The 57,234-nt window shown below is 71.3% G+C and carries 52 protein-coding genes and 1 rRNA gene (1 of these 53 only partly in view); 30 read left to right on the top strand and 23 right to left on the bottom strand.

What is annotated here, in order from left to right; translation table 11 throughout:
* Positions 1-3,718: the 5' portion of an MMPL family transporter gene (locus tag KOI35_RS37555; protein WP_215793603.1), read on the bottom strand. 2,078 nt of this gene lie to the left of the window's left edge; the window shows 3,718 of its 5,796 coding nt (coding positions 1-3,718); it begins with the start codon at positions 3,716-3,718; the stop codon falls past the left edge of the window.
* Positions 3,719-3,780: 62 nt separating this feature from the next.
* The gene (locus KOI35_RS37550; RefSeq protein ID WP_246614426.1) at positions 3,781-4,659 is read right to left on the bottom strand and encodes a hypothetical protein; all 879 of its coding nucleotides are present in this window, start codon (positions 4,657-4,659) and stop codon (positions 3,781-3,783) included.
* A 234-nt stretch (positions 4,660-4,893) separates the two neighbouring features.
* Between KOI35_RS37550 and KOI35_RS37545 the strand changes: the two genes are divergently transcribed.
* Entirely contained in the window at positions 4,894-5,514 is a 621-nt protein-coding gene (locus tag KOI35_RS37545; RefSeq protein WP_215793600.1) for an FKBP-type peptidyl-prolyl cis-trans isomerase, read from the top strand.
* Here the strand turns inward: KOI35_RS37545 and yaaA are convergent, their stop codons facing one another.
* Genes yaaA through KOI35_RS37530 form a run of 3 tightly spaced genes read right to left on the bottom strand, consistent with a single transcriptional unit; the run spans position 5,515 to position 8,359 of the window.
* A complete protein-coding gene (yaaA, locus tag KOI35_RS37540) occupies positions 5,515-6,312 on the bottom strand; it encodes a peroxide stress protein YaaA (protein WP_215793598.1) in 798 nt (265 codons plus the stop codon).
* Between the two features lie 9 nt (positions 6,313-6,321).
* Complete coding sequence (locus tag KOI35_RS37535; RefSeq protein ID WP_215793595.1) at positions 6,322-6,666, bottom strand: STAS domain-containing protein; 345 nt, start codon at positions 6,664-6,666, stop codon at positions 6,322-6,324.
* A gap of 58 nt (positions 6,667-6,724) precedes the next feature.
* A complete protein-coding gene (locus tag KOI35_RS37530) occupies positions 6,725-8,359 on the bottom strand; it encodes a copper resistance CopC/CopD family protein (RefSeq protein ID WP_215793593.1) in 1,635 nt (544 codons plus the stop codon).
* Positions 8,360-8,500: 141 nt separating this feature from the next.
* On the opposite strand from KOI35_RS37530, the gene pgm reads away from it, so the two are divergent.
* Positions 8,501-10,144 (top strand): phosphoglucomutase (alpha-D-glucose-1,6-bisphosphate-dependent), encoded by a 1,644-nt coding sequence (pgm, locus tag KOI35_RS37525; protein WP_215793591.1) that lies wholly within the window; start codon positions 8,501-8,503, stop codon positions 10,142-10,144.
* Positions 10,145-10,217: 73 nt separating this feature from the next.
* Positions 10,218-12,539 (top strand): putative bifunctional diguanylate cyclase/phosphodiesterase, encoded by a 2,322-nt coding sequence (locus tag KOI35_RS37520; protein ID WP_246614425.1) that lies wholly within the window; start codon positions 10,218-10,220, stop codon positions 12,537-12,539.
* Between the two features lie 286 nt (positions 12,540-12,825).
* On the opposite strand, the gene gnd is transcribed toward KOI35_RS37520, so the two are convergent.
* Positions 12,826-14,265, bottom strand: a complete 1,440-nt coding sequence (gnd, locus tag KOI35_RS37515) for an NADP-dependent phosphogluconate dehydrogenase (RefSeq protein WP_215793588.1) — start codon at positions 14,263-14,265, stop codon at positions 12,826-12,828.
* Positions 14,266-14,440: 175 nt separating this feature from the next.
* Between gnd and KOI35_RS37510 the strand changes: the two genes are divergently transcribed.
* The 3 genes from KOI35_RS37510 (at position 14,441) to KOI35_RS37500 (ending at position 18,695) form a co-directional block, all read left to right on the top strand.
* Positions 14,441-14,755 carry a type II toxin-antitoxin system PemK/MazF family toxin gene (locus tag KOI35_RS37510; protein WP_215793586.1) on the top strand — a complete coding sequence of 105 codons (315 nt, stop codon included), beginning with the start codon at positions 14,441-14,443 and terminating at the stop codon, positions 14,753-14,755.
* A 189-nt stretch (positions 14,756-14,944) separates the two neighbouring features.
* The gene (locus KOI35_RS37505; RefSeq protein WP_215793584.1) at positions 14,945-16,816 is read left to right on the top strand and encodes a SpoIIE family protein phosphatase; all 1,872 of its coding nucleotides are present in this window, start codon (positions 14,945-14,947) and stop codon (positions 16,814-16,816) included.
* A 28-nt stretch (positions 16,817-16,844) separates the two neighbouring features.
* Entirely contained in the window at positions 16,845-18,695 is a 1,851-nt protein-coding gene (locus tag KOI35_RS37500) for a substrate-binding and GGDEF domain-containing protein (RefSeq protein WP_215793582.1), read from the top strand.
* Here KOI35_RS37500 and KOI35_RS37495 read toward each other — a convergent pair.
* On the bottom strand, positions 18,649-19,518 hold the full coding sequence (locus tag KOI35_RS37495; protein WP_215793579.1) for a ricin-type beta-trefoil lectin domain protein: 870 nt from the start codon (positions 19,516-19,518) through the stop codon (positions 18,649-18,651). The two genes, KOI35_RS37500 and KOI35_RS37495, sit on opposite strands and share 47 nt — an antisense overlap.
* Positions 19,519-19,614: 96 nt before the next feature.
* Here KOI35_RS37495 and KOI35_RS37490 point away from each other — a divergent pair, with 96 nt between their 5' ends.
* The 4 genes from KOI35_RS37490 to KOI35_RS37475 are packed head-to-tail and all read left to right on the top strand — an operon-like array spanning position 19,615 to position 22,832.
* The gene (locus KOI35_RS37490; RefSeq protein WP_215793577.1) at positions 19,615-20,784 is read left to right on the top strand and encodes an acyltransferase family protein; all 1,170 of its coding nucleotides are present in this window, start codon (positions 19,615-19,617) and stop codon (positions 20,782-20,784) included.
* Positions 20,765-21,985: an erythromycin esterase family protein gene (locus tag KOI35_RS37485; protein WP_215793574.1), complete on the top strand. Its 1,221-nt coding sequence runs from the start codon at positions 20,765-20,767 to the stop codon at positions 21,983-21,985. The genes KOI35_RS37490 and KOI35_RS37485 overlap by 20 nt, the downstream gene beginning before the upstream one ends.
* A gap of 56 nt (positions 21,986-22,041) precedes the next feature.
* Entirely contained in the window at positions 22,042-22,371 is a 330-nt protein-coding gene (locus KOI35_RS37480; protein ID WP_215793572.1) for an ArsR/SmtB family transcription factor, read from the top strand.
* Positions 22,368-22,832, top strand: coding sequence for an SRPBCC family protein (locus tag KOI35_RS37475; protein ID WP_215793570.1), 465 nt, complete (start codon positions 22,368-22,370; stop codon positions 22,830-22,832). Before KOI35_RS37480 ends, KOI35_RS37475 begins: the two co-directional genes overlap by 4 nt.
* Positions 22,833-22,922: 90 nt before the next feature.
* On the opposite strand, the gene KOI35_RS37470 is transcribed toward KOI35_RS37475, so the two are convergent.
* Positions 22,923-23,435 carry a nitroreductase/quinone reductase family protein gene (locus KOI35_RS37470; RefSeq protein WP_215793568.1) on the bottom strand — a complete coding sequence of 171 codons (513 nt, stop codon included), beginning with the start codon at positions 23,433-23,435 and terminating at the stop codon, positions 22,923-22,925.
* A 112-nt stretch (positions 23,436-23,547) separates the two neighbouring features.
* Here KOI35_RS37470 and KOI35_RS37465 point away from each other — a divergent pair, with 112 nt between their 5' ends.
* Together KOI35_RS37465 and KOI35_RS37460 are read left to right on the top strand one after the other, a co-directional pair.
* On the top strand, positions 23,548-24,102 hold the full coding sequence (locus KOI35_RS37465) for a hypothetical protein (RefSeq protein ID WP_215793566.1): 555 nt from the start codon (positions 23,548-23,550) through the stop codon (positions 24,100-24,102).
* A gap of 279 nt (positions 24,103-24,381) precedes the next feature.
* The gene (locus tag KOI35_RS37460) at positions 24,382-24,771 is read left to right on the top strand and encodes a hypothetical protein (protein ID WP_215793563.1); all 390 of its coding nucleotides are present in this window, start codon (positions 24,382-24,384) and stop codon (positions 24,769-24,771) included.
* Between the two features lie 459 nt (positions 24,772-25,230).
* Here KOI35_RS37460 and KOI35_RS37455 read toward each other — a convergent pair whose 3' ends face one another.
* The gene (locus KOI35_RS37455) at positions 25,231-26,004 is read right to left on the bottom strand and encodes a class I SAM-dependent methyltransferase (protein WP_215793560.1); all 774 of its coding nucleotides are present in this window, start codon (positions 26,002-26,004) and stop codon (positions 25,231-25,233) included.
* Positions 26,001-26,957, bottom strand: coding sequence for an alpha/beta hydrolase (locus KOI35_RS37450; protein WP_215793558.1), 957 nt, complete (start codon positions 26,955-26,957; stop codon positions 26,001-26,003). Before KOI35_RS37450 ends, KOI35_RS37455 begins: the two co-directional genes overlap by 4 nt.
* A gap of 250 nt (positions 26,958-27,207) precedes the next feature.
* Here KOI35_RS37450 and KOI35_RS37445 point away from each other — a divergent pair, with 250 nt between their 5' ends.
* The 3 genes from KOI35_RS37445 (at position 27,208) to pstS (ending at position 29,933) form a co-directional block, all read left to right on the top strand.
* Positions 27,208-27,510, top strand: coding sequence for an STAS domain-containing protein (locus tag KOI35_RS37445; RefSeq protein WP_308121326.1), 303 nt, complete (start codon positions 27,208-27,210; stop codon positions 27,508-27,510).
* A gap of 75 nt (positions 27,511-27,585) precedes the next feature.
* The gene (locus KOI35_RS37440; protein ID WP_308121325.1) at positions 27,586-28,890 is read left to right on the top strand and encodes a GlnX family signal transduction membrane protein; all 1,305 of its coding nucleotides are present in this window, start codon (positions 27,586-27,588) and stop codon (positions 28,888-28,890) included.
* The gene (gene pstS / locus KOI35_RS37435; RefSeq protein ID WP_215793556.1) at positions 28,887-29,933 is read left to right on the top strand and encodes a phosphate ABC transporter substrate-binding protein PstS; all 1,047 of its coding nucleotides are present in this window, start codon (positions 28,887-28,889) and stop codon (positions 29,931-29,933) included. Before KOI35_RS37440 ends, pstS begins: the two co-directional genes overlap by 4 nt.
* Before the next feature lie 306 nt (positions 29,934-30,239).
* On the opposite strand, the gene KOI35_RS48620 is transcribed toward pstS, so the two are convergent.
* Positions 30,240-31,436 (bottom strand): helix-hairpin-helix domain-containing protein, encoded by a 1,197-nt coding sequence (locus KOI35_RS48620; RefSeq protein WP_281420456.1) that lies wholly within the window; start codon positions 31,434-31,436, stop codon positions 30,240-30,242.
* A gap of 392 nt (positions 31,437-31,828) precedes the next feature.
* The gene (locus KOI35_RS37425) at positions 31,829-32,092 is read right to left on the bottom strand and encodes a GlsB/YeaQ/YmgE family stress response membrane protein (RefSeq protein ID WP_215793553.1); all 264 of its coding nucleotides are present in this window, start codon (positions 32,090-32,092) and stop codon (positions 31,829-31,831) included.
* A gap of 221 nt (positions 32,093-32,313) precedes the next feature.
* Here KOI35_RS37425 and KOI35_RS37420 point away from each other — a divergent pair, with 221 nt between their 5' ends.
* A complete protein-coding gene (locus KOI35_RS37420) occupies positions 32,314-32,742 on the top strand; it encodes a pyridoxamine 5'-phosphate oxidase family protein (protein ID WP_215793551.1) in 429 nt (142 codons plus the stop codon).
* Here the strand turns inward: KOI35_RS37420 and KOI35_RS37415 are convergent.
* The 4 genes from KOI35_RS37415 to KOI35_RS37400 are packed head-to-tail and all read right to left on the bottom strand — an operon-like array spanning position 32,723 to position 35,966.
* Complete coding sequence (locus tag KOI35_RS37415; protein ID WP_215793549.1) at positions 32,723-33,493, bottom strand: ABC transporter ATP-binding protein; 771 nt, start codon at positions 33,491-33,493, stop codon at positions 32,723-32,725. The two genes, KOI35_RS37420 and KOI35_RS37415, sit on opposite strands and share 20 nt — an antisense overlap.
* A gap of 3 nt (positions 33,494-33,496) precedes the next feature.
* Positions 33,497-34,261, bottom strand: a complete 765-nt coding sequence (locus KOI35_RS37410) for an ABC transporter permease (protein ID WP_215793547.1) — start codon at positions 34,259-34,261, stop codon at positions 33,497-33,499.
* Positions 34,258-35,013: an ABC transporter permease gene (locus tag KOI35_RS37405; protein WP_215793545.1), complete on the bottom strand. Its 756-nt coding sequence runs from the start codon at positions 35,011-35,013 to the stop codon at positions 34,258-34,260. Before KOI35_RS37405 ends, KOI35_RS37410 begins: the two co-directional genes overlap by 4 nt.
* Complete coding sequence (locus KOI35_RS37400) at positions 35,010-35,966, bottom strand: ABC transporter substrate-binding protein (RefSeq protein WP_215793543.1); 957 nt, start codon at positions 35,964-35,966, stop codon at positions 35,010-35,012. Before KOI35_RS37400 ends, KOI35_RS37405 begins: the two co-directional genes overlap by 4 nt.
* Positions 35,967-36,074: 108 nt before the next feature.
* Here KOI35_RS37400 and KOI35_RS37395 point away from each other — a divergent pair, with 108 nt between their 5' ends.
* From KOI35_RS37395 to KOI35_RS37380, 4 genes are all read left to right on the top strand, one after another.
* Positions 36,075-36,842, top strand: coding sequence for an IclR family transcriptional regulator domain-containing protein (locus tag KOI35_RS37395; protein WP_215793540.1), 768 nt, complete (start codon positions 36,075-36,077; stop codon positions 36,840-36,842).
* A 210-nt stretch (positions 36,843-37,052) separates the two neighbouring features.
* Entirely contained in the window at positions 37,053-38,405 is a 1,353-nt protein-coding gene (locus KOI35_RS37390) for a glycoside hydrolase family 10 protein (RefSeq protein WP_215793538.1), read from the top strand.
* Between the two features lie 62 nt (positions 38,406-38,467).
* Complete coding sequence (locus tag KOI35_RS37385) at positions 38,468-39,781, top strand: extracellular catalytic domain type 1 short-chain-length polyhydroxyalkanoate depolymerase (RefSeq protein WP_215793535.1); 1,314 nt, start codon at positions 38,468-38,470, stop codon at positions 39,779-39,781.
* Positions 39,782-39,921: 140 nt separating this feature from the next.
* The gene (locus tag KOI35_RS37380) at positions 39,922-41,610 is read left to right on the top strand and encodes a DEAD/DEAH box helicase (protein WP_215793533.1); all 1,689 of its coding nucleotides are present in this window, start codon (positions 39,922-39,924) and stop codon (positions 41,608-41,610) included.
* Positions 41,611-41,618: 8 nt separating this feature from the next.
* On the opposite strand, the gene KOI35_RS37375 is transcribed toward KOI35_RS37380, so the two are convergent.
* Positions 41,619-41,945 carry a hypothetical protein gene (locus tag KOI35_RS37375; protein ID WP_215793530.1) on the bottom strand — a complete coding sequence of 109 codons (327 nt, stop codon included), beginning with the start codon at positions 41,943-41,945 and terminating at the stop codon, positions 41,619-41,621.
* A 219-nt stretch (positions 41,946-42,164) separates the two neighbouring features.
* Here KOI35_RS37375 and KOI35_RS37370 point away from each other — a divergent pair, with 219 nt between their 5' ends.
* Positions 42,165-42,908 (top strand): SDR family NAD(P)-dependent oxidoreductase, encoded by a 744-nt coding sequence (locus KOI35_RS37370; protein ID WP_215793528.1) that lies wholly within the window; start codon positions 42,165-42,167, stop codon positions 42,906-42,908.
* Positions 42,909-42,915: 7 nt separating this feature from the next.
* Here KOI35_RS37370 and KOI35_RS37365 read toward each other — a convergent pair whose 3' ends face one another.
* From KOI35_RS37365 to KOI35_RS37345, 5 genes are all read right to left on the bottom strand, one after another.
* Complete coding sequence (locus KOI35_RS37365; RefSeq protein ID WP_215793526.1) at positions 42,916-43,998, bottom strand: hypothetical protein; 1,083 nt, start codon at positions 43,996-43,998, stop codon at positions 42,916-42,918.
* Positions 43,995-44,708 carry a TIGR03943 family putative permease subunit gene (locus tag KOI35_RS37360; protein ID WP_215793524.1) on the bottom strand — a complete coding sequence of 238 codons (714 nt, stop codon included), beginning with the start codon at positions 44,706-44,708 and terminating at the stop codon, positions 43,995-43,997. Before KOI35_RS37360 ends, KOI35_RS37365 begins: the two co-directional genes overlap by 4 nt.
* Positions 44,705-45,697 (bottom strand): permease, encoded by a 993-nt coding sequence (locus KOI35_RS37355; protein ID WP_215793522.1) that lies wholly within the window; start codon positions 45,695-45,697, stop codon positions 44,705-44,707. The genes KOI35_RS37360 and KOI35_RS37355 overlap by 4 nt, the downstream gene beginning before the upstream one ends.
* Positions 45,698-45,818: 121 nt before the next feature.
* A complete protein-coding gene (locus KOI35_RS37350) occupies positions 45,819-46,970 on the bottom strand; it encodes a 4-hydroxybenzoate 3-monooxygenase (RefSeq protein WP_215793520.1) in 1,152 nt (383 codons plus the stop codon).
* 15 nt (positions 46,971-46,985) lie between these two features.
* Positions 46,986-47,732, bottom strand: coding sequence for an IclR family transcriptional regulator (locus KOI35_RS37345; RefSeq protein ID WP_215793517.1), 747 nt, complete (start codon positions 47,730-47,732; stop codon positions 46,986-46,988).
* 68 nt (positions 47,733-47,800) lie between these two features.
* Between KOI35_RS37345 and pcaH the strand changes: the two genes are divergently transcribed.
* The 7 genes from pcaH to KOI35_RS37310 all read left to right on the top strand — a co-directional run bounded on the left by pcaH (position 47,801) and on the right by KOI35_RS37310 (position 53,979).
* Positions 47,801-48,526, top strand: coding sequence for a protocatechuate 3,4-dioxygenase subunit beta (gene pcaH / locus KOI35_RS37340; RefSeq protein ID WP_215793515.1), 726 nt, complete (start codon positions 47,801-47,803; stop codon positions 48,524-48,526).
* Positions 48,523-49,083: a protocatechuate 3,4-dioxygenase subunit alpha gene (pcaG, locus tag KOI35_RS37335; protein ID WP_215793512.1), complete on the top strand. Its 561-nt coding sequence runs from the start codon at positions 48,523-48,525 to the stop codon at positions 49,081-49,083. The genes pcaH and pcaG overlap by 4 nt, the downstream gene beginning before the upstream one ends.
* Positions 49,080-50,597 (top strand): lyase family protein, encoded by a 1,518-nt coding sequence (locus KOI35_RS37330; RefSeq protein WP_308121324.1) that lies wholly within the window; start codon positions 49,080-49,082, stop codon positions 50,595-50,597. Before pcaG ends, KOI35_RS37330 begins: the two co-directional genes overlap by 4 nt.
* 2 nt (positions 50,598-50,599) lie before the next feature.
* A complete protein-coding gene (pcaDC, locus tag KOI35_RS49370; RefSeq protein WP_215793510.1) occupies positions 50,600-51,745 on the top strand; it encodes a bifunctional 3-oxoadipate enol-lactonase/4-carboxymuconolactone decarboxylase PcaDC in 1,146 nt (381 codons plus the stop codon).
* A gap of 25 nt (positions 51,746-51,770) precedes the next feature.
* A complete protein-coding gene (locus KOI35_RS37320) occupies positions 51,771-52,427 on the top strand; it encodes a 3-oxoacid CoA-transferase subunit A (RefSeq protein WP_215793508.1) in 657 nt (218 codons plus the stop codon).
* Complete coding sequence (locus tag KOI35_RS37315; protein WP_308121323.1) at positions 52,424-53,065, top strand: 3-oxoacid CoA-transferase subunit B; 642 nt, start codon at positions 52,424-52,426, stop codon at positions 53,063-53,065. The genes KOI35_RS37320 and KOI35_RS37315 overlap by 4 nt, the downstream gene beginning before the upstream one ends.
* Before the next feature lie 146 nt (positions 53,066-53,211).
* The gene (locus KOI35_RS37310) at positions 53,212-53,979 is read left to right on the top strand and encodes a phosphatase PAP2 family protein (RefSeq protein WP_215793506.1); all 768 of its coding nucleotides are present in this window, start codon (positions 53,212-53,214) and stop codon (positions 53,977-53,979) included.
* Here KOI35_RS37310 and KOI35_RS37305 read toward each other — a convergent pair.
* Entirely contained in the window at positions 53,945-55,561 is a 1,617-nt protein-coding gene (locus tag KOI35_RS37305; protein ID WP_246614422.1) for an amidohydrolase, read from the bottom strand. The two genes, KOI35_RS37310 and KOI35_RS37305, sit on opposite strands and share 35 nt — an antisense overlap.
* Before the next feature lie 512 nt (positions 55,562-56,073).
* Between KOI35_RS37305 and KOI35_RS37300 the strand changes: the two genes are divergently transcribed.
* Positions 56,074-56,259, top strand: a complete 186-nt coding sequence (locus tag KOI35_RS37300; RefSeq protein WP_215793504.1) for a hypothetical protein — start codon at positions 56,074-56,076, stop codon at positions 56,257-56,259.
* A 904-nt stretch (positions 56,260-57,163) separates the two neighbouring features.
* Positions 57,164-57,234, top strand: a 16S ribosomal RNA gene (locus KOI35_RS37295); the annotation flags it as partial.

Genomic DNA, 57,234 nt, shown 5'->3' with positions numbered 1-57,234 from the left:
CAGCAGCTGCGTCTTCGGCGTCGGTCCGTGCCGAGTCCGGGTCGTTGTCGCTGATGCGTTCGGCGGCGGGTGCGTCGTCGGCAATGCTTTCGGCGGCGGTTGTGTCGTCAGCGATGCGTTCGGCGGCAGGTGCGTCGCTAGCAATGCGTTCGCCGGCGGGTGCGTCGTCAGCGATGCGTTCGGCGACAGGTGTTTCGTCAGCGATGCGCTCGGCAGCCGAGGCGCTGCCGGTGATGCGTTCAGCGGCCGCTGCGTTGTCAGTGATGCGCGCCGCGTATGAATCGCCGGCATCGCTGCGAGTGGTGGCCGTTTCGCCGGCTGCCACGTCGGCGACCGAATCGGCGTCGGCGTCGGCGACGGGCAGGTCGGTCGCGTGGGCGGTGTGATCAGAGGTTTCGGTCGCCGAGTCGGTGGCTGCGGCCGCTTCCGGATCTGTGACGTGGGCGGCGGTGGACGGATCGGGGGTGTGGGCTGCAGTTGCCGGTTCGTGGGCTGTGGTGGCCTCGGAAGAACTGGTCGGCCCAGTTACGGCCGTTGCAGCTTCGTCGGCGGCCATGCGGGCTGCGCGAGCATCGGCGGCCAGGATCCGCGCGGCGATCGAGTCGACCGCTGCCGTATCGACGACGATCCGCGGATCCGAGATTGCTTCCCCAGCGGCCGGTCGGCCCGCGTCGACGTCGGCCGTTTCCCCAGCAATTTCCGTGGCGACCTGAGGGGTGGCCGACTCGGCGGTGCTTTCCTCGTCGGCCGGCTCGACCGCAGCGTCCTCGGTTACCGGCCGCCCGGCGGCATCGCCGGCAGCGGCATCAGCGGCATCGGCATCGGCGGCACCGCTGGCACCTGCATCGGCGACGCTTGGCTCGGTGGCGACCACATCAGCAACAGCGTCCGCCTCGCTTGGCTCGGTGGCGGTGCTGTCGGCGGCCGCGTCAGTGCGGCTCGGCTCGCTGACGGTGTTGCTGGTGAGCGCGTCGGGGGTGCTCGGCTCAGAGGCGCTGCCGCCGACTGCGTCGGTGGCGCTTGACTCAGCCGCGTCAGATCCTGTTGCCGGCTCGGCCGTGCCCCCCTCGGAAACCGGATCGGTGACCGCATCATCGGCGACCGCGTCGACAACTTCGGCTTCGTCCGCGTCGTCCTTGATCGCAGTGTCTGCGGCCGACGTAGGAGAGGCCGCACTGCCGGCTACGCCGTCTTCGGCAGTTGCTTCCCCGGGAGCCGCCTCAGCACGCGCATCATCGGCAACAGAACCGGCCGCAGCGTGCTCAGCACCCTCCTCGGACGAGGCGTCGTCGCCGGCCTCAGCCCCCGAGTCGGACGACCCGGCAGAGTCGGCCGCCTCGGCCGGAGCCGGATCGTCCTCGATGATCTCGGCGTCGACCACGTCGTCGTCCACCACGCCCGCCGACGGCCCGTCGACGACCTTGGGGATCACCTCGGTCGCGGCCTCGCCCGTCGACGACGCGACCTTCGACATCATCGCCGGCGGCAGCAGCAGGATCCCCGCAGCCTCGCGGTCCCAGGTCGCCTTCTGCTTGGTCGCCGACGGCCCCGGCGGCAACGCCAGCCGAACCGTCTGCTCGCCCACCGCATGCCGCCCCGACGTCAGGGCTGCTTGCGCCTCGCCGGCGTGTTCGGAGAGCCCGGCCCGTTCCTGCAACCGGCGAAGCGGCCCCGGCGCCCACCAGGCCGCGTTCCCCAGCAGGCCCAGCACCGCCGGCACGAGGAGCATCCGGACCACCGTGGCGTCCAGGAACAGGGCCACGATCATGCCCACGCCGACGAAGCGCATCGTCGTCACCGAGGACAGCGCGAACGCCCCGGTCACCACGATCAGCAGCAGGGCCGCCGCGCTGATCACCCGGCCGGTGCGGGCCAGGCCGACCGTCACCGCTTCTTTCGTCGACGCGCCCTGGGCCCGGGCCTCGACCATGCGGGAGAGCAGGAACACCTCGTAGTCGGTGGACAGGCCGAACACCACGGCCGCCATCAGCACCACGATGCCCGCTTCGAGCGGGGCCGGCGTCACGTTCAGCCAGGAGGCGCCGTGGCCGTCCTGGAAGATCCAGACCAGGACGCCGAAGGTCGCGCTCAGGCTCAGCGCGCTCATCACCACGGCCTTGATCGGCAGCAGGATCGAGCCGAAGGCCAGGAACATCAGGATCAGCGTGGCCCCGACCAGCAGGCCGACCATCCACGGCAGTTTCGCGGCGGTCGCCGCCAGGCTGTCCACGTTGCGGGCGGTCGTGCCGCCGACCAGCAGTTCGGCCCCGTTCGGCACCGGCAGGGAGCGGATGTCGTCGACCACCTGGCGGGCCGAGGAGCTGAACGGATCGGTCGAGTCGAGGGTCGCCGTGAAGACGGTGACGTTGCCCGCGTGCTGGGCCGGGCTCAGCTGGGCGATGCCGTCGATCTGGCGCAGTGTCACCGCGAAGGCCGAGCTGTCGAAGTCGGCGCCGCGCAGCACGATCGGCATGGTGTCGCCGCTGAACTGCGGGTAGTCCGACTTGAGGGTTTCGATCGCCACCCGGGCCGGGTCGCCCGGCGGCAGTGTCCGCTCGTCGGCCTCGCCGAAGCGGACCCCGCCGATCGGCGCCGCCAGCACCAGCAGGCCGGCCAGGATCGGCAGCACTACTACGACCGGCCGGCGCAGCACGCCGCCCGCGAGCCGCGCCCAGAAGGTGCCCGGGCCGCGGACGGGGAGCCGGATCGGCAGCTTGTCGACGCGCGGGCCGAGCACCGCGAGCAGGGCCGGCAGCAGGGTCAGCGAGAGCAGCGCGGCCAGGCCGACCGCGGCCAGACCCCCGTACGCGAGGGATTTGAGGAAGCCCTGCGGGAACAGCAGCAGACCGGCGAGCGCGATCATCAGCAGGGTCGCCGAGAACACGACCGTGCGTCCGGCGGTGGCGACCGTACGGCGTACGGCTTCGGCGGGCGTACAGCCGGAAGCCTGTTCCTCGCGGAAGCGGCCGACCATGAACAGGCCGTAGTCGATGGCCATGCCCAGGCCGAGCAGGCTGGCCACGTTGACCGCGAACGAGTTGACCTCGTGCACCGCGGCGATCGCGTGCAGCACGCCCAGCGAGCCGAGCACCGCGGCCCCGCCCACCAGCACCGGCAGCGAGGCCGCGACCAGCGAGCCGAACAGGAACAGCAGCAGGATCAGGACCACCGGCAGCGAGATGATCTCGGCCCGGGCCAGGTCGTCGGTCGAGCGGGTGGAGGTGGCGTCGGCCAGCACCACGCCCCCGGAGAGCTGCACGGTCGCGCCGGAGACGGCGAAGTCGTCCTTGACCTCGCGGAACGCGTCCAGTTTGGCGCCGTCGTCGGCTCCGGCCAGGGTGACGCTGGCGATGCCGCTCGTCTTGTCCTTGGCCACGAACTGCGGTGACCGGGTCGACCAGTAGGACGTGCTGCTCTTGACCTCGGACCGGGGCAGCTTGGCCAGCGCGGCCCGGATGCGTTTGCCCAGCTCGACGTCGTCGACGTTCCCCTTGACGGGCGTGTAGACGACCACCAGATCGCCGCCCTGGGCCCCGAAGGCCTTGTCGACGGCCTCGGTCGCCTGGGACGACTCACTGTTCGGGTCGTTGTAGCCGCCCTCGGTGAGCTGGCCGAAAACCCCGAGCCCCCAGATGCCCGCGCCGATCACCGCGACGAGCGCGACGGACAGCACCGGCCACCGGAAGCGGGCGACCCACGATCCCCAGCCCGCGAACACGTCAACCCCTCTGGTCGTACCCAACTCGCCGCCGGGTTCCGGCGCGCGTTTATGAGATCACTTCACGAAAGCGTTGCCGCTTCCAGGGCCACCCCTGCGCAACCTTTCCCGTACGCAGTGTCGGTGACCCACGTGAGCCGCAGCTGGCCGGATTTCGGCGCCTGGTAGGCCACGGTGATGACCGCGGTGCGCAGCGTGCCACCCCGGTTGTCGAGAACGGTAGATCCGGTCGAGTCGCCCGTGGTCAGCCGCGCGGTCAGCTTTCCCCGGGCCGAAACGCTGCCGACATAGAGCTTGAGCAGTCGCGGGGTGGTGCCGGCGGGCGCCGTGAGCGTGAAACCGTTGCCCTTGCCGCAGGTGCGGATGCCGGTCTTGGTGCCGTCGGTGGTGGCCACCGGGTCACCGCCGGTCCAGCTGAACGTCTCGGGGCTCAGCCCGTGCTGGAACCGGGGCGCGGTCGGGGCGCCCTCGAGGATGCGGAAGTTGCCGCCCTTGTCCCGTTCGAGGGCGAACGTCCCGCCGAGACCCCAGTGCACCCAGTCGGTCTGGCCGTCCTTGGACAGATCAACCTTTTCCGGTACGTCTCCCAGCGCGACCCGGACCACGTCCCTCGAGGGTGTCGGCGAGTCGGACGGTGACGTCGACGGTGTGGGCGAGCCGGAGGGCGACGGGGTGGCGCTGACCAGCGGAATCAGGCCCGGTGAGGGCAGCCGCACGTCGCCCAGGGCGGGCGCGGGCGGGTCGAGCGGCCGCTCCGGCGCGTCCTGGTTGCTGCTCAGGCCGCGCGCCGCGACGAAACCGAACCCGATGACGACCAGTACCCCGGCCAGGATCACCGCCGCCGACGACAGATATTCGTTCCAGGCGTGCGGAGCGGTCGGTTCGGCAGCCCTCCGATGGCCGGCCTGGCCTCGGCGGCGACCATCCCCGGTCGACGGCAACCGACCCTCCTGCATATACGTCTGGCCGCGCGGTCAGCCGCGCGGAAAGTGGTGCGTGAGTGGTAAACGATCGCACTTCGATGCGTGACGGTGTAGAGCGAAATCAGTGACCAACCGGATGGGCGATCATCCCCATCGGCGGTTCGGTGGAGGTTTGCGGTGGGCTTCGTCACGGCTACGGGTACCGTGTCCGGAGTTTCCGGCCGACGCCGATAACAGGAGAGTCGACGACATATGAGCACCGAGACCGCCCGACCCATCACCGGCGACAAGGCGAAGCGCCGCACCCAGGCCGTCGCCGGGGCCGTGGCCGGGGTGGCCGTGATCGCCGTCCTGGTGACCGTGTTCGTCACCGTCCGCGGTGGCGACCCCGAGCCCGCCGCGCAGCCGGCCGCCGCGGCCCCGTCGGCCGAGGCCGTGCAGCCGACCCCCGAGGCCGTGGAGCCCGAGGCGAGCGCGCCGGCCGCGCCCGAGCCGGCCCAGCCCGCGCCGGTCAACACCCCCGACCAGCTGAAGAAGCAGCCGGTGGTCAAGGCCGGCACCGGCACGCTGACCGAGCTCAAGGTGACCCCGCTGGTGGCCGGCCGGGGCCCGGCGGTCAAGGCCGGTCAGACCGTGACCGCCAACTATGTGCTGGTCAGCTACAAGACCGGCCAGGAGATCGACTCGTCCTGGAAGCGCGGCGAGCCGTTCAGCACCCCGATCGGCACCGGCCAGGTCATCCAGGGCTGGGACAAGGGCATCCCCGGCCAGAAGGTCGGCAGCCGCATCCAGATCGATGTGCCGGCCGCCATGGCCTACGGCCCCGAGCAGGGCGACCTGCGCTTCGTGGTCGACATCCTGGCCGCGAAGTAATCAGAGCTCGGCCACCACGACGTCCAGCTGTCGGGGGCGGCCCGCACTCGCGGGCTGCTCCTCGACGGTGTACTTGAGGTCGCGCAGCGCGGTGACGATCTCGTCGACCGACGCGGGCGCCGCCCCGGCCTCGGCCAGCGACCGGACGATCCGTCCCTTGGTCGCCTTGTTGAAGTGACTGACCACGGCTCGCCTGGGCACCCCGTCGACGACCCGTTCGTGCAGCACCCGCACGGTAGCCGAGGTGGTAGCGGGCGGCGTCCACATCGCCCCGTACGCCCCGGACCGCAGGTCGAGCACGGGCCCGCCGGCGGCCACCGGGTCGAGGGCCTTGGGCAGGGCTTTCTTCCAGAACGCGGTGAGCCCGCCCAGCGTCGGCAGCGACACCCCGACCGACAACCGATAGGCCGGGATGCGGTCGTCGAGCCGCACCACACCCCACAGCCCCGAGAAGACGACCGCCCTGGCGTCGAGCCACTCCCGGGCCGGCGACGCGAGCGAGTGGGCGTCGAGGGCCTCGTAGAGCACGCCGCTGTAGATCGAGGCGGCCGGGGCCGTGGCCGAGGTCAGCAGCCCGGCGTTGCGACCGAGTTCCGCGGCCTGACCGGCCGTGATGCCCAGGACGGCGAGCGACTCGGCCACCGCGCGGGCACTCGTCCGCCTGCTCAGCGCGACCAGCCGGGACAGCACCCGCTTGCGGGGTGTGGCCAGGCCGGGCAGCCACAGCGAGGACAGGTCGACGGGGTCGCCGGTGGCGGCGGAGGTCTTGCCCTCGGACGGCGGCAGCAGGATGAGCACCCCGCGAGATTAGTCGGCCGACCGCCCGGTCAGCGCGTCCCCCACCGTCGGATAGACCGCGAGGCGCGGGGTGAGCCCGACCGTGTCGAGCAGCCGTTCCAGGAACTCGCCGGGTGCGGCCAGCCGCAGCCAGCCCCCGTTGGCGGCGGCCCGGTTGTGGCCGATCACCAGCGCGCTCAACCCGGTCGAGTCGCAGAACTCGATGCCGGACAGGTCGACCACGATCCGCGGCGCCGGGCGGTCCAGCACCTGATCGAGCGTGGTGGTCAGGCTGGTTCCGCTGTCGATGTCGAGGTTGCCCCGCACCGTGACGACGACCGAGTCGTCGGTGTTCCCCACGACGGACACGTGCACGACGACCTCCACTCGTCCGGACCGGCTGGACTCTCTCTGCCCAATCGGCCCGCGGAAGTCACCTGGTCGGCGTGCCCGAACCGGCCGGCACGTCGATCGTCGTCTTCACCGTGGCCTGGTCCAGCTCCCCGATCCGTACGGTGAAACGAATCTCGTAGCTCCCCGGCAGCGGGAAAGTGAGCGCGCCCACGGCGTGATGCCGCAGGATCGGCAGCATCGGCTCGCTGAACGGCTCGATGTCCTGCCCCAGATACTGCGCCGACACCTTCCACTCCTCGGCCGGCAGCGGCGCCCCGGCCGACGTGTAGACGAAGGCGTGCACCGTGTTGCTGTCGCCGACCTCGACCGGATAGATGTTGAACTGCAGGGTGTAGAGCGGCGAGGTCAGCGTCTGCGAGATGCCGCTCTCGCGCACCGCGGCGTCGTCCACGACCGCACTGCGCGCCGGGTTGACCTGCACGAGCACGGCGCTCAGGCCGAGGATCACGGTGGTCGCCAGCACCTCGATGCCGACCATCCGCTTGAGCCGGCCCGAGCCGGGGGAGACGCGGACCAGTTTCCGGGCGAAGAACGCCGCCCCGAGCGTCGCCGCCAGCACCCCGACCTTGGCCACCAGCAGACGCCCGTACGGGGTCTCCCACAGCGCCGGGATCGACCCGACCTGCACCACCGCCTGCACCACACCGCCCGCGACCAGCCACACCACGGACAGGGCGGCCCAGCGGGACCACACCGGCAGCACGACTCCGAGCACGCGCTGGTCGGTGCGCCGCAGCAGGAACACGGTCAGGGTGATCAGCCCGCCCAGCCACACCGACATGGCGGCGATGTGCACCACGTCCGACGCCACGATCACGCCGGACAGCGGCGAGGCGGCCGCGTGCCCGGTCAGCGGCCAGGTCGTCATGGCCGCCAGCGCGATCACGACCACGGCGATCCCGCGCACCCGGCCCACCGCGCCGCGCAGCACCGGCGGCAGCAGCCCGGCCAGCACCGCCAGCAACGCCAGCCGGGCCAGCAGGATCAGCCCGAACGAGCTGCTCAGCACGTCGCCCAGCTCGCTCGCGGACACATCCCACAGCGGCGCTCCGGTGCTGGCCGGCGCCTGCGTCCAGAGCGCACCGAGCGTGGCGAGACCGATCAACCCCATTCCCGCGTACGCCGTGAGGGTCGCCCCGCGTCGTTCCCGGCGCCGCGGCCACAGCACCGCCAGGAACAGGGCGGGCCCGGCGGTGAGCACCATCCCGGCGTACGCGAGGAAACGTGTCACCGGCGTCGCCAGGGTGACCGAGCGGTGGGTTCCCTCGGCGGCCGGCTCGGCCGGGGCCTGCGAGGGCGCGCCGACCGAGAAGGTGAGGGCGCCGCCGATCGGGTGGCTGTCGGCCGAGATGACCCGGTAGCTGACCAGGTAGGTGCCGAGCGGGCGATCCGCCTTGCGGACCGGGATGCGCAGCGTGGTGCCGGACGCCGTGGCCTCACCGGAGATCCGTTTGCCGTCCGGCGCGATCACCTGCACGCGCCCGGCGACCACCGCGATCGGCTCGCTGAAGGTCATCACGATCTCGGCCGGCGACGTGCCGACGACGCTGCCCGGCGACGGCGTGGAGCCCAGCAGTGCCGCGTGGGCCGAGGCCGGGCCCGCCGGGAGGGCGAGGACGCCGAGCGCGGCCACGAGGAACAGCAGGACGCGCACGAGCCTCTTCACACGTGGTAGTTCGGATGGCGGGACGGAAAGGTTCAACAGCTGGACAACCGCTTACGCATCGGAGGTGAGGGGCATGGGATATCTATACGCTCCAGGCAGTAGGTGCACGTCCCAGAGGAGGCCATCATCATGTCCGTCAACCCGCGCGCCGGGAAGCCCGCCGAGCCGGCCGATCTGATCGACGTGCCCAAGGTGGTCTCGCGCTACTACACCGAGCACCCGGATCCCGAGGTCGTCGGCGAGCGCGTCGCGTTCGGCACCTCCGGCCACCGCGGGTCGAGCCTGCGGAGCGCGTTCAACGAGGACCACATCGCCGCGACCAGCCAGGCGATCGTCGAGTACCGCCGCGACCAGGGCACCGACGGCCCGCTCTACCTGGGCCGCGACACCCACGCGCTGAGCGAGCCGGCCATGATCACCGCGCTCGAGGTGTTCGCCGCCAACGACGTGACCGTGCTGATCGACAGCCGCGACGGCTACACCCCGACGCCGGCCGTGTCGCACGCGATCCTCACCTACAACCGCGGGAGGTCGTCCGGTCTGGCCGACGGGGTGGTCGTGACCCCGTCGCACAACCCGCCCGACGACGGCGGCTTCAAGTACAACCCGCCCAACGGCGGACCGGCCGACACCGACGCCACCAAGTGGATCCAGGACCGGGCCAACGTGCTGATCGCGGCCGGGCTCAAGGACGTCCGGCGGGTGCCCGCGGCCCGGGCGCGCCAGTCGGCGCTGGTGTCCGGCTACGACTTCCTCGACGCGTACGTGGCCGACCTGCCCGCCGTGATCGACATCGACGCGATCCGGGCGGCCGGGCTGCGGGTCGGCGCCGACCCGCTGGGCGGGGCGAGTGTCGCCTACTGGGGCGCGATCGCCGAGCGCCACGGGCTCGACCTGACCGTGGTCAACCCGAACGTCGATCCCACCTTCGGCTTCATGACGCTCGACTGGGACGGCAAGATCCGGATGGACTGCTCGTCGCCCTACGCGATGGCGTCCCTGATCGAGCAGAAGGACCGGTTCCAGCTGGCCACCGGCAACGACGCCGACGCCGACCGGCACGGCATCGTCACCCCCGACGCCGGTCTGATGAACCCCAACCACTACCTCGCGGTCGCGATCAACTACCTGTTCGCGCACCGGCCCGACTGGCCGGCCGGCGCCGCCATCGGCAAGACGCTGGTCTCGTCCTCGATGATCGACCGGGTCGCGGCCGACCTCGGCAAGCGCCTCGACGAGGTGCCGGTGGGGTTCAAGTGGTTCGTGTCCGGCCTGCTCGACGGCTCGATCGGGTTCGGCGGCGAGGAGAGCGCGGGCGGCTCGTTCCTGCGCCGCGACGGCGGCCCGTGGAGCACCGACAAGGACGGCATCCTGCTCGACCTGCTCGCGTCCGAGATCCTCGCGGTCACCGGGCGCACGCCCAGCGAGCACTACCGTGACCTGACCGCCCGCTTCGGCGAGCCCGCGTACGCCCGGATCGACGCCCCGGCCACCCGCGAGGAGAAGGCGATCCTGGCCCGGCTGTCGCCCGAGCAGGTCACCGCCAAGGAGCTGGCCGGCGAGCCGATCACCGCCGTGCTCACCACCGCGCCGGGCAACGGCGCGGCCATCGGCGGGCTCAAGGTCGCCACCGAGTCGGGCTGGTTCGCCGCCCGCCCGTCCGGCACCGAGGACGTCTACAAGATCTACGCCGAGTCCTTCCACGGACCGGACCAACTGGCCCGCATCCAGGAGGAGGCCCGGGCCGTGGTGGGGGCCGCCCTCAAGGGGTGATCCCCTCAGATTTCGGGTCCGGCGGCCGACAGGAGGGCGGTAGGGACAACCGACTCCGGCCATAGGACACGCATTGACTCAACCCGCGGGGCCCGCCGCCCGGCGTGCGGGCAGCGGGCTCGCTGCCCTGCTGGTCGCGGCGGCCACCACGCTGGCGGTAGCCGTGTGGCTGGTCGTGCGCGATCCGCAGGCCGTGGTCCTGGGCTACGTCTGGGGCCCCGCCGCGATGGTCGCCGCGGCCTTCTCCCTGCAGCGGATCGGCTCGATGGTCGTGCTGCCCCGGGTGGTCCGCGCGTTCTGGCGGCAACTCGGCCACGCCGCGGTCATCCTGGCGCTGAGCTGCGGCGCCGCCCTCGCCCTGGCCAACAACAACGCCGGCATGTCCCTGTACGTCGCCGTGCCGATGCTGACCGGCATGTTCTGGACCATGACGGCCTTCCTGCGCCTGCCGTTCGGCGACCGTACGCCGCTCGGCTGGGCCCGGGTGCTGCTGGACCTGGCGACCGTGGCCGTCGCGGGCGGACTGCTGTTCTGGTACGTCGTGCTCAGCTCGGCGCCGTCCGGAACCGGCCTGGCCACCCGGGCCGCGGCCGGCACCGTCGGTGTCGCCGGGTTGCTCTGCCTGACCGTGATCGGTCAGGCCGCGGGTCGCGCCGACGGCCCGATCGACCCCCTCGCCCTGCGTCTGCTGACCGTCGCGCCGATGGTCGCGGTGGCGCTCGCCGTGCTGCTCATCGCCGGCAACGACTTCTCCCGGCTGCTCATCTCGGTCGGCGGCAGCCCGCTGGTCGCGCTGTCCTTCGCCTCGGCCGCCTACCAGCAGCGCCGGGCCTTCGGCCGGCCCGCCGCCGACCCCGCGACCCGCCCGCCCCGGCGCGTCCGCACCGAGCTGGTGCCGTTGACCGCCGTCACGGCGATGGCCGTGCTGATCGGCTACGTGGCGGTGGCCGAGATGACCACCCGGGCCCGCAACCTGATCTTCGGCGGCGTCGTGATCGCCGTCCTGGTGGCCACCCGCGTGCTGCTCGGCCTGCGGGACGGCCGGCGCATGATGGACGGCCTGCACGACCACCAGGCCGAGCTGGAACGGCTCGCGATGACCGACGCGCTGACCGGGCTGGCCAACCGCCCCCGGTTCGTCAGCGTCCTCACCGAGCGCCTCGCCGCGCACCGGCCGGCCACCGTCCTGCTGATCGACGTCGACGACTTCAAGATGGTCAACGACACGATGGGCCCGGCCCTCGGCGACCAGCTGCTCTACCAGGTCGCCCAGCGGCTGCAGGAGAACAGCGCGGCCCAGGAGCTGCCCGCCCGCCTCGGTGGTGACGAGTTCGCCGTCCTGCTCGACGTCGAGGAGGTCACCTCGGCCGAGGAGGCCGCCGGCCGCATCCTGCAGGCGCTGGCCGAACCGTTCCGGGTCGGCGAGCACCAGCTGCTGGCCCACGCCAGTCTGGGCGTGGCCATCGCCGGACCGGGCGACTCGGCCGACGAGGTGCTGCGTAACGCCGACATCGCCATGTACGCGGCCAAGGAGGGCGGCAAGGCGGCCTGGATCCGGTTCGAGCCGCGGATGCGCCAGGACGTGGTCAACCACGCCCGGCTCGGCAGCGAACTGCACAACGCGATCATCCGGCGCGAGCTGTTCCTGCTCTACCAGCCGGTCTTCGACATCGTCACCGGCCGGCTCCACGGTGTCGAGGCCCTGGTCCGCTGGAAGCACCCCACCCGTGGCTTCGTCTCCCCGGGCGACTTCATCCCGGTCGCCGAACGCTCCGGGCTGATCGTGCCGCTCGGGTCGTGGGTGCTGCGCGAGGCGTGCGAACAGCTCGCCCGCTGGCAGCGCGAGCACGGCGCGGGCGCGATCAAGGCGATCAACGTGAACGTGGCGGTCCGGCAGCTGCGCGAACCCGGCTTCGTCGACGAGGTGGCGGCGGTGCTCAGCGAGACCGGGTTGCTGCCGCAGAACCTGGTGCTCGAGGTGACCGAGTCGTCGGTGGCGGACGGGCGGCAGGTGCGCGAGACCCTGCACGCATTGCACGAGATGGGAGTCCGGCTGGCCCTGGACGACTTCGGCACCGGGTCGTCGTCGCTCAGCCTGCTGCGCGCGTTCCCGGTCGACGTGCTCAAACTCGACAAGTCGTTCGTCGACGGCATCGCCGACGGCGAGGACCGGGGACGGCTGGCGGTCGCGGCCGCGGTCGCCCAGCTCGCCGAGTATTTGCAGCTCAGCGCGGTGGCCGAGGGCATCGAGAGCGAGGCCCAGCTGGAGCGGTTGCGCTCGATGGGGTATCGGCTGGGTCAAGGGTTCTTCATGTCGAAGCCGCTGCCCGCGGATGAGGCGGGGGCGTTGATGGGGGCGCCGGCGACTGTGGCCTCGGGGTTCGGGTTGCACTGAGTCTCGGTGAACCCGTCGGGGGTTGCGCTGGGTGGGCCGGTGACTGTCGGGGGTTGCGCTGGGTGGGCCGGTGACTGTCGACGGGGCTGGACAAACGCAACTGTCTTTCTGGCTCCGCTTCGCTTCGCAGGCATTCGCCTTGTAACCGGTGACTTGGCAGGCGGTTTTCCGCCACCCGCAAACCCGGCGGGCGTCGAAAAACCGACTGCCAAGTCACCGGCGGCGAATGCCGGTAGCTCTGTGGCTACTTGTTCACTTAACTAGGTGTTTTCGGTGGTTTCGGTGGTTACGCGCCGACCTCGTTGCGGTCGTCGGTTGCCCAGAGGGTGTGGAAGCTTCCGGGCTTGTCGGTGCGGCGGTAGGTGTGGGCTCCGAAGAAGTCGCGCTGGCCCTGGATCAGGGCGGCGGGCAGGCGCGACGCGCGCAGGCCGTCGTAGTAGGCCAGCGCGGAGGCGAAGCCGGGCGCCGGGATGCCCTGCTGGGCCGCCGTGGCGACGACGCGGCGCCAGGCGTCCTGAGCGCCGCTGACGGCGTCCAGGAAGTACTGGTCGACGAGCAGCGTCTGCAGCGACGGCTGCTTGTCGTACGCCTGCTTGATGAAGTCGAGGAACTTGGCGCGGATGATGCACCCGTCCCGCCAGATCTTCGCCATCGCGCCCGGGTCGATCTCCCAGTTGTACTCCGCGCTGGCCGCCTGGATCTGCTGGAAGCCCTGCGCGTAGGCCACGATCTTGGAGGCGAACAGCGCCTGCTCGACGTCGGCCTGGAGGTCACCGGCGTGCGCGCCGGCCGCCGCGGACGGGCCGGGCAGACCGGCGTCGGCCGCCGCCTTGCGCACGTCGGCGCCGCCCGAGAGCGCGCGGGCGAACACCGACTCGGCGATGCCGCTGACCGGCACCCCGAGGTCGAGCGCGGCCTGCACGGTCCAGCGGCCGGTGCCCTTCTGCTCCGCCTCGTCGACCACGATGTCGACGAACGGCTTACCGGTCGCGGCGTCGGTCTGCTTGAGCACCTCGGCCGTGATCTCGATCAGGTAGGACCCGAGGCGACCCTCGTTCCACCCCTTGAACACGTCGGCGATCTCGGCCGGCGAGTGCCCGCCGACCTGACGCAGCAGGTCGTACGCCTCGGCGATGAGCTGCATGTCGGCGTACTCGATGCCGTTGTGCACCATCTTCACGAAGTGCCCGGCGCCGTCCGGTCCCACGTGCACGCAGCACGGCTCGCCGTCGACCTTGGCCGAGATGTCCTCGAGCAGCGGCCCGAGCGCCTCGTACGACTCCTTGGAACCACCCGGCATGATGCTCGGGCCGTGCAGCGCGCCCTCCTCGCCGCCGGACACACCCGTGCCGACGAAGTGCAGGCCCCGCTCGCGCAGCGCCGCCTCACGGCGCCGCGTGTCCAGATAATGCGCGTTCCCCGCGTCGATGAGCATGTCGCCCTCTTCGAGCAGCGGCGCGAACTCGTCGATCACGGCGTCGGTCGGTCCGCCCGCCTTCACCATGATCACGACACGCCGCGGCCGCTCGAGGCTGGCCACGAACTCCTCCGCGGTCTCGGCCGGGATGAACTTCCCCTCGCTCCCGAACTCCTCCACCAGCTCCTTGGTGCGACCGTAGGAGCGGTTGTGCACGGCCACGGTGTGCCCGTGCCGGGCGAAGTTGCGAGCCAGGTTCCGTCCCATCACCGCGAGGCCGGTGACCCCGATCTGAGCCTTCTCCGACATCATTGACACCCTTCCCTAGCAGCACGCTACGCCGCCTATTCTTACGGCTTCGTGGCGATCAAGGTTCACTACCGTTCCACGCTGTGAGCACACCCGGATTTTCCGCCGGTGCGCCGCGCGGTGGCCTAAGATCGCACGGCGGTAGGGTGACATTCATGCCGAGCCGGACACGCCCATGAGGCGGGGCGAGATCTGGACCATCGGCAACCGCACCGACCTGCGCTATCGCGTTCTCGTGCTCTCGGCCGACGCGTTCAACGAGCGCGGCAACGCTTCCCCCTTCTGCGCCCCGATCGTCCGGCAGCGCGGCGTGACCGAGCTTCCGCCGTACGCGGTGGCACTCACCGAACAGGATCCGATCACCGGTGTCGTGGTGGTCAACCGGATGCGCCGCCTGCCCGCCGCCGTCGGCGCGGAGCGCATCGGGATGGTCACCGGAGCCAGCATGGCCCGCCTGACCGACGCCATGCGTTCCCTGTTCGAGCTGTGAAACCTTTCCTCTGTCTTTAGAGGCACTGCCCGTTCACCCCACCGGTAACTCCAATGGGTCACCCCCGGTCGGGTGACCGGTGCGACGTCACGCCGCAGGTAGCGGACGGACCGGATGTTCGGCCGATGACGACCCCCGTCGCGCTGACGTATTCAGGTAACCGTAGGCGTGGACCGGGGAGGACGAGGCGTGACTCAGGCGTATGCGGCGGCAGTGACGAGCCCGCGCCCTGGCCTGCCCACCGACGGTGGTGAGGCGGCCCGCCTCACCGTGGAACGGGCGGTCGGGCTGCTCGCCGGCCGGGCCCGGTGCCGGCTGGCCGAGGCCCACCGCCACCTGCTGCGCATGGCCGCCGAGGAGGAGCGCGGGCTGGTCGAGGTCGCGTCCGGCGTGATCCGCCTGCTCGACGTGTCCGACGCCGACACCGGCGGGATCCCGGGCCTCGACACCGGCCGTGCGCCGATGCAGCTGTCGGCTCCGGTCCGCCGGTTCGCCCCGTGGATCGGCATGATCCAGCGGGTGCTCGACGTGTCGCCCGGCATGGCCTCCTATCTGAACGCCGAGCGGGCGCCCGACGGCCGCCTGGTCGACCTGGTCTGGGCCGCGGCCAGCCCCGACGCGGTCGCTCCGAACGGCCTGCGCGGCGCCCAGTTGATCGGCGTGAGCATGGCCGAGCACTTCCCCGAGGTGCTGGCCAGCGAGCGCTGGCACGCCTACCAGCACGTCCTGGACACCGGCGCCCCCGCCGTGATGGGCCCGTTCCCGCACCGCGACGGCCGCTACTCGGTCCGCGCGCACCGTCTCGGCGAGGGCCTGCTGCTCAACTGGACCCGGCACGACGACCACCCGGGCGGGTTCGCCGAGCGGCTGGCCGGCACCGAGCGGCTCGGCAACCTCGGCTGGGGCGAGTGGGACCTGGTCAGCGGCGAGATCTACTGGTCCGACCAGCTCTACCGCATCTACGAGCGCGATCCCCGGCTCGGCCCGCTCGACCCGGTCACCTCCGAGCGGCACGGGCTGGCCGAGGACGAGCCGCTGCGCTCGGCGGCCAAGGCCCAGCTCGACCGGGGCGAACGCATCGACGTGATCACCCGGGTCCGGGTCAACGGCAAGGTCAAGCACCTGCGTACGGTGGCCGACGTCAGCCGGGACACGGCGGGCCGGCCGCTGCGCATCTACGGCATCGTGCAGGACGTCACCGAGCAGGAGACCGGGGCCAAGCGGCTGGCCGAGGTCGAACGGCAGCTCGACGAGCAGCGCCGCAGCCTGGCCGCCGAGCACGAGCTGGCCGCCCGGCTGCAGCGCATCATCCTGCCCATCCCGGACGGCCCGATCGTGCTGCCCGGGCTCAAGGTCGCGCTGCGCTACCTGCCCGCGGGCCAGGAGAGCCTGGTCGGCGGCGACTGGTACCACGCGGCCGAGCTGCGCGACGGCTCGGTGCTGCTGGCCGTCGGTGACGTGGCCGGGCACGGCACCCAGGCCGCCACCGCGATGGCCCAGCTGCGGCACGCGCTGCGCGCCCTGGCCGTGACCACCAGCGACCCCGGCGAGCTGCTGGGCCACCTCAACAAGCTGACCTGCGACCTCGAACGCGAGTCGCCCGAGATGGCGGCCACCGCCGTGGTCGCGCGCTTCGACCCGGCCCGCCACGAGGTGGTCTGGGCCCAGGCCGGGCACCCGCCGCCGCTGCTCAGCCGGGGCGGGAGCACGGCCCCGCTCGAGCGCCCCGAGGGGCACATGCTCGGCGTGGTCGACGACGCGGTCTATCCGACCGCCCGGCTCGACTTCCGGGTCGGTGACGTGCTGCTGCTCTACACCGACGGCCTGGTCGAGCACCGCCGCCGCGGCCCCGACGACGGGCTCGCCTCGGTGATCGCCACCGTCGACGAGGCCGTGCGGGCGTCGCCCGAGCAGCCGCTGGCCCAGTTGCTGGCCCGGCTGCGGCGCACCAACCCCGACGACGACACCTGCATCCTGGCCGCCCGCCCGGTCACCGGCGAGACGCAGGACCTGCGCCGCTACCTCTCCGATGCGGCGAAAATGTCGCATCTGCGCCGCTGACCACCCGTTTCGGGAGATCATGGCGGCCGTGGAGGGTCGCACGTTCGGTGTCCTGTCGCCCTTCGTCGGGGGCGACTACTACGGCACCATCATCGCCGGGGCGAACCGGGCGGCCGTGTCCGCCGGTGACCGCCTGCTCGCGTTGCAGACGCTCGACCCGGGCTCGTACAACGCCGACCGCAGTGGGGTGCCCGACTATCGGCGGCCGGTCGCCTGGGAGCACCTGGCCGGGGTGATCGTGCTGGCCGGGGCGGTCGACGAGGCGTACGCGCAAACGGTCTTGAACGCCGGTATCCCGGTGGTGACCGTGGGGCATGAGCTGGCCGGGTGCTCGGCGGTCTTCGGCGACAACCGGTCCGGCGTCCGGGAGGCGGTCACCCACCTGCTCGAGCACGGGCACCGGCGGATCGCGTTCGCCGGCCACCTCGCCCACCAGGACATCCGCGAGCGGCTCGAGGGTTGTCAGAGCGTGCTGGCCGAGCCCGGCCCGGTCCTCGACACCGGCGACAACCACGACAGCGGCGGCGAGGTGGTGGCCGGCCTGCTCGACACGTACGACCCACCGGTCACGGCCGTGGTCTGCGGCACCGATCGCAACGCGATGGGCCTGATCCGCGGCCTGACCGCGCGCGGCCGCAAGGTGCCCGAGGACGTCGCCGTGATCGGGTTCGACGACCTCGCGGCGGCCATGTACATGCGGCCCAGCCTGTCCACCGTGCGCCAGCCGTCGGGGGAGATCGGGGCGGCCGCCATCGCGCTGGTCGCCGAGCTGTCCGGTCAGCGGGACGCACCCCGGACCGTACGGCGGGTGCCGACCGGATTCGTCCGGCGCGACTCGTGCGGCTGTCCACCGAGCGGGCTGCCGGTCACCGAGGATCTCACCCGCTATCTGTTCGGGCAGGTGGTCAGCCTGCAGGAGACGCTGAACGTGCAGCACGAGCTGGGCATCGACCTGCTCGGCGCGCACGACCGCGACCCGCGCGAGCTGGGCTGGCTCAAGCGCACCACCGCGTACGCCGGTTGCCTCGCGTTGTGGAGCGAGGACGCGGTTCCCGTGCTCGACGGGGAGTTGCGGATCGTCGGCGAATATCCGGCCGGGCCCGACCTGATCGGGGCCACCATGCCGGTGAGCCGGTTCCCGCCGGCGGAACTGTTCGCGCTGGCCGGCGGGCGGAACGTCTTCGTGGTGCCGATCCGCAGCGGGACCCGGGACTGGGGCGTGCTGGCCGCGGTCGGGCTGATCCAGGAGAGCACCCCGCCCGGCAGCGAGATGATGAACCAGTCGGGCGCCCTGCTGGCCGCCGCCCTCGACCGCGGCGCGATGGTGGCCGCCCTGCGCGAGCAGGAGGAGCGGCTGCGCGACGCGGCCCTGCACGACCCGCTCACCGGCCTGCCCAACCGGGTGCTGCTGGCCGACCGGATGCGTCAGGCCGGCCTGCGCGCCGCCCGCACCCCCGGCCACCGCTTCGCCGTCCTGCTGCTCGACCTGAACGGCTTCAAGGCCGTCAACGACTCGCTCGGCCACGCGGCCGGGGACGTGTTGCTGATCGAGGTCGCGGGCCGCCTGACCGGGCTGCTGCGCGAGTCCGACACGGTGGCCCGGCTCGGCGGCGACGAGTTCGTGATGCTGCTCGACGGCCTGCCCGCCGACGGTGCCGAGGGCCTGGTGCGCGACTCCATCGCGCTCCGGCTGACCGAGCCGTACGCGATCGACGGTGGCCGGGTCACGGTCGGCGTGAGCATCGGCGTGGCGCTGAGCCGGGACGGCGCGGCCGACCCGGAAGCGCTGCTGCGTGAGGCCGACGGCGCCATGTACCGGGCCAAGCTCGCCGCTAAGGCAGCGTCCAGCTCTGGCTCGACGCCCCCGAGCACGCGCTGACCGTGGTGGTCGCCCCGGAGCGGCCCGGATCGGTCAGGCAGCCACCGTCGGTGACCAGGGTGCCGTCGCCGCCGGCCCGCCACTGCGCCGAGTCGCCGTCGCAGCCGGAGACCCGTACGGTCCCGTCGTCGCCGCCCTGAGCGCACCGCCCGTTGACCCGCAGCGTGCCGTCGGCGGCCAGCGTGAACGACTGGTAGGGCACCGACGCGCACCCGGACACCTGCACCGGGCTCCCGCTCGTGCCGAGCAGACCACCGAGCATGAGGCAGCGTCCGCTCGCCGCGGTGACCGAGCCGGTGCGGTCGGTGGCGGGCGGCGTCAGGGTCGGGTCGGCCGGGACGGCACTGGACGGCGGGGGATCGCTGGCCGGAGTCAGCGGGCTCACCGATGTGCTGGGGGTCGCCGACACGGAGGCGGACGGGCTGACCGACGCGCTCACCGAGGCGGCCGTGCTGGGTGCGGCACTGGCCCGCTGTCCCGGGTTGAGCGGTGGCTGCCCCGGCATGGCGGGCAGGACCGCGCCCGGCTGCGGCAGGGCCGGGTCGGCGGCCGGGCCGAAGATCAGATAGCCGGTCACGCCGAGAGCGAGGGCCACCCCGCCGGCCAGGATGGCTACCCGGGTGAGGTCGCGCTTCGGCTTCGCGGGTGGTGCGGCGGGCCCGTCCTCGACGGCCTCCTGCACGACGGTGTCACCCTCTTCGGGCCGCAGAGCCTCCTCGGGCCACGTCTCCGGCACCTCGTCGGGCGCCTTCTCCGCCTCGGCCACGGCCTTCACATAGGGCCGCACGAGCACGGGATCCTCGCGACTCACGTTGTCCGCCATCGGTCCCCTCCGCGCCGGTCCACCGTGGACCGGTACGTGAACATACGGCATAACGGACCTGATCGATCATCACCGGGTGCGGGTATCGTCCCCCGGATGCCGGCTCAACCACGGATGGCCTGGCTCGACGGCCTGCGCGCGGTGGCCGTCCTGCTGGTGCTCTACGCCCACGTGAGCCGCTACGTGCTGACCGACGTGCGAGCGTTCACCGCCGAGTGGCTGCACGCCGGGCCCGCCGGGGTCATGCTGTTCTTCCTGGTCAGCGGCTACATCATCCCGGCCTCGCTGGAACGGCACGGCAGCCTGCGCCGGTTCTGGGTGGGCCGCGCGGGGCGGCTGCTCCCGCTCTATGCGCTGGTTTCCGTCGCGGTGGTGGCGCTCGGCTTCTTCCGTCCGGCCGACCCGGTCACCGCCACGGTGGCACACGCCACGATGGTCCCGTTCCTGCTCAGCGAGCCGCTCGCGACGCCCGTGTTCTGGACCCTCGCCTTCGAGATGGTCTTCTACCTGCTGGTCACAAGCCTTTTTGCCGTACGCCTCCATCGCGCCGACGCCGTAACCGCCGTGCTGCTGACGGTGGCCGCCGTGATCACGGCACCCCTGGCGCCCCAGGCGATCCGGACCCCGTACGCCGCCCTCGTGCTCGCCGCCGGTCTGGCCGCGGTGCTGAGCGGGCGCCGCCGGGTGGTGATCGCGGGCGCGATGGTGCTCGGCGGACTGGCGCTGGCCCTGGTCACCGCGGGCGGGCAGCCCTCGCACGCCTGGGACGGCCTGCTGATCGTGGCGGTGATGTTCACCGGCACCACGATCCACCGCGCCGACACCGGGCAGACCGGGTGGTGGCCGGTGGCGATCGTGGCGCCGGTGGTGGCGGCCGGGCTGCTGACCAACTGGTTCGCCGAGCTCGCCTCACTGGACGCGCTGACCCCGCGGTACATGGCCCGCTCGGTGATCACGCTGGTGGTGTTCGCGGGGGCCTTCGCCGTGGGGCTGCTGACCCGGCGGTGGCGGACGCCGTCGTGGCTGGCGGGGCTCGGGATGATCAGCTACTCCGTCTATCTGACCCACTACGTGCTGTTACTGGTGATGCGCCCACTGCTCGTGCACGACGCGGCTGTGATCGCGTACGCGGGAACGGTTTTGATCGTGTCGTGGATCACCCACCGTTATGTCGAGCTGCCCGGGCAGAGGTGGGCGCGCCGGATGTCGGACGTATGGGAGAAACCGGGGCGGGTACCTCCGTCTCATGCATCGCTACGGGGATGAGGTCGCGGCAATCGCCCGGCCCCTGGTCGACGAGGGTGACTTCGATGTTCTGCTCGATCGGATCGGGTCCGCGCGGGTCGTGATGATCGGCGAGGCGAGCCACGGGACGCACGAGTTCTATACGTGGCGGGCGGCGCTGACCCGACGACTGCTTGCGGAGCGTGACTTCTCGTTCGTCGCCGTCGAGGGGGACTGGCCCGACTGCGAGCGGGTCGACGCGTCCGTGCGGGGGAGTGCGGGCGAGCCGTTGGAGGCCCTGCTCGGTTACGTCCGGTGGCCGACCTGGATGTGGGCCAACGAGGAGACGGTCGACTTCGCGGACTGGCTGCGTGCGTTCAACTCCGGCCGATCGGCGCCGGTGGGCTTTTACGGGCTCGACCTGTATTCGATGTGGGAGTCGTTGCGCGAGATCCTCCGGGCCGACGCGGTCGAACCGGCCCGGCAGGCGAACGAGTGCCTCGGCGCCTACTCGGAGGATCCGCAGTCCTACGCGTGGGCGACCAAGTTTCTGCGCGCCAGTTGCGAGGACCCGGTCGTCCGGATGCTCATCGAACTGCGCGGGCGCGACCTCGCCGTATGGCAGAACGCCGAGGTGGTGGCCGGGGCCGAGCACTACTATCGGGCGATGGTCCGGGGCGGTGCCGACTCGTGGAACGTCCGCGACCGGCACATGGACGCGACCCTGGCCCGGCTGCTCGACCACTACGGCGACGGGTCGCGGGCCGTGGTCTGGGCGCACAACAGTCACGTCGGCGACGCGAACGCCACCGATCAGGTCACGATCGGCTCGCTTGCCCGGGAACGGTTCGGCGCCGACCAGGTCGTGCTCGTCGGCATGGGCAGTCACCGCGGCTCGGTGATCGCCGGCCGCACGTGGGGCGCGGGGATGACCGAGCTGCCGGTGCCGCCGGGCCGGCCCGGCTCGCTCGAGGACATTCTGCACGCGACCGCCCCGCCCTCCGCCCTCTTCGTCTTTCCGCCGCTCGCCGACCGGCCCGACCTGCTGGTCGACGAGGTGGCACACCGGGCGATCGGCGTCGTCTACCGGCCCGAGATGGATCAGCTGGGCAACTACGTGCCGTCGCGGCTGGGGGACCGCTACGACGCGTTCCTGTGGTTCGACGAGACGCGGGCCCTGCGGCCGTTGCACCCGCTGCACATCGACACACACGAGCTGGAGACGTATCCGTCCGGGGTTTGACATCCCGGCGCCCGAGGGTATTCTCAACCTACCAGTTTATAAACCAGGTGGTTGTCATGCCGGATACTCTCGACGGCGTCTTCGCCGCCCTCGCCGACCCGACCCGGCGGGCGATCCTCGATCGCCTCGCCACCGGCGACGCGACCGCGGGGGAACTCGCAGCCGACTTCCCGATCAGCGCGCAAGCCGTGTCCAAGCACCTGAACGTGCTCGAGGCGGCGGGCCTGATCGTCCGCACCCGCGAGGCGCAGCGGCGGTGGTGCCGCATCGTGCCGACCCAGGTGCGCGCGGTCTCGGTCTGGGCCGATCAGTACGCGCGGTTGTGGGAGCAGCGTTACGACGCCCTCGACGACTACCTGAAACGCATCCCTCGGGAGGAATCATGAGCAGCACCATCACCGTCCAGACGCCGACCGCGACGACCCTGGTCATGAGCCGCACGTTCGACGCGCCGCGCGAACTCGTCTTCGCCTGCCACACCCAGGCCGAGCATCTGCGCAACTGGTGGGGCCGGGGCAACCCGCTCGACGTCGAGATCGACTTCCGGGTCGGGGGCAAGTGGCGTTTCGTCGAACACGCCGACGGCCAGGAGCACGCGTTCCGCGGCGAGATCAAGGCCATCGACGAGCCGTACGGCTTCACCTGGACGTTCGAATACGAGCCGATGCCCGGCCACATCCTCACCGACGAATACACGTTCTCCGAGGAGAACGGCCGCACCACCGTGACGTCGACGTCCACTTTCGACAGCCAGGAAGACCGCGACGGCATGATGGAGTCGGGCATGGAGGCCGGGGCCGAACAGTCGTACGCGGCCCTCGACACGTACCTCGTCAAGCTCTCCTGACCGCGCGGGCGGGCGGCCCTCGTTCCGGCCGCTCGCCCGGTCGCGCTGGTCGGCCGCTGGTCACGGCTGAGCCCATGCGCTGCTGCTTGATCACACCTCCGTCAGCGCGACCACGGGGATGGTCCGGGTTACCGTGGCTTGGTACTCGGCCCATCCCGGGTTGCCGGCGACTGCACGGGCCCAGGCGGCGTCGCGCTCGGCGCCGGTCAGGGGAGTGGCGTGGGCCTCGTATGTGCGAGTCCCGGTCTCGACAGTCACCCGCGGATCGGCCCGCAGGTTGCGGAACCAGTCCGGGTCTTTCGGGGCGCCACCGGCCGAGGCGATGACCAGGATGCGGCGAGCCCGGTCGGTCCGGTCTGCCAGGCCGGACTCATCATTCCTGTCGGACCTGTCGTTCGTGTCGGGCTCGTTGTTCGTGCCGCGCGGGTTGGGCTGTTCGGGATCGTCGGTGAGGAAGCCGAGCGGGGCGGTGTGCGGTTTCCCGCTTCGGGCGCCGGTGGTGGTGAGCAGCAGGATGAGCTCACTCCCCTCGAACATCCCGCCCACGCGGCCGTCGTTGGCCCGGAACTCGTCGATGATCGGTTGATTGAACGGGTTCGGCAAGGTGTTGTCGCTTTCTGTCGGTGACTCGGAAAAGACGCTGTTCCCCGCGGTGCGGGGCTTCGTTTCGTGGCGTGGCTGCGTTGCTGACCACGCGGTGTCGCCGTAAACGGATGTGTCGCACGCAGGTGTGCTGCACCCGGATGTGCTGCACCCGGGCGTGCTGCACCCGGGCGTGCTGCACCCGGATGTGCTGCACCCGGGCGTGCTGCACCCGGGCGTGCTGCACCCGGGCGTGCTGCACCCGGGCGTGCTGCACCCGGGCGTGCTGCACCCGGGCGTGCTGCACCCGGGCGTGCTGCACCCGGGCGTGCTGCACCCGGGCGTGCCGCACCCGGGCGTGCCGCACCCGGGCGTGCCGCACCCGGACGTGCCGCACCCGGACGTGCCGCACCCGGACGTGCCGCACCCGGACGTGCCGCACCCAGATGTGCCGCACCGGACGTGCAGTCCGCGATCCGTTCGTTGGCGGCCCCCGCCGTGCGAGTCCGTCGGCCGTCTTCGGCGCGCTACGGAGTTCGTTGACGGGTGTGCGTTTTGCGATCCGGTCGTTTGGCCCGCGGCCGTCCGAGGTCCGTGGGTCGTGTGCGGCGCTTGCGCGGTCGTCGTTGAGGGCTGCGCGGTCCGCGATGCCGTCAGGGTGACCCGGACCGAGCCGGCCGCGACGTAGGGATCGCCGGCCCGGGCGGCCTCCCACCCGTGCGAACTCCGCCGGTCGCGCGCGGTGTTCACGGGGCTGTCGCACACGGAGGCGTCGTGCGCAGGCACGCTGTTGATGAGCCGGGTTGCTGTGCGGGGCTGCGTCGCTGAACGCGGAGACAGACGTCGGCGGGCCTCGAGCCCGGCCGCCGATCAAGCGCTAGCCGGGTGCCCTACTCGGTAGTGGCCCATGGCCGACCCGGCAGTCACAGCGAAAGCCTACCAAAGCAGTGCGCCGTAGTCTGTCCCGATGGAACGGGGCGAGGTCTGGCTGGCCGAAGTGGACGGCATCCACCCGATCGTCCTGCTCAACGGGGACGCCGAGTTGCGCGGCATGCAGATCGTCCCCGCCGCGACCCCCAAGCAGCGCCGCGGATTCGTCTTTCTCGACCCGGCCGACCCGGTGGCGCCCGACCCGTCGGCCGGGATCGCCGGCATCGAGATCCCGGTCGGCGCCGACGAGGGCCTCGACCCGCCTGGCGTGGTGCGGCTCGCCCTGCCCCGTGACGGCCACATCTTCTGCACCTGGCAGATCACGCTGACCCCCGTTCACCTGCGGGAACGGGTGGGACGTCTCGCACCGCCCAAGCTGCGCATGCTCTCTCGTGCGCTGCACTTGAGCGGCGCCGAGCCCGCTTGAGAGACACGGAACCAGACGGCATGGCCACCGCGAAGCATGGTGAACATGCCCGTCGGCCGAGCACCGAGACCGCGTGTCCCCGGCCCGTCCTGCTTTGGTGGACGAGGAGTTCGCGCTGCCCGCCCTGCGCGCGCGAGGCGCTGCTCAATGGGGTCTCGCGCACCTCACAGTCCTGCTCAACCCCTGGCCACCACTCCGCCTTGCTCCCGGCTGAGCGTCGGACGCGGCTTGGCGTCGGACTCGGCTTAGCGTCGGTCCCGGTTCAGTGCCGGACCCGGCTCAGTGCCGGACCCGGCTCAGTGCCGGACCCGGCTCAGTGCCGGACCCGGCTCAGTGCCGGACCCGGCTCAGTGCCGGACCCGGCTCAGTGCCGGACCCGGCTCAGCGCCGGACCCGGCTCAGCGCCGGACCCGGCTCAGCGCCGGACCCGGCTCAGCGCCGGACCCGGCTCTACTCAGGTCAGGCGTCGGCGACCGTGATGTTGATGCGGGTCGTGGTGGTCAGCGGCCACTCGAGCGAAGCAGCGAGAGCCTCGGTGGCCGCGGGCCGGCGGTCGACGGGCACGGCCTCGACGACCTGGCTGCCCATGTGTGAGCCGATCCAGGTGACCAGGCGCTCGGCGTTGTCGAAAGTGCTCTCGACGGAGACCTCGGTGACCGTCGTCCGGGCGAAACCGGCCGCGGTGGTCGCCGCGCGCAAGGAGTCCGGCGTTTCGAAGAGCGGATCGATCTGTGGCCGGGCGGCCGGCGCCGGGGCGAACGTGCTGAGCAGCCGCAACGCCGCCGGGTAGCGCGGGTCGTGCGCGGCGAACGAGCTGAACGCCAGGCGGCCGCCGGGGCGCAGCAGTTTGCGGTAAGCGGTCAGGGCGGCCGGTGGGTCGGGCAGGAAGAACAGCACCAGGGCCGCCGTGATCAGGTCGAACGACTCGTCGGGGAAGGCGGGCGCCTGCGCGTCTCCCCACTGGACTGTCACCTGGGGGAGCGACGCGGTGGCGGCCGCGGTGCGTTCGACCATGCCGGGGGCGAAGTCGATGCCGGTCACGTGGCCTTCGGGCCCGACCGCCCCGGCCGCCGCGAGCAGGGCCGCGCCGCGACCACAGCCGGCGTCGAGCACCCGGTCGCCGGGGTGCGGCTGCGCGGCGGTGACCAGGGCGGCGGCCAGCGGGGTGAAGAAGTCGACGCCCACGTTGTCGTACTGGGCGGCGACCCGGTCGAAGGTCTCGGCGACGGTCATCGACTCAGGATGTCAGCGTGCCGGGCCTCGGGGTAGGGCGGCGCAGTCCAACTCACACCGGCGAACGTGTCGTGCAGGAAGCTCGCGGTGTATTCGACCGTGATGTCCAGGCCGCGGCGCCCCTTGAGCGAACCCGACGGCAGCGTCCACCGCAGCGGCGCGACGATGCGGTAGGCGGCGTAGTCGGTGCCGGCCGTCGACAAGCGGAGCAGCGGGCGGCCGAAACCGGCCAGGCCGCGGGGCTCGCCGTCGAGCGCGATCGCGGCGTCGCAGCGGCCGTCGACCCGGCACGCCTCGATCGTGGCCGAGCCGCCCAGCCCGTGCCCGGCGTACGCGATCCGGCCCGCGTCGGCGCTCCGCCCGAACTGCTGCACCGCTCGCCGGGCGGCGAACCGCGCGTCGGCCGCCCACACCGACACCAGTTGGTCCTGCCGGTCGGGGCCGGAACCGGCGGCGCTGGCGGCGACCCGCTGGTCGTTGATCACGGTCAGGCGGGCGCTGTAGGTGGGGGTCACCCCGACCACGACGTTGCCGCGCGCGGCCAGGGCGGATGCGATCGCCGAATACTGCGGGGCCGCGTATCCGAGGTCGGGCAGCAGCACCACCACGGGGAACGGGCCCGGGGCCGGGGGCACACCGTCGCGCGTCCCCGTGCGTACGCGATCAAAAGCGGTCATGCCCCAGCCGAACCGGTGCAGGCCCGCCCATTTCCCGGGCGTGTAGACCGACTCCGGGCCGGGCGCGCCGGGCGCCGCCGGGTACAAGATCCAGGTCGACAGGATGCGGGGCGTGCCGCCGATCGGGGCGAACTGGTCCGTACGGGAACGATCGACCCATTCGTCGGTGAGGCGGCCGACCGCATGCGGGCCGGACGGCGTCAGGCTCACCGGTCGCTGAGATTCGATTTTCCCGTACGCCGTGACACCCGCCACGACCGCAAGGACAGCTGCCACAATCCGCCCGTACCGCACCGCTGAATTGTGTCCGCCGACGCCGGCCGGTGTCGCGGCTCACCCCGGGCCTGCCGCCGAACCGTTGCACTCGCCGAGAGAACCGGACAATTTCCAGGAGATTACGTATTCCGTTTTCCGCAAGCACCTTCAAGTGTGTGATCAAGTACTGCCGCGGCGGTCGACGGCACATGAATATCCGTCGTAAAGTGGACCGTCTGTTCGACGCAGAGTGACGAGAGGTGGTGCGGTCGTGGTGGACGTGCTGACACGCGACGACGGCACCGTCGTGATCACCCTGAGCGGCTCGGACGACGGTGAGCTGCGCCGGGTGCTGGTTCACACGGTCCGCCGGGTTCGCCCGTTTCGCCTGATCGTCGACCTGGGTGACATGCACGACCTCGACCCGCTCAACGTCGGCTCGGTCGCCGCGGCCTGCGCCTTGGGCGACGACCACCAGGTGTCGGTCGAGATCGTGAGCCCACGCGGCGAGGTCACGCAACGACTCGCGGCGGCCGGGGTCCCTCACCAAAGGTTACGGCAATCCGTGCATTGAATAAACGCCGGGTTAACGCCGAAAATTGATCAACCCGCCGTTCTGGGAATTGCCGAACTGCATTACTTTTGAGCCGTGCCAGCAGTCATCGAGGCCACCCGGAGCATCGTCCGGAGAGCCGCCCGCCCCGAGACCCCGGCCCGGTTACGTCTGTTGGTGACCGTCACGATTCTGGTCGCCGCCGCCCTGCTCGTCTCGGCCTGTCTGGTCATGGCCCGGGTGCAGCAGCAGGTGCGCATCATCGGCGACGAGGCCGCCCCGCAGGCCGCCACCGCCGCCGACCTCTACTTCGCTCTCAGCGACATGGACGCGCAGGTCGCCCGGCTCGTGCTCACCGCCTCCCGCGACGAGTTCGCGGGCAGCCAGATCGACGCCCTGGGCGCCTACCAGCAGCGCGGCCGCCAGGTCGACACCGACCTGCAGCTCTCGCTGACCACGGCGGCGGGCGAGTCCGAACGCGCCATCGTGCTCGACCTGATGCACGACCTCGGCGTCTATCGCGAGCGCGTCTGGCAGGCGCTGACCGCGGGCCCGACCGCCGGCGGCTACTACACCCAGGCCACCAACGTGCTGCACCTCGACCTGCTCCCGGCCGCGACCCGGCTGCGCGAGGCCAGCGAGAGCCGGCTCGACCAGGCGTACGCGGCCAAGAGCGCGACGCAGACGGCCGGCGTGATCCTGGCCGTGCTGCTCGGCGGCGCGCTGCTGATCCTGCTGATCGCGCTGCAGGTGTGGCTGGCCCGGCGGTTCCGCCGCATCATGAACCCGGCGCTGATCGCGGCCACGCTGCTGACCGTGGTGCTGCTCGTCCCGCTGGTGACCGTCCTGATCGTGCAGGGACGGATGCTGGGCCAGGCCCGCGACGAGAGACTGGTCCCGTTCCTCGACCTGTCCCTGGCCCGCGCGGTCAGCTACGACGCCGCCGCCGACACGTCGCGCTATCTGATCAGCGACGGGCTCGACTACTACCGGCAGGACTTCGACCGCAAGGCCGACGCGCTCGAGGCGGACGGCACCGGCCTGCCCTCGGTCGCGGGCGGCCCCGACGTCGGCCCGTACTACACCGAGCAGGTCGTCGAGCGCTGGCAGACCTACCGGGCCGGTCACACCCGCATCGTCCAGCTCGCCGACGCCGGCAAGACGACCGAGGCGATCAGCGCCCTCACCGGCATCCGGCGCGGCGACGCGGCCTTCGATTTCTCCTACTACGACGCGGCCGTGGCCGACATCGCCGCGTCCCGCAAGGACGACTTCGACCGCTCGCTGCGCGACGCCGAGATCCTGCTCACCGGCTGGGCATACATCCCGGCCGCGGCCCTGGGCCTGGTGATCCTGCTGGTGCCGGTCGCGGTCCGCAAGCGATTCGCGGAGTACCGATGAAGCCCCGATTCCTCGCCCTCGCCGCCCTCGTGCTGGCCGTCGCGGCCTGCGACTCGCCGAGCACACCGGACCGCGACGTGATCGACTGCGCGAAGGGCTCGATCACCGCCCAGGGCTCGTCGGCCCAGGCCAACGCGGTCAGCGCCTGGATCAAGGACTACCAGGTCAGCTGCGCCGAGGCGACCATCGAGTACGACAGTGTCGGCTCGGGCACGGGCCGGCGCGCGTTCTGGGCGGGCACCGGCGACTTCGCCGGCTCCGACTCGCCGACCGGCGTCGCCGAGCAGGCCCTGGCCAAGGCCCGCTGCCAGGGCCCGATCGTGCACCTGCCGATGGTCGTCGGCCCGATCGCGCTCGCCTTCACGGTGGCCGGCGTCGACGATCTGCGACTGTCCCCGGCGACGATCGCACGCATCTTCACCGGAAAGATCACCCGTTGGAACGACCAGCGAATCGTGGCCGACAACCCCGGCGTGACCCTGCCCGAGACCTCGATCCGGGCGATCCACCGCTCCGACAGCTCGGGCACGACCGACAACTTCACCCGCTTCCTGGCCGCGACCGCGGCCGCCGACTGGGGCCTGAAGTCCGACTCGGCCTGGCCCGCACCGGGCGGCACCGGCGCCGACGGCAGCAACGCCCTGGTGTCGGCGATCGAGCGCACCGACGGCGCGATCGGCTACGTCGAGGCCTCGTACGCCCGCTTCCACAACCTGCCGACCGCCCGCGTGGGCAACGCGTCCGGCGAGTTCGTCCCGCTGAGCGACAGCGCCGCGGCCCGCACGGTGGCCGGCGCCCGCGTGGTCGGCACCGAGGGCCTGCGGCTGGAGCTCGACTACCGCATCGCCGATCCGCTGGCCTACCCCTTGGTGCTGGTCACCTACGAGATCGTCTGCCAGGCCGGCGCTTCCGACCTGGTCAAGAGCTTCCTCTCGTACGCCTCCAGCCCCGCCGGCCAAACCACGGCAGCCCAGGCCGGCTACGCCCCGCTTCCCGACGACCTGCGCGAACGCGTAGCGGCCACGGTAAGCCGCCTGTCCTAGAAACCGCACCGGCCTCCACGGGCCGACACCGCTGCGGTGGGCTCGTGCCTGTGCACGCAATGTGCCTGGGCGTGTCGCTGCGTGAGTCTGTGCCGGGTCCCGTGCCTAGGTCTGTGCCTGGGCGGCGTGCGCTGGGCGGGTCTGTGCCTAGGTCTGTGCCTGGGCGGCGTGCGCTGGGTGTGTCGGTGCTGGGTCCGTGCCTAGGTCTGTGTCTGGGTGGGAGCGGAGGTCACCGCGTCCTGGGGTGTCATGGGAGAGGCCCGGCGCACCGTGAAGGTGGCACCGGGCCTCGGGGTCGTGCGGTGGTCAGTTGCCGGCGAGCTTTTTGGCCTGCTCGGGCCACGTCGGCAGGGTGGGGGCCAGGCGCAGGCCGGCGCCGGTGACGGCGGCCCGCAACGTGGCCACGTCGGTGTCGGCCAGCTGCTCGAAGCGGGTGATCCCGGCGACGGCGAGGGCCATCGCCATCTTGGGGCCGATGCCGGCGATCCGGGTGAGGTCGTCGGGCTCGGCGATCGCCACGGCGACCGGGGCGGGTACGGCGGCGATCTCCTCGGGCTCGGCGTTGCCCGGCACCGCGGCGGTGGTGTCCGCAATGGACGGCGCTTCCACGGCCACGGGGGCGGGCACGGCCGCGACCTCGTCCGACTCGGCGGCACCGGGCACGGCGGCGACCGGCTTCGGCTTGGCCGTGCGGGTGCGGGCGGCCCGCGGCTTCGGGGCGGGCTTGGCCGCGGCGACCGGGGTGGGCTCGGCGATCGGGGCCGACACCACGGCGGGCTCGGCGGTGACGGCGATCGGCTCGGGCTCGGACCGGCGCACCGGCTCGGTCACGCGTTCGTCGTCCGCGAGGTCGTCCGCCGCCGCGGCCGGCACCGGAACGGCGGCGACGGCGATGGCGATGGCGGGCTCGGCCACGGCGGCGGCCGGCTCGGTGCGGCGCACCGGTTCGGTCACGCGCTCGTCGTCGGCCAGCTCGTCGGCGGCCGCGACCGGCTCGGCGATGGCGGGCTCGGCGCCGGCCGGCTCAGCGGCGGCAGGCTCAGCGGCGGCAGGCTCGGCGACGACGGCGACCGGCTCGGACTCGACGATGGCCGGCTCAGCGATCGCGGCGGGCTCGGACTGGCCCGCGACGGCGACCGGCTCGGGCTCGACGATGGCCGGCTCAACGATCGCGGTGGGCTCGGACTCGCCCGCGACGGTCTTGTCAGTGGGCTCGGCGTCGGCGGTCGGCTCGGTGCCGGTGACGGATTCGGCGTCGGCGGGCTTCGCGTCGACGGCGGGCTCCGCGACGGCGATGGGTTCGATGACGGACTCTGCCTCGACCGGTTCGGCCTTCGGCTCGTCCTCGGTGGTCGTGGCTGCGGTGGCCGGCGCGCTGATCGTGGCGGCGGAGGCGGCGGGCGTCTCGGTGGCCGTGGGCTTGGCGGACCGCAGTCCGCGCAACAGCCAACCGGCGAGGAATCCGACGACGATCCCGCCGACAATGAAGAGGAACGATGCCATATGAAAGGCTCCGAACAGATGAGAGCTGCGGATGTAGCGCGCAGCTTCGCACATCCCCCCGTTTGCGCACCATGAGGGTGGTACGACTCAGCGAGTCGCGGTCACCGGCCGTCAGTGGCCGGTGACCCAGGCGTCATTCCGTTATGGACCCGAAACAAAACCGGCAACCGGCCCCGAAACAAAACCGGCAACCGGCCCCGACACAAAACCGGCAACCGGCCCCGACACAAAACCGGCAACCGGCCCCGACGCAAAGCTGGCATCGGCCCCGACGCAAACCGGCCGGCCCCGGCGCAGAGCGGCAGCCGGCCCCGACACAAGACCGGCAACCGGCCCCGAAACAGATTTGGCATCGGGGCCGGAAGCGGGCCGGGAAACTGGCGAACGTGCAGTCAGGACCGGCGACGGGTGCCGGCGACCAGCGCCACACCCCCGGCCGCGAGCGCGACCTGCAGAATCAGCTCGATCCAGTCGATCCCGCGCGTGTCGTCGACCCCGATCAGCGCGGCCAGGAACGTGCCGACCAGCGCCGCGATGATGCCGATGAGCAGTGTCAGCCAGATCGAGATGTTCTGTTTGCCGGGCAGGACGAGACGGCCCAGCGCACCGATGATGAGACCGACGATGATGGCGGTGAAAATCCCGGAGATCTCCATGGCGACTCCCTGTCGAGGCGGTCCCTTCAGCATGACGCCCGCACGCCCTCTCGAGCCTGTGCCGGACCTGGGAAAAAACCCTGGAAAAAGCCAGGGTGGACACCCGGGAAAAGTCGGGGATGACAGCGCCGTCGAGCGAGGCGAGGCGAGCCGGACACAAAAGGCCGGACACAACAGCGAGGCGAGGCCGGCCGGACACCAGAGCCAGTAGCGTTGATCGGATGAGCCCCGACGCCGCCCGCCTGACCGCCGACGACCTCGAGTTCCTCGCCCGCCCGCTGCACGGATTCCTGTCGGTGGCGACCGGCCCGCAACCGCCTCAGCCGCGTCCGGTGTGGTTCGAGGCCACCCCGGACGGCGCGATCCAGCTGTTCACCGGCCCGGACACGCTCAAGGTACGCCGTCTGGGCCGTGACCCGCGGGCGTCGATCGTGGTCGCGGCCCCGGCCACCGAGCGCGAACGCTGGATCGCCGTCGCGGGCCGCACCACGATCGAGCCGGACGGCGGGCACGACCTGGCGAAACGGCTGGCCGCCCGCTACTGGGACCTGGGCGACCCGCTGCGTCAAGGCGACCTCGACGAGATCCTCGGCCGCGACCAGGTACGCGTCGTGATCCACCCGGAGACGATCAGCCGGTACGCGTACTGAGCTTGGCCGCCTGGATCTGCTCGTAGACGTGCGTCCGCAGTTCGGTGAAGCGCGGATCGGCCCGCGTGTGCAGCTGGTCGCGTTCCGCGGGGAGGTCGACCGTGATCTCGTCCTGCACCACGGTCGGTGACGACGACAGCATGAGCACGCGCTGGCCCAGGTATACCGCCTCGTCGATGTCGTGCGTGATGAACAGGACGGTCACCCCGAGCCGCTGCCACAGCGAGCGCACCAGGTCTTCCAGGTCGGCCCGGGTCTGTGCGTCGACCGCGGCGAACGGCTCGTCCATGAGCAGCGTCGACGGCTCGTAGGCGACCGCCCGTGCGATGGCCACTCGCTGCTGCATGCCGCCGGAGAGTTGCCACGGGTACGCGGACTCCGAGCCGGCCAGGCCGACGGCGGTGAGCGATTCCTCGACGAGCGCGCTCCGACGCGTACGGGGAAGCCTCTTTTGTTTCAAAGGCAGTTCGACGTTGTCGCGGACGGTCATCCAGGGGAAGAGGCTGCGGCCGTATTCCTGGAACACCATGGCCAGACCCGGCGGCGGACCGCTGACCTCGCGTCCGTCCAGGCTGACTTTTCCACCGGTCGGTTCGAGCAGGCCGGCGATGCAGCGCAGCAACGTCGTCTTGCCGCAGCCGGACGGCCCGACCAGGCAGACGAGCTCACCCCGCTCGACGGTGAAGGTGAGGTCGCGGAGAGCTTCGACATGAGGCTGGTAGACCTTGCGGAGTCCGGATACCGAGAGCATCGTTCAACGACCTTTCGAAGCCGCGCGCAGGCCGTGGTACCAGCGCAGGGCCCGCCCCTCGGCGAGCCGGAAGAGCAGCGACAGCCCGAACCCGAGCAGGCCGAGCAGGATGATCCCGCTCCACATCTCGGGTATGGCGAAGCTGCGCTGGAACTGGACGATGGTGAAGCCGAGGCCGTTGCTGGCCGCGAACATCTCGCTGATCACCATCAGGATGATCGCGATCGACAGGGCCTGCCGCAGCCCGGCCGCGATCTGCGGGGAGGCCGACGGCAGCACCACCCGCCGAATCCGATCAAAACCGTTTATCCCGTACGCCCTGGCGGTGTCGAGCTGCACGCTGTCCACCGCCCGCACACCCTCGACCGTGTTCAGCAGCACCGGCCACACGCAACCGAACACGATCACGATGATCTTCATGCCGTTCCCGATGCCGGCGAAGAGCATGATGACCGGCACCAGCACGGGTGGCGGGATCGCCCGGAAGAACTCGAGCACCGGCTCGACCGTGGCGCGCAGCCGCGGACCGAGCCCGATGGCGACGCCCAGAGCCACGCCGATCACCGCGGCCAGCAGGAACCCCGCGGTCAGGCGAAGCAGGCTGGGCAGCACGTCGGCCTGCAGCCGGTCGAGGGTCCAGGTGCGGCCGAACGAGGCGAGGATGTCGCGCAGCGGGGGAGCGTAGAAGCTCTCGCTGCCCGCGCTGATCAGATACCAGGCCGCGAACAGGACGACGGGCAACCCCAGGACGTAGGCAACCTTCCTCATGCGGGAACCTCTCCCCGTACGGACTGGTGCCACGCCAATGTCCGGCGCTCGAACGCCCGGGCGGCCAGGTTGATGGCGACGCCGAGCAGACCGGTGACGGCGATCAGGGCGTACATGTCGGGAACCGCTCCGGAGGTCTGCGCCACGGCGATCATCTTGCCCAGGCCGGGCGCGCCGATGACCAGTTCGGCGGTGACCGCCAGCACCAGGGCCACCGATGCGGCGAGCCGGACGCCGGTGAACACATACGGCAGGGCGGTCGGCCACAGCACGTGCCGGATCCGGGCCCACGCGCCGAACCGGAAACTGCGCGCGGTCTCGTCGGCGATCGGGTCGACGTCGGCCACGCCGTACAGAACCTGCACGAGCACCTGCCAGAAGGCCGCGTAGACGACGAGCAGCAACGTCGAGCCGAGGTCGGTGCCGTAGAGCAGCACGGCCAGGGGAATCAGCGCCACCGACGGGATCGGCCGCAGGAACTCGATCGTCGACGAGGTCGCGGCCCGCAGCACCGGCACCGCGCCGATCGCGACACCCACGACGACACCGGCCGCCACCGCGACGGCCAGGCCGATCACCCACGCGGTCAGGGTGTCGGCCACCGCCTGCCAGAACTCCGCCGTGACCACCTCGTCGCCCAGCGCCGCCACGATCCGGCTGGTCGGCGGCAGGTAGCCGTCGTCGACCAGGCCGGACCGTGGCAGCGCCTCGACGATCACCAGCAGTCCGGCCAGGCCGAGGAGGCCTCTCACGGCATCAGCTTCGCCACGTCAGGGGTAGCGCCGTCGAAGATGCCGTCGCCCGTGCCGAGCTTGGCCAGCGTCTCGACCGAAGCCTGGTTGATCTCGGTCGGCCACTTGGGCAGGGTCACGTCGGCCCGGGTCTTCTCGTCGATCTTGGTGTAGCTGCCGATGATCGCGCGGACCTCGTCGGGGTGGCTGTCGGCGTACGCCAGCGACTCGTTGATCGCCTCGGTGAACCGCTTGACCAGGTCGGCGTTCTCGCCCGCGAGCTTGGTCGAGGTGAAGTACGCGGCCACGGTCAGGCCGGGCGCCGCGTCGACGAAGTTGGACGCGACCAGCCGTCCGCCGGCCGCCTTGATCTGGGTCAGCTGCGGTTCCACCGCCCAGGCCGCGTCGACCTGGCCCTCCTGCAGGCCGGCGGGCATGTTGGGGAACGGCATCTCGACGAACTGGATGCCCTTCGGGTCGCCGCCCGCCTTGCGCACCGACTCGCGGACGGTGGTGTCGCCGATGTTCTTGAGCGTGTTGACCGCGACCTTCTTGCCGGCCAGGTCGGCCGCCGTCTTGATCGGGCTGTCCGCCTTGACCACCACGCCGCCGAAGTCCTTGCCCTGCTCACCGGTCGACGCGACGCCGGCCGCGACCGTCTTGATCGGCACGTTCTTGGTCTGGGCGATGAGCAGCGAGGTCATGTTGCTGAACCCGAACTGGAACTGGCCACTGACCACACCGGGCACGATGGCCGCGCCGCCCTGACCGGCCTCCATGCTGACCTCGATCTTGCGGTTGCTGAAGAAGCCCTTCTGCTGACCGAGATAGATCGGGGCGACATCGATGATCGGGATGACACCGACCTTGACCTTGTCGATGCCGTCGCTCTCCGTTTCTCCGCCTGATGATCCGCAGGCCGCAGTGGACAGGAGGAGAGCCGCTACCGCTATCCCCGTGACGAAACGTCGCATTCGCTTGCCTCCGGTAGTGTGCGCATGGCGAACAGAAGTTCTCACAGAGAACGCTAGGATGTGGGCCGTGTCACGTCAACGATCTTTATCGATCTCACAGGGTGGCCGATGAGTTCGGACCACGTCCAGTCGCTCCAGCGTGGACTGGCCGTGATCAGGGCGTTCGACGCGCAGCACCCGGAGCTCACGCTGAGCGAGGTGGCCCGCATCTGTGACCTGACCCGCGCCGCCGCCCGCCGTTTCCTGCTGACGCTGGCCGACCTCGGCTACGTACGCACCGACGGCCGCCTGTTCCGCCTGACACCGCGCGTGCTCGAGCTGGGATACGCCTACCTGTCCAGCCTGTCGCTGCCCGACGTCGCCGCCCCGCACCTGGAACGCCTCGTGTCCCAGGTCCACGAGTCGTCCTCGCTGTCCATCCTGGACGCCGACGACATCGTCTACATCGCCCGCGTGCCGACCAGCCGCATCATGGCCGTATCGATCAACCTGGGCACCCGCTTCCCCGCCTACGCCACCTCGATGGGCCGGGTGATGCTGGCCGCGCTGCCCCCGTCGGAGCTCGACGCCTACCTGACCCGGGTCACGCTGCACCGCTTGACCGCCAAGACGGTCCCCTCGGCGGCGGCGTTGGAGGAGGAGCTTTCCCGCGTACGCGACCAGGGCTGGTCCATCGTCGACCAGGAACTCGAGGAGGGCCTGAGGGCGATCGCCGCCCCGATCCACGACCGCGCCGGCGTCGTGGCGGGCGCCGTCAACGTCTCGGTGCACGCGGCCCGCGCGACGGTCGACGTGATGCGGCGCCGTCTGCTCCCCCCGCTGCTCGAGGCCACCGCCGCCATCGACGCCGAGCTCCGAAACTTTCGGAGCCTGTAGCGTCCTATTTGGGCGATAAATATCTAATGGGAGCGCGCCCATTCGCCTCTCCGCGCCAATAGTGAACAAGATTGGGCGTTGTGGTTTCCGGAACTTGCCGTTAACGTTTCGATCGATCCGGGTCACTTTCTGCTGTAGCGGCACGCGGACGCTTCCACCGGCGTCCGCGGGCCGTGCCGTCCCCCTCTGGCAGCTCGAAAGGCACCTGCAATGAAACGTTCCCCGAAACGCCGGCTGATCCTCGCCGGAACTCTCGGCCTGCTCGTCGCGGGCGGCGCACTGGCCGTCACCTCCACGGCGAACGCGGCCACCACGCTCGGTGCCTCCGCGGCCGAGAAAGGCCGCTACTTCGGCACCGCCGTCGCGGCCTACAAACTCAGCGACGCCACCTATTCGGGCATCCTGAACCGCGAGTTCAACTCGGTCACGCCCGAGAACGAGATGAAGTGGGACGCCACCGAGCCCACCCAGGGCCAGTTCAGCTTCACCTCGGCCGACCAGATCGTGGCCCGGGCCAAGGCCAACGGCGCCAAGGTACGCGGTCACGCGCTGGCCTGGCACTCCCAGCAACCGTCGTGGGCGCAGAACCTCAGCGGCACCGCCCTGCGCAACGCCATGGTCAACCACGTCACCCAGGTCGCCACCCACTACAAGGGCCAGATCGACTCGTGGGACGTGGTCAACGAGGCGTTCGCCGACGGCGGCACGGGCGCCCGCCGCGACTCCAACCTGCAGCGCACCGGCAACGACTGGATCGAGGTCGCTTTCCGTACGGCCCGCGCCGCCGACCCGGCCGCCAAGCTCTGCTACAACGACTACAACACCGACGGCCAGAACGCGAAGAGCAACGCCGTCTTCGCCATGGTGCAGGACTTCAAGTCCCGCGGCGTGCCGATCGACTGCGTCGGCTTCCAGTCGCACTTCAACTCGGCCTCCCCGGTGCCCTCGGACTACCAGGCCAACCTGCAGCGCTTCGCCAACCTGGGCGTCGACGTGCAGATCACCGAACTCGACATCGAGGGCTCGGGCACGACCCAGGCCAACTCGTTCGGCACGGTGACCCGGGCCTGCCTGGCGGTGACCCGCTGCAACGGCATCACCGTGTGGGGCATCCGTGACTCGGACTCGTGGCGGGCCAGCGGCACCCCGCTGCTCTTCGACGGCAGCGGCAACAAGAAGGCGGCGTACACGGCCGTCCTCGACGCCTTGAACAGCGGCACCAGCACGCCGCCGCCCACGACCACCGCCCCGCCGCCGCCCACCACCACGACACCGCCGCCGTCCGGTTCCGGCTGCACCTCGACGATCTCGCTGAACCAGTGGAACGGGGGGTTCGTCGCCACGGTCAAGGTCACCGCGGGCGCGAGCCGGCTGAACGGCTGGACCGTCAACGTCACCCTGCCGTCCGGCGCCGCCGTCACCAACTCGTGGAACGCGAGCGCCAGCGGGACGAGCTTCAGCAACGTGTCGTACAACGGCTCGGTCAACGCCGGCGCCAGCACCGAGTTCGGCTTCCAGGGCACGGGCACCGGCCCGTCCGTCTCCACCTGCACGGCGCGCTGACCTCTTAATCCGGCCGCGGGCGCCTTCCACCGGGCGCCCGCGGCATCACCCCGGGGATTGCCATGATCAAAATCTGGCGTGCCGTCGTCGGCCTCCTCGCCGTCGCCGGTCTCGCGCTTCTCGCTCCCGCCTCGCCCGCCCAGGCCGCCTCGCTGCAGGAGGTCACCGGCTTCGGGGCCAACCCCACAAACCTTCGCATGCACCTGTACGTCCCGGACCGTCTCGCCGCCAATCCCGCTCTGCTGGTCGCGGTGCACTACTGCACCGGCACGGGCCCGGCGTTCTATTCCGGTACGGAGTTCGCCTCGCTCGCCGACCAGTACGGCTTCATCGTGATCTACCCGTCGGCCACCCGCTCGGGCCAGTGCTTCGACGTGTCCACGCCGGGCGCGCTCACCCACAACAGCACGAGCGACCCGGCCGGCATCGTCTCGATGGTCCGGTACGTGCAACAGCGCTACAGCACCGACGTCAACCGCACCTTCGTCACCGGCGCCTCGTCGGGCGCGATGATGACCAACGTCCTGCTCGGCGACTACCCGGACGTGTTCGCGGCCGGCTCGGCCTTCATGGGCGTGCCGTTCGGCTGCTTCGCCACCACCGACGGCTCGATGTGGAACAGCACCTGCTCGTCCGGCCAGCTCATCAAGACTCCCCAGGCGTGGGGCGACCTGGTGCGCGCGGCCTACCCCGGCTACACCGGCCGGCGCCCGCGTATGCAGGTCATGCACGGCACCACCGACAGCACGCTGCAGTATCCGAACTTCGGTGAGGAGATCAAGCAGTGGACGAACGTGCTCGGTGTCTCCCAGACGCCGGCGCTCACCGACACACCGCAGAGCGGTTGGACCCGTACGCGATACGGCTCCTCGGCCGTGCAGGCCCCGGTCGAGGGCATCAGCGTCGCCGGCGTCGGCCACAACCTGCCGTTGAGTGGCATGGCCCGGCTGGCGATCGCCTTCTTCGGCCTGGACTCGTCGACCCCGCCGACCACTCCGCCGCCGACGACCCCGCCTCCCACGACTCCGCCTCCCACGACTCCGCCGCCCACCACGGGAGGTACGTGCAAGGTGACGTCGACGGTCCAGGCGTGGAACACCGGCCTCACCGCCCAGCTCACCATCGCCAACACCGGCACCACGGCGATCAACGGCTGGTCGCTCGGCTTCACGCTGGCCGCGGGCCAGACCATCACCTCGGGCTGGAACGCCACCTACACGCCCACGTCGGGCCAGGTGACCGCCCGCAACGCGTCCTACAACGGCACGATCGCCCCCGGTGCCTCGGTCTCGATCGGCTTCCAGGCCAACCACACCGGGAACAACGCCGCCCCGAGTGGCTACGCACTCAACGGCACGGCGTGTTCCACCGCCTGACCGGTGCCCGGGTGTCGGGCTGATCCCGCACCGGTCAGGTCACGAGGCGCCGCCGGGGACCGTCCTCCCCGGCGGCGCCTCGCACCCGTATTCCTGGCCCGGCCGGGCACGCGCGGGACCGTTCTCCTAGGGTTGTCGGCATGGATGAGCAGGTCGAGTCGGCGGCAGGTTTCGCCGGGCTGGGGTTGCGGGCGGAACTGCTCCGCGCGCTGACCAACCTCGGGTACGAAGAGCCCACGCCGATTCAGCAGGCGGCGATCCCGTCGCTGGTGTCCGGCCGTGACCTGGTGGGGCAGGCCGCCACCGGCACCGGCAAGACGGCCGCGTTCGCGTTGCCGGTGTTGCAGACGTTCACCGAGGGCAAGCGGGACGCGGGTCCGGCCGCGCTCATCCTGGTGCCGACCCGCGAACTGGCCGAGCAGGTGTCCCAGGCCGTCCACCGTTACGGCCGCGACCTGGGCGTACGGGTTCTGCCGGTCTACGGCGGCCAGCCGATCGGGCGTCAGCTGCAGGCCCTGCAGCGTGGCGTGGATGTCGTCGTCGGTACGCCGGGGCGGGTCCTCGACCACATCGAGCGCAAGACCCTGCGGCTCGGCGACGTACGCACCGTCGTGCTCGACGAGGCCGACGAGATGCTGGACATGGGCTTCGCCGAGGACATCGAGGCGATTCTCGACGAGACCCCCACGGAACGGCAGACGGTGCTGTTCTCCGCGACGATGCCGCCCCGGATCGACAGCATCGCCCGCCGGCACCTGCGCGATCCGGAACGCATCACGATGGGCCGCGCGGTCGCCACGCCGGGCGAGGTGCCGCTGGTCCGGCAGAGCGCCTACATCGTGGCGCGGGCCCACAAGTCGGCTGCGCTGGGCCGGATCCTCGACGTGGAGGCGCCGACCTCGGCGATTGTCTTCTGCCGCACCCGCGAAGAGGTCGACTCGGTCACCGAGACCCTGAACGGGCGGGGCTACCGGGCCGAGGCCCTGCACGGCGGCATGAGCCAGGACCAGCGCGACCGGGTCATGGGCCGCCTGCGCAGTGGCAGCACCGAGTTGCTGGTCGCTACTGACGTGGCGGCCCGCGGTCTGGACGTCGACCAGCTCACCCACGTCATCAACTTCAACGTGCCGGTGGCGCCCGAGGCGTACGTGCACCGCATCGGCCGGGTGGGCCGGGCCGGCCGGGAGGGCTGCGCCATCACCCTGGCCGAGCCGCGCGAGCAGCGCATGCTCAAGGCCATCGAGCGGCTCACCGGTCAGCGCATCACCCTGGAGAAGCTGCCCACGGTCACCGACCTGCGGGCCCGGCGGCTCGAGCTGACCCGGGCGGCGCTGCAGGCCAGCCTCGAGACCGACGACCTCGAGCGGTTCCGGGTGGTGCTCGACTCGCTGACCGACGAGTTCGACGTCGAGAACGTCGCCCTGGCCGCGGTGAAGCTGCTGCACGAGGCGGCCGGCGGCGACACCGACGAGGACGAGATCCCCACCCCGGCCCCGGTGTCCACCAGCCGCGGCGGGCAGAACCGCGACAACCGCCCCGGCGCCGGCGGACGCGACCGCCGACCGTCCTCCCGCCCGTTGGACTCAGGCGTGACCCGCCTGTTCTTCGGCATCGGCCGCCGCGCCGGCGTACGCCCGCAAGACCTGGTCGGCGCGATCACCGGCGAGACCGGCCTCAGCGCCCGCGAGATCGGCGCCATCCAGATCACCGACCGGTTCGCCCTGGTCGAGGTCCCCGAGAAGGCCACCGACATGGTCATCGCGGCCATGCAGCGAAGCACCATCCGCGGCCGCCGCCCGACCGTCCGCCGCGAACGCTTCGTGCGTTAGAACCGCGCTCAACAGCGGCGCAGCCACCAGGGATCGTCGTCCGGCGTCTGCGGATCATGGTGGGTGCGCCGCAGCAACGTGTCATCCAGGCGGTCGACGACGGCTCGGAGTTCGCGGGCGGCGCCGCCGGGCAGCATCGCAACCGCCTCTTCCAGGCGCGCCCGGGCCCAGCCCACACCGCAGCAGCGACAGGTGAATTCCTCTTCCCAGGGCTGCCACCGCCGCCGGCCACCGCGGACGTGAACGCCCCACACGCTCGCCGCGACGGCCACCACACCGGGCAACCAGAACCGCCGCTCCAGATCACGGACAGCAGCGTTGGCGCGGCCCGACAACCCAGGAATGTCGCGATATCGGATCCACGGGTTCCGCGCGACCGGCAGGCGACGACGTATCGATCCAGGCGTCCTACGAGGCACAGCCCCTTCTGCGGAACATCACGCCGCGGATCATCCCACACGGCCGTGGCCTGGGTGAGTCGACCCGACGGGAGATCGAGCGCGAAGTCCGATCACCGCCAGACGCCCGCACCGGCTTCGACCAGGCTGGCCGTCATGAACAGAGTCCTTGACGGCAAAGTAGCCCTCGTCACCGGAGGCAGCCGCGGCATCGGCGCGGCTGTGGCCCTGCGCCTGGCCGAGGCGGGCGCCGACGTAGCCCTGACCTTTCAGCAGGATCAGCCACGGGCCGACGACGTGGTCGATCGGATCAAGGCCGTCGGTGGCCGGGCGATCGCCATCCGGGCGGACAGCGCCGACGCGACCGCAGTGGTCGCCGCGGTCGATCGGGTCGCCGATGAGCTGGGCCGGCTGGACGTTCTGGTCAACAACGCCGGCGCCTTCCTCCTGGGCGAGTTCGAGCAGCTCGGCATGGCCGACTTCGACCAGACCGTCGCGATCAACGTGCGCGCGCCGTTCATCGCCGCGCAGGCCGCGGTGCGGCACATGACGGAGGGCGGGCGGATCGTCACCATCGGCAGCAACATGGCCGAGCGGGCCGTCTTCCCGGGCTTTTCCCTGTACGCGATGAGCAAGTCCGCGATGACCGGCCTGACCAAGGCGCTCGGCCGTGAACTGGGCGTCCGGGGCATCACGGTCAACCTGGTGAACCCGGGTCCGACCGACACCGACTCCAATCCGGCCGACGGACCCAACGCCGACGTGATCCGGGGGTTCACCGCCCTCGGCCACTATGCCGAGCCGGCCGACGTGGCCGCGGCCGTCACTTTCCTGGCCGGCCCGGAGGCTCGTTACGTCACCGGGGCCACGATCAACGTCGACGGCGGGTTCACCATCTGAACGGGAATCAGACCGTCCGCAGGTCGAGTGCGTGCCAGGTGATCTCCTCGTCGCCCGTGGTGGTCGACCACCACAGCATGCCGTTGCGGGTGAAGGCCCCGTCGGCGTCCGTGGCGACGTCGACCGTGCGGCTGGTCGCGATGTCGTAGACGACCAGCCCGGCCTGGCCGGTCAGGTCGGTGCCGGGCCCGGCCTCGGCCAGGATCTCGAAGCGGTCCAGGATCGCCACGTCGGTCACCGCGGCCTGGGCCGCCGAGCCCGCGATCCTGCGGCGGCCGGTGCCGTCCGGGTGGACGATGTCGATGCGGGCCAGGGCGCCGTCACCCAGCACCATTGCCCGGCACCACACCGGCGAACAGGTCAGCTGCTCGACGCCCGTGCTCGTGATCGGCGTGTCCCGGGCCGTGGCCACGTTGCGCAGGCGCGGCTCACCCGAGCTGCTGCCGTCGTCGACGAGCCACGGCCAGGCCGACATCGACCATTGACCGGGTTCCGTCCGTACGGAAACCTTGCCCCCGCCCACCGAAATCGACCGCACCTGGGTCGAGTCGGCCGACGAGGTGGGCGCCGCGGTCCAGTGCACCTGCCCGTCGGCCACCGACAGGTCGTACTGGTTGCCGTAGAACACCGCGTTCCCGGTGTCGGCAGTCAGCTGCCGGGCCGGCCCGCCCGCCCGATCCGCGGTCCACAGCCGTACGCCCGGGGACGCCGTCGTCGACTCGGCCCAGAAGATCTGGTCGCCACTCGCCGTGAACGCCTCGAACTGCGGGTTGTCGTCGAGCGGCAGCCGGCGCAGTTCGCGGATCCGGTCGCCGGTCCGGATCAGCAGCCGTGACTCGGCGCCCGCCGGCGTCGGCGCCGTGCCGAGCGCGGTCGTCGCGTCCAGGAACAGCACCGGCGTGAACAGCGGCCCGTCCTTGAGTCCGGCCGGCATGTCGGACCGCGACGCGCCCGGCCACGCGGTCGTCGCGGCGGCCCGTGCGGGCGGGGCCGGCTGCGGAGAGCCACCCGGACGACCCGCGAGCAGCGCCCCGCCCGCACCCAGGGCCACCACCAGGGCCGCGACCGCCGACCGGCGAACGGCCGTCACGCGTACGGCTGCTTGGGCTGGGCGACTTCCTGCCAGGTCTTCACCTCGATGAAGGCCACGTCGACGTTGTTCACCGGGTCTTTGGACGTCTGGGCCGAGTAGACCCCGGTGACCTCGATCCAGGTGTCGGCGGGCACGTCGACCGGCGGGCGGCCGGTCATCCCGAGCTTGATCGGCCGGCCGTCGGCGGCGCAGCAGGACAGCACGATCCGGGCCAGCATCGGCGAGCCGTCCGGGGCCGTGGTGATGAAGCCGGTCAGCCGCAGGTCGCGACCCTCGAGGCTCTTGCCCGCATCGAAGAGGGCCCGGGACGCGTAGTCGAGGATGGACAGTTCGACCGGGTCGCCCTCGGGCAGCGGCGGATAGTTCGAGTCGCCGGCCGCCACCACGACGCTGCCCGCCTGGTTGGCCGCGTACGACCCCAGGGCCGGCGGCGCCACCAGCAGCAGTCCCAGCACGGGCAGGATGAGCAGCCAGCCGACACCGGGCCCGTGATGATCGTGGCCCTGGTCGTCGTCAGCATGAGTAGTGGCAGCGCGGAACGAGTACCAGATCGTCATGACGGCCGCCGCGACCAGCAGCACCCCGGTCGCGATCAGGAACGGCCGCAGCCCCTCCTTGACGTAACGCAGGTAGAGGTCGGTCATCGAGGCCCGCAGGATCGCGCCCCCGAACAGCAGCAGCACCACGCCCTGGGTCAGCCGGTTCACAGCAGCACCGCCCCGGTGACGGTGGCGACCAGGATCGCCATGACGAACGTGGCCGGCGCGAACCGGGACGCGAACCGGCGGCCGAACACGCCGGTCTGCATCGAGATCAGTTTGAGGTCGACCATCGGACCCACCACCAGGAACACCAACCGGGACGTGAGCGAGAACTGGCTGAGCGAGGCGGCCACGAAGGCGTCGGCCTCACTGCAGATGGACAGCAGGACGGCGAGCACGGCGAGCGCGAGGATCGACAGCAGTTCGTTGGCGGCCAGGCCGGTCAGCCAGGATTCCGGCACCACCACGTTGATCGTGGCCGCGGCGGCCGCGCCGATGACCAGGAAGCCGCCCGCGTGCAGGACGTCGTGCCGGCAGGCGGCCCAGAACGCGCGCGCCCGCGACAGGTCGTCCAGCTCGGGCCGGTGCGGCAGCCGGATCCACTCGGTCTTGCCGAGGCGCAGCCACAGCCAGCCGATCAGCACGGCCACGGCCAGGCTGGCCACCCCGCGGGCGACCGCCATCTCGGGCCGGCCGGGGAAGGCGATCACCGTCGCGGTCAGCACGATCGGGTTGATCGCGGGCGCGGCCAGCAGGAAGGCCAGCGCGGCGGCGGGCGTGACCCCGCGCCGGATCAGCGACCCGGCGATCGGCACGCTGCCGCACTCGCAGCCGGGCAGCACGACACCGGCCAGCCCAGCCGTCGGCACGGCCAGCGCGGGGTGGCTGGGCAGGGCCCTGGCCCAGAACGACCGGGGCACGTAGACGGCGATCACGGCCGACAACGCCACGCCGAAAACCAGGAACGGAGCGGCCTGGACGAGCACCGAGACGAACACGGTCGTCCACGTCTGCAGCGCCGGCCCGGACACCAGCGAGGACAGCGGCCCGCGGAACACCACCAGCAGCACCAGCAGCGCCGCCAGCACCTCGAGCGACCCGATCCTGCGCTCCGGCGTCTCGGGTTTCGGAGGAGCGGGAGCCGGGGCGGTCAAAGGTCACTCCAATGCGGGTGCGGGCGCGCCCCAACTTACCCGCCCCGCCGCCGGGCACCACTACCCGACGCGGGTGAATTCCATCGGCCGTGACCTGCGCATATCTTCATCTGTGCATTTGTCAGAACCCGATCGGCAGCCCCGCGTAGTTCTCGGCCAGCCCCGCCGCCCCGGCCGCACTCGACGTCACCCAGCGCAGTTGCGACAGCTGCAGCTGCTCGTCGAACGGGTCCCCGCTCGCATGCAGCATCGTCGTCATCCACCACGAGAAATGCGTGCACCGCCACACCCGCCGCAGCGCGTCGTCCGAGTACGAGTCGGCCCGGCGCGAATCTCCCTCGACGAGCAGCGCGACCAGCGCCCGGCTCAGCAGCGCCACGTCGGCGATGGCCAGATTCAGCCCCTTGGCCCCGGTCGGCGGCACGATGTGCGCCGCGTCGCCCGCCACGAACAGCCGCCCCCGCCGCATCGGGGTCTGCACATAGCTGCGCATCGGCAGCACGCTCTTGTCGGTGATCGGCCCGGGCGTCAGCTTCCAGCCGTCCTGCCCGTCGCCGAGCCGGGTCGCCAGCGCGCTCCAGATCCGGTCGTCGGACCAGCCGGCCGGGTCGGTCCCGTTCGGCACCTGCAGATAGAGCCGGCTGACCGTGTCCGACCGCATCGAGTGCAGCGCGAACCCGTCCGGATGCCACGCGTAGATCAGCTCGTCGGTCGAGGGCGCCACGTCGGCCAGGATCCCGAGCCACGAGTACGGATACACCCGCTCCACAGAAGAATCGAAGAACGACCGGGACGGCCCGAACGACCCGTCGCACCCGGCGATCACGTCCGCGTCGAGCCGCTGGTCAGAACCGGACGAATCGGTAAAAGTGACGAACGGGCGCGACGAGAGCGAGTGCAACGCCACCGACGCCGCCCCGTAAAAAACCTGGGCGGTGCCCGCCGCGACGAGATCCTTCTGCACCTCGGTCTGCCCGTAGACCCAGACACTGCGCCCGGTCAGGTCGACGAAGTCGAGGTGGTGCCGCCCGTCCGGCGTCTGCAGATAGATGCCCCGATGCTCGTGCCCCTCCCGGCGGATCCGGTCGCCCAGGCCGGCCGACGTGAGCAGGTCGACGCTCGAGCTCTCCAGAATTCCGGCCCGGATCCGCGCCGCCACGTACTCCTGCGACCGTGTCTCGATCACCACCGCGTCGACGCCGCCGCGGTGCAGCAGATGGGCGAGGAGCAGACCGGCCGGGCCGGCGCCGATGATGGCGACCTGGGTGCGCATGGCCTCCAGCCAACGTCAGTCGCCGCTGGAGGACAAGCCCAGCGTCCGGCTGATCCCGCTCGACGCCACCCGCAGGGCGGCCACCAGCCGGGCCTGTTCGCGGCGCAGATCGGCCACCACGATGCCGAGCGCCGCCACGACGTCGTCGCCTTTACCGCGTACGGGAACCGCTATTGAACTTGCCCCCGCGCTCATCTCCTCGGCCGTGGTGGCGAACCCGTCGATGCGGACCTTGCGGAGTTGCTCGGCGAGCCGGGCCGGCTGCGTGACCGTGTACGGCGTGACCCGCACCAGCCGTCCGAACGCCTCCTGCCGCACCTCGTCCGGCGCGTACGCCAGCAGCACCTTGCCCACCCCGGTGGCGTGCAGCGGGAGCCGCGACCCGATCGTGCTGACCACCGGCACCGACTCGTGGCCGGACAGCCGGTCGACGTAGAGCGCCTCGCACCCGTCCCGCACAGCGAGGTGCACGGTGGCCAGTGTCGCGCCGTACAGGTCGTACAGGAACGGCGAAGCCGCCTCGCGCAACCCGGACTGCACCGGCGCGAGCAGCCCGAGGTCCCACATCCGCCGCCCGATCACGTATTCGCCCGACGGCCGCCGGGCCAGCGCGCCCCACGCGTGCAGTTCGCCGACCAGCCGGTGCGCGGTGGCCAGGGGCAATCCGGCCCGCCGCCCGATCTCGCTCAGCGACAGGCTTCGATGGTCCGGGTCGAAGGCGCCGAGCACGGCGAGGGCCCGGGACGTCACGCTCGCAGCCATCACATTCCTTCCGCTGGACGGAAGCCTAGCCTCGTCGCCCGAACGGGACCTCGACTAGCGTCGGCCAGGTGACGACCCAGGCGGAGATCAATCGCGAGATCGAGGAGCTACGGGGGAGCGGGGGGCCGCAGCCGCGCCTGAACTATCCGCCCTACCGCAGCAGCGTGCTCCGGCACCCGACCCGCGACCGGCTGGTGGTCGACCCCGAGGGCGTCGAGCTGTGGGCGCCCTGCTTCGGTTCGGCCGACGTCGCCGCCACCGAGGCCGACCTGACCATCCAGCGCTCGGGCGAGCCGCTGGGGGAGCGGATGGTGGTCACCGGCCGGATCACCGACGGCGAGGGCCGCCCGGTGCGGCACCAGCTCGTCGAGATCTGGCAGGCCAACGCGTCCGGCCGGTACTGGCATCAGCGCGACCAGCATCCGGCCCCGCACGACCCTAATTTCGTGGGCGCGGGTCGCTGCCTGACCGACGCCGACGGGGTCTACTCGTTCCAGACGATCAAGCCGGGCGCCTACCCGTGGCGCAATCACGTCAACGCCTGGCGGCCCGCCCACATCCACTTCTCGCTGTTCGGCACCGATTTCACCCAGCGTCTGGTCACCCAGATGTACTTCCCGGGCGACCCGCTGTTCGACCTCGACCCGATCTACCAGTCGATCACCGACGCCAAGGCCCGCTCGCTCCTGGTCGCGACCTACGACCACGAGCTGACGAAACCGGAGTACAGCCTCGGCTACCGGTGGGACATCGTCCTGAGCGGCACCCACCGGACCCCCCTGGAGGAGCAGTGAGCTTCGCGCCGGGCCAGACCGTCGGCCCGTTCTTCCACCTCGGCCTGCCCTTCGACGGCGGCAACCTGCTGGTCCCGGCTTCCCACCCCGATGCCGTACGCCTCCACGGGCGCGTCCTCGACGGCGACGGAACCGGAGTTCCGGACGCCGTGATCGAACTCTGGCAGGCCGATCCGACCGGCCGGATCCCGCGCGGGACCGGCTCGTTCCACCGCGACGGCTTCACCTTCACCGGCTGGGGGCGCGCGCAGACCGACGGCGACGGCCACTACTGGTTCTCCACCCTGCTCCCGGGCGCCACCGAGCCCGGCCGGCGTCCGTTCTTCGCCGTCACCGTGTTCGCGCGCGGACTGACCGACCGGCTGTTCACCCGCGCCTATCTGCCCGGCGACGAACCGGATGCGCTGCTCGACGGGCTCTCCGCCGAGTTGCGGGCTACGCTGATCACCACGCGCGAGGAGCGCGGGCTGCTCTTCGACATCCACCTCCAGGGCGATTCTCGTCTTCAAGGCAAGGGTGAGACGGTGTTCCTGAGCTATCCCGGCCAGGCCCGGTGACCGATCTGCTGTGGCCGGGTGACGCCCGCGCCGGCGACCTCTGTTCCGACGCGAGCGTGCTGGCCGCCCTGCTGCGGGTCGAGTCGGCCTGGATCGACACCGATCTCTCCGCCCTGGCCGGTCCGGCCGATCTGCCCGCGCTGGCCTCCGCGGCCGAGGAGGGCGGCAACCCGGTCATCCCACTGCTGGCCCTCATGCGCTCCCGCGGCGCCGACGAGCGTCTGCACCAGGGCCTGACCAGCCAGGACGTGCTCGACACGGCCCTCGTGCTCTGCCTTCTCCAGGCGAAAGATCAACTGCTTCAAGATCTGGGTTCCCACGTACGCCTCCTGGCCGCCCTCGCCGACCGGCACCGCCACACGGACATGGCGGGCCGCACCCTCACCCAGCACGCCGTCCCGATCACTTTCGGACTCAAGGCCGCGTCCTGGCTGCAGAGTGTGCTCGACGCCCGCGACGCCGTGACCGCCGCGACGTTGCCGGTCCAGATCGGCGGCGCGGCCGGCAGCCTGGCCGCCGTCGTCGCCCTCGAAGGCTCGCCCGACCGGGCCGTGGCCCGCGTCGCCGCCACCGCGGCCCGGCTCGGCCTGCCCCTGCACCAGCCCTGGCACACCGGCCGGGCCCCGTTCACCCGCCTCGGCGACGCGCTCGTGACCTGCACCGACGCCTGGGGCCGGATCGCCGCCGACGTGCTCACGCTGACCCGCCCCGAGATCGGCGAGCTGTCCCTGGCCGTGACCGGGGGATCGTCCGCCATGCCGGACAAGCGCAACCCGACCCTGGCCGTCCTGGTCCGCCGGGCCGCGCTGGCCGCACCGCCGCTGGCCGCCACCCTGCACACGGCGGCCGCGACGATGGTGGACGAGCGCGCCGACGGTGCCTGGCACGTCGAGTGGGCCACCCTGCGCACCCTGGCCCGCCGCACGGTGACCGCCGGTTCCCAGACCACCGACCTGCTCACCGGCCTGCGCGTCGACGCGGCCCGGATGGCCGCCACGCTGGCCGCGGCCCGCCCGGGCATCGACGCCGAGCAGCGCAAATACGAGACCGCAGCCACACCCGACCTCGATGCCGGCCGCGCCGGGCGCGCCGTCAGTTCCGGCAGCGCCGGACCCGACCTCGATGCCGGCCGCGCCGGGCGCGCCGTCAGTTCCGGCAGCGCCGGACCCGGCGCCGATGCCGGCCGCGCCGGGCGCGCCGTCAGTTCCGGCAGCGCCGGGCGCGCCGCTAGTTCCGGCATCGCCGGGCCCGGCGCCGATTCCGGCAGCGCCGGGCACGCCGCTAGTTCCGGCATCGCCGGACCCGGCGCCGATTCCGGCGGCGCCGGGCGCGCCGTCAGTTCCGGCATCGCCGGACCCGGCGACGATTCCGGCCGCGCCGAGACCGGGGGAGCGCACGCCGCCGGCTCCGAGGGAGCGCCCGCCACTGGTGCTCGGGGCGCACCCACCGCTGGCTCGTACCGGGGCGCCACTGACGAGATCATCGACGCCGCACTGGCGCGAGCGGGGGAGTAGCCATGCTGACCGCGACCACGATCGTCGACGCCCCCGGGCAGCCGTTGCTGCTGCTCGGACCGTCGCTCGGCACCTCGTCCGAGACACTCTGGCGGCGCTGCGCCGAATTGCTGAAGACCGGTCACCACATCGTCGGCTGGGACCTGCCCGGCCACGGCCACAGCGAACCGGCGCCCGGCGGGTTCGGCGTCGCCGGCTTGGCCCGCGGGGTAATCGCCTTGGCCGACGAACTGCGCCCCGGCGAGCAGTTTCGCTATGCGGGCGTCTCGGTGGGTGGTGCGACGGGGCTGCAGCTGCTGCTCGACGCGCCCGAGCGGGTCGAGTCGGCCGCCCTGATCTGCACCGGCGCCAAGATCGGCGAGGCCACCGGATGGCGGCAGCGCGCCGAGACCGTGCGGGCCGACGGCATCACGGCGATTGTCGCCGGATCGCAGCAGCGATGGTTCGCGCCCGGTTTCGCCCAGCGAGCGCCCGGAGTCGTGGCCGCGCTGATCGCATCGCTGCGGGCCACCGACCCGGAGAGCTATGCGTTGGTCTGCGAGGCCTTGGCGGCGTTCGACGTCCGCGACCGTCTCGGCGAGATCACCGCACCTGTACTGGCGATCGCCGGTGCGGCCGACCAGCCGACACCCCCGGACGGGCTGGCCGCGATCGCCTCGGGAGTGCGGAACGGGCGTTACGTCGTACTGGAAAATGTCGCTCATCTCGCGCCCGCCGAGAAGCCGGCCGAGGTCGCCGCGCTGCTGGACGAACAGTTCAGCGGCTCACCGACGATCGAGCGGGTGCGCGCAGCCGGCATGAGCGTGCGGCGCCAGGTGCTCGGCGACGCGCACGTCGACCGGGCGATCGACGGCACGACCGGGTTCACCCGCGATTTCCAGGAGCTCATCACCGCGTACGCCTGGGGAGAGATCTGGACCCGCCCCGGCCTGGACCGCCGCAGCCGCTCGATGATCACCCTGACCGCGCTCGTCGCTCTCGGGCACCAGGAGGAGCTGGCGATGCACGTGCGCGCCGCCCGCACCAACGGGCTGACCGACGACGAGATCAAGGAAGTGCTGCTGCAGACCGCGATCTACTGTGGCGTGCCCGCCGCCAACACCGCGTTCCGCATCGCCCAGCGGGTGCTGACCGAGGACGCCGAATGACCGCGCTCACCGTGGGCGGCGCCGGATGACCGCGTCGATCATGTCGGCCGCCGACGCTGTGGCGGCCGTGCGGGACGGCGACACCGTGCTGGTCGGCGGCTTCGGGATGGCCGGGATGCCGGTCGACCTGATCGACGCGCTGATCGAGTACGGCGCCACCGGCCTGACGATCGTCAGCAACAACGCGGGCAACGGCGACACCGGGCTCGCGGCCCTGCTGGCGGCCGGGCGCGTCCGCAAGGTGGTGTGCTCGTTCCCGCGGCAGGCCGACTCGTGGGTGTTCGACCGCCTCTACCGGGACGGCCGGATCGAGCTCGAGCTCGTGCCCCAGGGCAATCTGGCCGAGCGGATGCGCGCGGCCGGAGCCGGGATCGGTGCCTTCTTCAGCCCGACCGGGGTGGGTACGCCGCTCGCCGAGGGCAAGGAGTCGCGGGTCATCGACGGCCGGGAGTACGTGCTGGAGTACCCGATCCGCGGCGACGTCGCGCTGATCCGCGCGCACGTGGCCGACCGGACCGGCAACCTGGTCTACCGCAAGACCGCCCGCAACTTCGGCCCGGTGATGGCCACCGCCGCCACCGTGACGATCGCCCAGGTGTCCCGGATCGTCGAGCCCGGCGAGCTCGACCCCGAAGCGGTCGTGACCCCCGCCATCTACGTCGATCGGCTGGTGCTGCCGTGAGCCTGTCCCGCGAGCAGATGGCCGAGATCGTGGCCCGCGACATCCCCGACGGCGCCTACGTCAACCTGGGCATCGGGCAGCCCACCCTGGTCGCCGACTACCTGCGCCCCGGCAGTGGGGTCGTCCTGCACACCGAGAACGGCATGCTCGGCATGGGCCCGCCGGCCACCGGCGACGAGGTCGACCCCGACCTGACCAACGCGGGCAAGCAGCCGGTCACCGAGCGGCCCGGCGCCGCGTACTTCCACCACGCCGACTCGTTCGCGATGATGCGCGGCGGCCACCTCGACGTCTGCGTGATGGGCGCGTTCCAGGTGTCCGCGGCCGGCGACCTGGCCAACTGGTCGACCGGCGCGCCCGACGCCATCCCGGCCGTGGGCGGGGCGATGGACCTGGCCATCGGGGCCCGGCAGGTCTTCGTGATGATGAGCCTGTTCGCCCGGGACGGGTCGTCCAAGCTCGTGCCCGAGTGCACCTATCCGCTGACCGGTCGTGCCTGCGTGAGTCGGGTTTACACCGACGTGGCGACGTTCGCGATCGAACCGGGTGGTGTCCGGATCGTCGAAACCTTCGGCATCAGCGACGAAGAGCTGATCAACAAGACTGGCATCCCGTTGGTACCTTCGCCGTTTGCTTGATCTTTGCAAACGCGTCGTCCGACGTTCGCCTGGGCCGTGTGATTTGTTTCGCATCGGGAAAGATTGCGTGGCCTGCAACTACTGGACGATCCTGGGAAGCCGGCTCGGCTGTCGGCTCTCCGGCGAGATCGTCTGGAGGTTCTGGGGTGAATGGCATCGCGGTTCGCCGTGCGCTGCGCGAGTTCGTCCTCGTGGCCGTGCTTTTCCTGGCCTACAAGCTCGGCCGCGTGCTGGTCGACGGGCACGTCACCGAGGCGATGAACAACGCGTCCGCGGTCTGGAACTTCGAACGGGCGCTGCACCTGCCCAGCGAGGCCGGCCTCCAGCAGACCCTGCTCGGCCACGAGTGGTGGGTGCGGCTGGCCAACTGCTTCTACGCGTACGTGCACTTCCCGGCCACCGCCGCCGCTCTCGTCTGGATGTACGTCCGGCGCCCCGACACGTACCTCTGGATGCGCCGGACCCTCGCCCTGCTGACGGCGTTCGCGCTGGTCATCCACGCCCTGTTCCCGCTCGCCCCGCCGCGCATGCTGTCCGCCGTCGGCATCGTCGACACCGGCCGGCTGTTCGGTCCCTCGGTCTACGGCTCGCCGGCCAGCGACACCCTCTCCAACCAGTACGCGGCCATGCCGTCGCTGCACGTGGGCTGGGCCGTCGTGGTCGCCCTGGCCCTGATGTCGACCACCGCGGGCTGGCGCCGCTGGCTGTGGCTGGCCCACCCGGCGATCACGCTCGCCGTCGTGGTCGTCACCGGCAACCACTACTGGCTCGACGCGATCGCCGTCCTGGGCCTGCTCGGCGTCGTCTGCGCCCTGGTCCCGCGGATGACCCCGGCCGCATCGGTCGTCATCCCGGCCCAGCGCCTGGCCCCGGCCGGCGTCAGCCGAACACCCTCGTCCCGTCCACGAAGGTGAGCGCGACCGCGGCGTCGCCGATCTCCTCGGGCGGCCCCGCGAACAGGTCCCGGTCCAGCACCACCAGATCGGCCCGGAAACCCTCGCGCAGACGCCCGGTGTCGTCCCGCCGGTTCACGTAGGCCGACCCGGCCGTGTAGGCCGTGATCGCCTCGGCCAGAGTCAGCGCCTGCTCCGGCAGGAAGGGCTCCCGGCTCTCACCCGGCAGCACCCGGTTCACCGCGACGTGGATCCCCCGCAGCGGGTCGGGCGTGCTCACCGGCCAGTCGCTGCCCCCGGCCAGCCGGGCCCCGCTGCGCCGCAGGTCACCGAACGGATACTGCCGGCGTACGGCCTCCTGGTCGAGGAACGGAATGGTCAGCTCGTCCATCTGCGGTTCGTGCGCGGCCCAGAACGGCTGCATGTTCGCCGTCGCCCCCAGCTGCGCGAACCGCGGCACGTCGTCCGGATGCACCACCTGCAGATGAGCCAGATGTGGCCGGTTGTCGCTGGGCCCGTTGGCCTTGCGGGCCGCCTCGACGGCGTCCAGCCCGTCGCGCACGGCCCGATCCCCGAGCGCGTGGAAATGCGCCTGAAAACCCTGACGATCAAGTTCGGTCACGTACGCGGGCAGTTCCGCCGGATCGATGAACGACAACCCGCGGTTGGTGGTGGCGTGCCCGCACCCGTCGCGATAGGGCGCGGTCATCGCCGCCGTGAAGTTCTCCGCGATCCCGTCCAGCATCAGCTTGACCGTGTCGCACCGCAGCCGCCCGACGCTGAGCGCCTCCCGTCTGCCCACCAGCTCGATGATCTGGTCGATCCCGAGATCCCGGTCCCACCACAGCGCCCCGATCACCGTCGCGACCAGAGTTCCTTCCCGGGCGGCTCTCCCGTACGCGTCGGAGACGTCCGCATATCCGTTGGACGCCGCCAGCATCGCGTCCTGCCAGGCCGTGATGCCCAGCGAAAGGAGCAGCTGCTGGGCCCGCATCAGCCCGTCGTACTTCTCCGAGGCCGTCATGTCCGGTACCTCGACGAGCTCCATCGCCCCCTCCTGCAGCGCCCCGACCGGATTCCCGTCCGCGTCCCGGTCGATCCGCCCGGTGGCCGGGTCGGGGGTGCTCGCCGTGATGCCGGCCCGCTCCAGCGCCACGGTGTTCACCCACGCCGCGTGGTGGTCCCGGTTGAGCAGATAGACCGGCCGATCCGGTACGACCTGGTCGAGCAGCCGCCGATCCGGGATCCCGTTCGCGAAGCTCTCCATCGACCACCCGCCCCCGAGAATCCACTCGGCGTCCGGATGCTCGTCGGCATACCGCCGCACGCGCCGCAGATACTCGTCCAGCTCGACGGTCCCGGTCAGGTCGCACTGCCCCAGCTCGACGCCGCCCATCACCGCGTGGATGTGCGCATCCTGAAACCCCGGAACCAGCAGCCGCCCCTCGAGCTCGACCACCTCGGTCTGCGGGCCGGCAAGCTCACGCACCTCGTCCCCACCGACCGCGACGATCCGGTCGCCCCGCACCGCCAGCCCCGAGTGCCCGGCCCCGTCCCCCGTGAAGACGTTCCCCCCGGCCAGAACCACATCCGCGTACGCCATCAGCCACTCCCTCCATCCACGCCGTGGCCATCAGCGTTGCACCAGCACCCGAGCGGCGAGGTACCCGACGCCCACCTCACCCACTTCCCGCAGCATCCGCGCCTCCGGTCGCATACCGACTGACACCGCTGACCGTGTACGTGCAGCCGTTCCATGATCGGGCGCCGGCGGAGAAGACGCGCGCGCAAAAGCACGGCGAGTCGACGAACTCGTCAACTGGCGTCGCCGGTCGTGCGGTGACGGGATGACGCAGAACAGCGCCGTCGAGCAGGTCTGCTGGGGATGCGCCTGGAAAGCTGTGGTTGGCGCACCGAGGGGGAGTCTCCCGCCTTCGCGCTGCGTCGAGTTGCCTGGTCAGAGGACCACTGTCGCCCGCTACCGTTTCACCATCTCGGTGCACTTTGCTCGAACCCATTGACGGCGCGATTCGGCGGGCTGATCGTTCTTACGGGTTGAGTTTCCCCTGCATCTCTCTCAAATGGAGAGGTCCGTGCAGAGGAAGGCCCCGCCTCATGTCGTCGCAGATCCGAGCCCTGTTGCTCACCATCATCGTCCTCGCCGCCGTCCTGGTCGGCATCGCCACTGTCGTGCTCGCCCGTTTGGACGGTCGTAGCCTGCCGGCCGCGATACTCCTGGGTGGGACAGCCTTCGGCGGGACCACCGCCCTGATGCTGGGGGTCTTCGCGTTCGCGATGTGAAGAGGCCGAGCCGGGCCCGCCGTCGAGTTCTTTCTGGACCGATCGGCGGCGGCCGTGGCTGCACACGCCAGGATGGGGCGTGGCCGAGAGCGGGATCCGAGGAGCATGACCGCGTCCGGAGATGGCACCCAGTTGCGCGATGCTCGGGAGTGGGCCGCTCGTCGAGCTTGAGTCGCAAGTCCCTGTGACGACGTCGCCCTGGCCACGACCAGCTCCCCGTACGCCATAACTGGTTCCTTCCTCCACACGCTGGGCACCGCATCGGCCGTCCCGCTCGCTGATGCCCGCTCATCCCACACCCTCGGTCCGTTCCCCGGGCGACCCTGTGGACAACCGGCGACGTGCCGTCTCTCCGCCTGTGGACGACGCCCGTCCTCGCTTCACGCCGCCGCTAAGGTCCGCTCCCAGGGCGGGTGGGCTGGCTAGGAGTAGTAGCCGCGCGGGGCTCCAGCTGCGGTGATGCACACCATGGGGGGTCGATTTGGTGGTTCGGGGAAGACCGGGTAATGTTTTCCGAGCCGCCAGGGAGACGGGCGAGCGAGCGGAACTCTTCGGAGATCCGGCGCGGCCGTCCTGGAGGAAATCATCTGACCCGGCAGGGTGGATCGTTGTGCCGTTCGCGGCGCGCGGATCATTCGGTCGAAATGATGGTGCCCAAAGCCTTTTCGGTACGGGCAAATGCGGGTCGTGACCCGGATTTGGCGGAACGGAAAGCAGCGGGTAAAGTTTTGGAAGTGCCCCGGAGCGGTCAGCCGGGTGTGGTTGTTCTTTGAGAACTCAACAGGGTGCTTGATAAGCCAGTGCCAATTAAGTAATACCCCGGCCGGCTCATCTCTTTTAGGGGTGACTCGGTGGGAGATTCCTTTGGCAGTTGTTTAACTGCCGGGACGCTTTTCCACAGTTTTTGTTGGAGAGTTTGATCCTGGCTCAGGACGAACGCTGGCGGCGTGCTTAACACATGCAAGTCGAGCGGAA

The organism is Paractinoplanes bogorensis, assembly GCF_018829635.1.
Taxonomy (GTDB): Bacteria; Actinomycetota; Actinomycetes; order Mycobacteriales; family Micromonosporaceae; genus Actinoplanes; species Actinoplanes bogorensis.
This window is presented reverse-complemented; position numbering and strand designations above follow the sequence as displayed.

What these genes read in the sequence shown, in the direction of transcription:
- KOI35_RS37545 (WP_215793600.1), top strand. Translation starts at nt 4,894, where the DNA reads ATGAGCACCGAGACCGCCCGACCCATCACCGGCGACAAGGCGAAGCGC.
- pgm (WP_215793591.1), top strand. Translation starts at nt 8,501, where the DNA reads ATGTCCGTCAACCCGCGCGCCGGGAAGCCCGCCGAGCCGGCCGATCTG.
- gnd (WP_215793588.1), bottom strand. Translation starts at nt 14,265, where the DNA reads ATGTCGGAGAAGGCTCAGATCGGGGTCACCGGCCTCGCGGTGATGGGA.
- KOI35_RS37510 (WP_215793586.1), top strand. Translation starts at nt 14,441, where the DNA reads ATGAGGCGGGGCGAGATCTGGACCATCGGCAACCGCACCGACCTGCGC.
- KOI35_RS37495 (WP_215793579.1), bottom strand. Translation starts at nt 19,518, where the DNA reads ATGGCGGACAACGTGAGTCGCGAGGATCCCGTGCTCGTGCGGCCCTAT.
- KOI35_RS37490 (WP_215793577.1), top strand. Translation starts at nt 19,615, where the DNA reads ATGCCGGCTCAACCACGGATGGCCTGGCTCGACGGCCTGCGCGCGGTG.
- KOI35_RS37485 (WP_215793574.1), top strand. Translation starts at nt 20,765, where the DNA reads ATGCATCGCTACGGGGATGAGGTCGCGGCAATCGCCCGGCCCCTGGTC.
- KOI35_RS37480 (WP_215793572.1), top strand. Translation starts at nt 22,042, where the DNA reads ATGCCGGATACTCTCGACGGCGTCTTCGCCGCCCTCGCCGACCCGACC.
- KOI35_RS37475 (WP_215793570.1), top strand. Translation starts at nt 22,368, where the DNA reads ATGAGCAGCACCATCACCGTCCAGACGCCGACCGCGACGACCCTGGTC.
- KOI35_RS37460 (WP_215793563.1), top strand. Translation starts at nt 24,382, where the DNA reads ATGGAACGGGGCGAGGTCTGGCTGGCCGAAGTGGACGGCATCCACCCG.
- KOI35_RS37455 (WP_215793560.1), bottom strand. Translation starts at nt 26,004, where the DNA reads ATGACCGTCGCCGAGACCTTCGACCGGGTCGCCGCCCAGTACGACAAC.
- pstS (WP_215793556.1), top strand. Translation starts at nt 28,887, where the DNA reads ATGAAGCCCCGATTCCTCGCCCTCGCCGCCCTCGTGCTGGCCGTCGCG.
- KOI35_RS48620 (WP_281420456.1), bottom strand. Translation starts at nt 31,436, where the DNA reads ATGGCATCGTTCCTCTTCATTGTCGGCGGGATCGTCGTCGGATTCCTC.
- KOI35_RS37425 (WP_215793553.1), bottom strand. Translation starts at nt 32,092, where the DNA reads ATGGAGATCTCCGGGATTTTCACCGCCATCATCGTCGGTCTCATCATC.
- KOI35_RS37420 (WP_215793551.1), top strand. Translation starts at nt 32,314, where the DNA reads ATGAGCCCCGACGCCGCCCGCCTGACCGCCGACGACCTCGAGTTCCTC.
- KOI35_RS37415 (WP_215793549.1), bottom strand. Translation starts at nt 33,493, where the DNA reads ATGCTCTCGGTATCCGGACTCCGCAAGGTCTACCAGCCTCATGTCGAA.
- KOI35_RS37410 (WP_215793547.1), bottom strand. Translation starts at nt 34,261, where the DNA reads ATGAGGAAGGTTGCCTACGTCCTGGGGTTGCCCGTCGTCCTGTTCGCG.
- KOI35_RS37400 (WP_215793543.1), bottom strand. Translation starts at nt 35,966, where the DNA reads ATGCGACGTTTCGTCACGGGGATAGCGGTAGCGGCTCTCCTCCTGTCC.
- KOI35_RS37395 (WP_215793540.1), top strand. Translation starts at nt 36,075, where the DNA reads ATGAGTTCGGACCACGTCCAGTCGCTCCAGCGTGGACTGGCCGTGATC.
- KOI35_RS37390 (WP_215793538.1), top strand. Translation starts at nt 37,053, where the DNA reads ATGAAACGTTCCCCGAAACGCCGGCTGATCCTCGCCGGAACTCTCGGC.
- KOI35_RS37385 (WP_215793535.1), top strand. Translation starts at nt 38,468, where the DNA reads ATGATCAAAATCTGGCGTGCCGTCGTCGGCCTCCTCGCCGTCGCCGGT.
- KOI35_RS37380 (WP_215793533.1), top strand. Translation starts at nt 39,922, where the DNA reads ATGGATGAGCAGGTCGAGTCGGCGGCAGGTTTCGCCGGGCTGGGGTTG.
- KOI35_RS37370 (WP_215793528.1), top strand. Translation starts at nt 42,165, where the DNA reads ATGAACAGAGTCCTTGACGGCAAAGTAGCCCTCGTCACCGGAGGCAGC.
- KOI35_RS37350 (WP_215793520.1), bottom strand. Translation starts at nt 46,970, where the DNA reads ATGCGCACCCAGGTCGCCATCATCGGCGCCGGCCCGGCCGGTCTGCTC.
- KOI35_RS37345 (WP_215793517.1), bottom strand. Translation starts at nt 47,732, where the DNA reads ATGGCTGCGAGCGTGACGTCCCGGGCCCTCGCCGTGCTCGGCGCCTTC.
- pcaDC (WP_215793510.1), top strand. Translation starts at nt 50,600, where the DNA reads ATGCTGACCGCGACCACGATCGTCGACGCCCCCGGGCAGCCGTTGCTG.
- KOI35_RS37320 (WP_215793508.1), top strand. Translation starts at nt 51,771, where the DNA reads ATGACCGCGTCGATCATGTCGGCCGCCGACGCTGTGGCGGCCGTGCGG.
- KOI35_RS37305 (WP_246614422.1), bottom strand. Translation starts at nt 55,561, where the DNA reads ATGGCGTACGCGGATGTGGTTCTGGCCGGGGGGAACGTCTTCACGGGG.
- KOI35_RS37300 (WP_215793504.1), top strand. Translation starts at nt 56,074, where the DNA reads ATGTCGTCGCAGATCCGAGCCCTGTTGCTCACCATCATCGTCCTCGCC.